This is a genomic window from Salinicola halophyticus (assembly GCF_003206695.1).
GTDB lineage: Bacteria > Pseudomonadota > Gammaproteobacteria > Pseudomonadales > Halomonadaceae > Salinicola > Salinicola halophyticus.
The window spans coordinates 288358-346028 of the sequence record NZ_PZJN01000001.1 but is presented as its reverse complement, the minus strand read 5'-3'; the positions used below and the strand labels follow the sequence as shown (position 1 = coordinate 346028).

At 62.5% G+C, this 57671-nt stretch carries 44 protein-coding genes and 1 tRNA gene (2 of these 45 only partly in view); 30 read left to right on the top strand and 15 right to left on the bottom strand.

All coding sequences use genetic code 11. From position 1 onward, the window contains the following. From DOM58_RS01465 to DOM58_RS01445, 5 genes are all read left to right on the top strand, one after another. On the top strand, positions 1-367 hold the 3' portion of the coding sequence (locus DOM58_RS01465) for an acyl-CoA thioesterase (protein WP_110691481.1). It extends 68 nt beyond the left edge of the window; the window shows 367 of its 435 coding nt (coding positions 69-435); its start codon lies off the left edge, out of view; its stop codon occupies positions 365-367. Positions 368-527: 160 nt separating this feature from the next. After that, positions 528-1646, top strand: coding sequence for an alanine dehydrogenase (ald, locus tag DOM58_RS01460; protein ID WP_110691480.1), 1119 nt, complete (start codon positions 528-530; stop codon positions 1644-1646). 109 nt (positions 1647-1755) lie between these two features. Then, positions 1756-2769 (top strand): tryptophan--tRNA ligase, encoded by a 1014-nt coding sequence (locus tag DOM58_RS01455; RefSeq protein WP_110691479.1) that lies wholly within the window; start codon positions 1756-1758, stop codon positions 2767-2769. Positions 2770-2932: 163 nt separating this feature from the next. Next, complete coding sequence (locus DOM58_RS01450; protein WP_110691478.1) at positions 2933-4147, top strand: YeeE/YedE family protein; 1215 nt, start codon at positions 2933-2935, stop codon at positions 4145-4147. 278 nt (positions 4148-4425) lie between these two features. Beyond that, entirely contained in the window at positions 4426-6108 is a 1683-nt protein-coding gene (locus tag DOM58_RS01445; RefSeq protein WP_110691477.1) for an NAD-dependent malic enzyme, read from the top strand. Between the two features lie 463 nt (positions 6109-6571). Here DOM58_RS01445 and acnA read toward each other — a convergent pair whose 3' ends face one another. Beyond that, positions 6572-9334: an aconitate hydratase AcnA gene (acnA, locus tag DOM58_RS01440; protein WP_110691476.1), complete on the bottom strand. Its 2763-nt coding sequence runs from the start codon at positions 9332-9334 to the stop codon at positions 6572-6574. A 549-nt stretch (positions 9335-9883) separates the two neighbouring features. Between acnA and DOM58_RS01435 the strand changes: the two genes are divergently transcribed. From DOM58_RS01435 to trxB, 3 genes are all read left to right on the top strand, one after another. Further along, on the top strand, positions 9884-10090 hold the full coding sequence (locus DOM58_RS01435) for a zinc ribbon domain-containing protein (protein ID WP_075560762.1): 207 nt from the start codon (positions 9884-9886) through the stop codon (positions 10088-10090). Between the two features lie 146 nt (positions 10091-10236). Beyond that, positions 10237-10839, top strand: coding sequence for a peroxiredoxin (locus tag DOM58_RS01430; protein ID WP_110691475.1), 603 nt, complete (start codon positions 10237-10239; stop codon positions 10837-10839). Positions 10840-11021: 182 nt separating this feature from the next. Beyond that, positions 11022-11975, top strand: a complete 954-nt coding sequence (gene trxB / locus DOM58_RS01425; protein WP_110691474.1) for a thioredoxin-disulfide reductase — start codon at positions 11022-11024, stop codon at positions 11973-11975. Between the two features lie 92 nt (positions 11976-12067). On the opposite strand, the gene DOM58_RS01420 is transcribed toward trxB, so the two are convergent. Next, positions 12068-12292, bottom strand: coding sequence for a SlyX family protein (locus DOM58_RS01420; RefSeq protein WP_083627622.1), 225 nt, complete (start codon positions 12290-12292; stop codon positions 12068-12070). A gap of 193 nt (positions 12293-12485) precedes the next feature. On the opposite strand from DOM58_RS01420, the gene DOM58_RS17795 reads away from it, so the two are divergent. Further along, a complete protein-coding gene (locus DOM58_RS17795) occupies positions 12486-12968 on the top strand; it encodes a cold-shock protein (protein WP_075560766.1) in 483 nt (160 codons plus the stop codon). A gap of 235 nt (positions 12969-13203) precedes the next feature. On the opposite strand, the gene DOM58_RS01410 is transcribed toward DOM58_RS17795, so the two are convergent. Continuing rightward, a tRNA-Met gene (locus tag DOM58_RS01410) sits at positions 13204-13280 on the bottom strand. A 28-nt stretch (positions 13281-13308) separates the two neighbouring features. After that, the gene (locus DOM58_RS01405; protein ID WP_110691473.1) at positions 13309-16077 is read right to left on the bottom strand and encodes a DUF349 domain-containing protein; all 2769 of its coding nucleotides are present in this window, start codon (positions 16075-16077) and stop codon (positions 13309-13311) included. Between the two features lie 312 nt (positions 16078-16389). Between DOM58_RS01405 and minC the strand changes: the two genes are divergently transcribed. The 5 genes from minC to DOM58_RS01380 all read left to right on the top strand — a co-directional run bounded on the left by minC (position 16390) and on the right by DOM58_RS01380 (position 23495). Next, positions 16390-17145 (top strand): septum site-determining protein MinC, encoded by a 756-nt coding sequence (gene minC, locus DOM58_RS01400; RefSeq protein WP_110691472.1) that lies wholly within the window; start codon positions 16390-16392, stop codon positions 17143-17145. A gap of 46 nt (positions 17146-17191) precedes the next feature. Continuing rightward, complete coding sequence (minD, locus tag DOM58_RS01395) at positions 17192-18013, top strand: septum site-determining protein MinD (protein ID WP_075560769.1); 822 nt, start codon at positions 17192-17194, stop codon at positions 18011-18013. Further along, complete coding sequence (minE, locus tag DOM58_RS01390) at positions 18010-18279, top strand: cell division topological specificity factor MinE (protein ID WP_075560770.1); 270 nt, start codon at positions 18010-18012, stop codon at positions 18277-18279. Before minD ends, minE begins: the two co-directional genes overlap by 4 nt. A 177-nt stretch (positions 18280-18456) precedes the next feature. Continuing rightward, complete coding sequence (gene sbcB, locus DOM58_RS01385) at positions 18457-19965, top strand: exodeoxyribonuclease I (RefSeq protein ID WP_110691471.1); 1509 nt, start codon at positions 18457-18459, stop codon at positions 19963-19965. A gap of 152 nt (positions 19966-20117) precedes the next feature. Beyond that, positions 20118-23495: an autotransporter domain-containing protein gene (locus DOM58_RS01380; RefSeq protein WP_110691470.1), complete on the top strand. Its 3378-nt coding sequence runs from the start codon at positions 20118-20120 to the stop codon at positions 23493-23495. A gap of 100 nt (positions 23496-23595) precedes the next feature. Here DOM58_RS01380 and DOM58_RS01375 read toward each other — a convergent pair whose 3' ends face one another. Next, positions 23596-26529 (bottom strand): insulinase family protein, encoded by a 2934-nt coding sequence (locus tag DOM58_RS01375; RefSeq protein WP_110691469.1) that lies wholly within the window; start codon positions 26527-26529, stop codon positions 23596-23598. 102 nt (positions 26530-26631) lie between these two features. Then, positions 26632-27306, bottom strand: coding sequence for an SOS response-associated peptidase (locus tag DOM58_RS01370; protein WP_110691468.1), 675 nt, complete (start codon positions 27304-27306; stop codon positions 26632-26634). A 313-nt stretch (positions 27307-27619) separates the two neighbouring features. Here DOM58_RS01370 and DOM58_RS01365 point away from each other — a divergent pair, with 313 nt between their 5' ends. Beyond that, positions 27620-28234 (top strand): TetR/AcrR family transcriptional regulator, encoded by a 615-nt coding sequence (locus DOM58_RS01365; RefSeq protein ID WP_075560774.1) that lies wholly within the window; start codon positions 27620-27622, stop codon positions 28232-28234. Continuing rightward, a complete protein-coding gene (locus tag DOM58_RS01360) occupies positions 28231-30132 on the top strand; it encodes an MFS transporter (protein ID WP_245392103.1) in 1902 nt (633 codons plus the stop codon). The genes DOM58_RS01365 and DOM58_RS01360 overlap by 4 nt, the downstream gene beginning before the upstream one ends. Before the next feature lie 7 nt (positions 30133-30139). Here DOM58_RS01360 and DOM58_RS01355 read toward each other — a convergent pair whose 3' ends face one another. Both DOM58_RS01355 and DOM58_RS01350 read right to left on the bottom strand, forming a co-directional pair. After that, the gene (locus DOM58_RS01355) at positions 30140-31423 is read right to left on the bottom strand and encodes an HlyC/CorC family transporter (RefSeq protein WP_075560776.1); all 1284 of its coding nucleotides are present in this window, start codon (positions 31421-31423) and stop codon (positions 30140-30142) included. Between the two features lie 107 nt (positions 31424-31530). Then, on the bottom strand, positions 31531-32334 hold the full coding sequence (locus DOM58_RS01350) for a cytochrome C assembly family protein (RefSeq protein WP_110691467.1): 804 nt from the start codon (positions 32332-32334) through the stop codon (positions 31531-31533). A gap of 338 nt (positions 32335-32672) precedes the next feature. Between DOM58_RS01350 and ffh the strand changes: the two genes are divergently transcribed. From ffh to DOM58_RS01290, 12 genes are all read left to right on the top strand, one after another. Further along, positions 32673-34106, top strand: a complete 1434-nt coding sequence (gene ffh, locus DOM58_RS01345; protein WP_110691466.1) for a signal recognition particle protein — start codon at positions 32673-32675, stop codon at positions 34104-34106. A gap of 174 nt (positions 34107-34280) precedes the next feature. Beyond that, positions 34281-34532, top strand: coding sequence for a 30S ribosomal protein S16 (rpsP, locus tag DOM58_RS01340; RefSeq protein WP_075560779.1), 252 nt, complete (start codon positions 34281-34283; stop codon positions 34530-34532). 11 nt (positions 34533-34543) lie between these two features. Further along, a complete protein-coding gene (gene rimM / locus DOM58_RS01335) occupies positions 34544-35173 on the top strand; it encodes a ribosome maturation factor RimM (RefSeq protein WP_110691465.1) in 630 nt (209 codons plus the stop codon). A 47-nt stretch (positions 35174-35220) separates the two neighbouring features. Further along, positions 35221-36000, top strand: coding sequence for a tRNA (guanosine(37)-N1)-methyltransferase TrmD (gene trmD, locus DOM58_RS01330; protein ID WP_110691515.1), 780 nt, complete (start codon positions 35221-35223; stop codon positions 35998-36000). Between the two features lie 121 nt (positions 36001-36121). After that, positions 36122-36478, top strand: coding sequence for a 50S ribosomal protein L19 (gene rplS, locus DOM58_RS01325; protein ID WP_075560780.1), 357 nt, complete (start codon positions 36122-36124; stop codon positions 36476-36478). Between the two features lie 163 nt (positions 36479-36641). Beyond that, positions 36642-37529 carry a site-specific tyrosine recombinase XerD gene (xerD, locus tag DOM58_RS01320; RefSeq protein WP_110691464.1) on the top strand — a complete coding sequence of 296 codons (888 nt, stop codon included), beginning with the start codon at positions 36642-36644 and terminating at the stop codon, positions 37527-37529. Between the two features lie 2 nt (positions 37530-37531). Further along, on the top strand, positions 37532-38290 hold the full coding sequence (locus tag DOM58_RS01315; protein WP_110691463.1) for a DsbC family protein: 759 nt from the start codon (positions 37532-37534) through the stop codon (positions 38288-38290). A gap of 196 nt (positions 38291-38486) precedes the next feature. Then, positions 38487-39803, top strand: a complete 1317-nt coding sequence (locus DOM58_RS01310; RefSeq protein ID WP_075560783.1) for a homoserine dehydrogenase — start codon at positions 38487-38489, stop codon at positions 39801-39803. A 79-nt stretch (positions 39804-39882) separates the two neighbouring features. Then, entirely contained in the window at positions 39883-41271 is a 1389-nt protein-coding gene (gene thrC / locus DOM58_RS01305) for a threonine synthase (protein WP_110691462.1), read from the top strand. 53 nt (positions 41272-41324) lie between these two features. Further along, entirely contained in the window at positions 41325-41945 is a 621-nt protein-coding gene (locus DOM58_RS01300) for a glutathione S-transferase family protein (RefSeq protein WP_110691461.1), read from the top strand. A 7-nt stretch (positions 41946-41952) separates the two neighbouring features. Beyond that, on the top strand, positions 41953-43764 hold the full coding sequence (locus DOM58_RS01295; RefSeq protein ID WP_110691460.1) for a single-stranded-DNA-specific exonuclease RecJ: 1812 nt from the start codon (positions 41953-41955) through the stop codon (positions 43762-43764). A gap of 236 nt (positions 43765-44000) precedes the next feature. Then, positions 44001-44612, top strand: a complete 612-nt coding sequence (locus DOM58_RS01290) for a YitT family protein (RefSeq protein ID WP_110691459.1) — start codon at positions 44001-44003, stop codon at positions 44610-44612. A 37-nt stretch (positions 44613-44649) separates the two neighbouring features. On the opposite strand, the gene DOM58_RS01285 is transcribed toward DOM58_RS01290, so the two are convergent. The 3 genes from DOM58_RS01285 to DOM58_RS01275 all read right to left on the bottom strand — a co-directional run bounded on the left by DOM58_RS01285 (position 44650) and on the right by DOM58_RS01275 (position 48197). Then, positions 44650-45084: a VOC family protein gene (locus tag DOM58_RS01285; protein ID WP_110691458.1), complete on the bottom strand. Its 435-nt coding sequence runs from the start codon at positions 45082-45084 to the stop codon at positions 44650-44652. Between the two features lie 108 nt (positions 45085-45192). Further along, positions 45193-47757 (bottom strand): heavy metal translocating P-type ATPase, encoded by a 2565-nt coding sequence (locus DOM58_RS01280; protein ID WP_245392102.1) that lies wholly within the window; start codon positions 47755-47757, stop codon positions 45193-45195. After that, positions 47754-48197: a MerR family transcriptional regulator gene (locus DOM58_RS01275; protein WP_110691457.1), complete on the bottom strand. Its 444-nt coding sequence runs from the start codon at positions 48195-48197 to the stop codon at positions 47754-47756. Before DOM58_RS01275 ends, DOM58_RS01280 begins: the two co-directional genes overlap by 4 nt. A 312-nt stretch (positions 48198-48509) precedes the next feature. Between DOM58_RS01275 and DOM58_RS01270 the strand changes: the two genes are divergently transcribed. After that, complete coding sequence (locus DOM58_RS01270; RefSeq protein ID WP_110691456.1) at positions 48510-49844, top strand: OmpP1/FadL family transporter; 1335 nt, start codon at positions 48510-48512, stop codon at positions 49842-49844. 310 nt (positions 49845-50154) lie between these two features. After that, entirely contained in the window at positions 50155-53355 is a 3201-nt protein-coding gene (locus DOM58_RS01265) for a hypothetical protein (RefSeq protein ID WP_110691455.1), read from the top strand. Positions 53356-53556: 201 nt separating this feature from the next. Here the strand turns inward: DOM58_RS01265 and DOM58_RS01260 are convergent, their stop codons facing one another. The 4 genes from DOM58_RS01260 to DOM58_RS01245 form a co-directional block, all read right to left on the bottom strand. Beyond that, complete coding sequence (locus DOM58_RS01260) at positions 53557-54672, bottom strand: porin (RefSeq protein WP_110691454.1); 1116 nt, start codon at positions 54670-54672, stop codon at positions 53557-53559. 156 nt (positions 54673-54828) lie between these two features. Beyond that, complete coding sequence (locus DOM58_RS01255) at positions 54829-55146, bottom strand: hypothetical protein (RefSeq protein ID WP_110691453.1); 318 nt, start codon at positions 55144-55146, stop codon at positions 54829-54831. Positions 55147-55267: 121 nt separating this feature from the next. Then, complete coding sequence (locus tag DOM58_RS01250) at positions 55268-56869, bottom strand: ABC transporter ATP-binding protein (RefSeq protein WP_075560795.1); 1602 nt, start codon at positions 56867-56869, stop codon at positions 55268-55270. A gap of 10 nt (positions 56870-56879) precedes the next feature. Further along, positions 56880-57671: the 3' portion of an ABC transporter permease gene (locus DOM58_RS01245; protein WP_110691452.1), read on the bottom strand. It continues 183 nt past the right edge of the window; 792 of the gene's 975 nt are visible here — the last part of the coding sequence; its start codon lies off the right edge, out of view; the stop codon is at positions 56880-56882.

Sequence of the window (57671 nt, the reverse complement as noted above, 5' to 3'; positions counted from 1 at the left end):
CGGGCACGTCAACAATGCCGAGTATCTGCGCTGGGTCGAGCGCGCCAGCTGGGCGCACTCCCGGCATCTCGGTTTGAGTCTGGAGGACTACCGCGCGCTCGATCGCGGCATGGTCGTCCATCGCCACGAGCTGGATTATCTGGCGCCCGCCTTCGAAGATGATCGCCTCCAGCTCGCCACGTGGATCATTGCCTGCGACGGTCGTCTGACGCTGGAGCGCCGTTTCCAGCTCTGCAATGTCGCAAGCTCTCGTACGCTGCTTCGTGCGCACACGCGTTTCGCCTGCATCGAACTTTCCAGTGGTCGGCCCAAGCGAATGCCGCCTCGATTCGTCGAGGTATACGGTGATGCGGTAAGCGCTGGTTAGCAAATATTCCTGTCTTTGCCTTTAAATCCGGATATTCGTTCGAAGAGCGGGCGTTATTCGGGTCTTGTTCGTCTTTTATCCGCGGCTATCCCGTCTTTATTGCTGCTGTGCTGTAATTCGCTCGATCCTTTAATGATAACCAGCGATCGAGGAAATCATCATGCATATCGGCGTGCCCAAGGAAATCAAGAATCATGAATACCGCGTCGCTTTGACGCCGGGCGGCGTGCGTGAGCTGATCGCTCGGGGTCACCGGGTGTCGGTGCAGGCGGAAGCGGGTACCGGATCCGGCTATGCGGACGATGCCTATCGGGAAGCGGGCGCCGAGATGATGAGCGACGTCGACGCGCTCTGGGCAGCCGCCGACCTGATCCTCAAGGTCAAGGAGCCGCAGGCGGAGGAAGTCGCACGGCTGCGCCCGCAGCAGACGCTGTTCACCTATCTCCATCTGGCCGCCGAAGAGCCGCTGACGCGAGGGCTGATCGATAGCGGCGCGACCTGCATCGCCTACGAAACCATTACCGATGCGCTAGGCGGTCTGCCGCTGCTGGCGCCGATGAGCCGCGTCGCCGGGCGCATGGCCGTTCAGGCCGGCGCCCACAGTCTGGAGAAGGCGCAGGGCGGTGCCGGTATTCTGCTGCCTGGCGTGCCCGGCGTGGCGCCAGCCAAGGTGACGGTGATCGGCGGCGGCGTGGTCGGCGAAAACGCTGCGCGCATGGCGTTGGGCCTGGGTGCCGAAGTGACGATCCTCGACAAGTCCCTGCCGCGATTGGAAGTGCTCGATCATCGTTATCAGGGCCAGATCCGCACGGTCTATTCGACCACCGAGACGCTGGAAGTCGCCGTGCGCGAGTCGGACATGATCATCGGCGCGGTACTGGTGCCCGGCGCCGCCGCGCCCAAGCTGATCAGCCGCGCGATGCTCGCCGACATGAAGCCGGGCAGCGTGCTGGTGGACGTGGCGATCGACCAGGGAGGCTGCTTCGAGACCAGCAAGCCGACGACCCATGCCGATCCCAGCTACGTCGTCGACGGCATCGTTCATTACTGCGTTGCCAACATGCCGGGCGCGGTAGCTCGCACCTCGACCCAGGCGCTGACCAATGCGACGCTACCCTTCGTGATCGCGCTGGCCGACAAGGGCTGGAAGCAGGCGCTGGCCGACGATGTTCATTTCCGCGGCGGCCTCAACGTCCACGCCGGCCAGGTGACCTACGCCGCCGTCGGCCAAGCGTTCGGGATGGAAGTGGTTTCGACCGAGCAGATTCTGAAGGGTTGAGACCAGCGTTCTACCCAAGCGGGGTGTTCGCTATAGGGAAGGTGGCACGGTAAACTGCCCGCACTGCCACTTTCCTCTATGCCATTTCCCGGACAGATTCGAAGACTCCATGAGCAAGCGACGCGTTCTTACCGGCATCACCACCACGGGTACGCCGCATCTGGGCAACTATGTCGGCGCGATCAAGCCGGCCATCGCCGAGAGCCAGAATCCCGACGTCCAGTCCTACTACTTTCTCGCCGACCTGCACGCGCTGATCAAGTCGCAGGATCCGCAGCGCATTCAGCAGTCGCGTCTCGAGATCGCTGCCACCTGGCTTGCGCTGGGGCTGGATACCGACAACGCCATCTTCTATCGCCAGTCCGATATTCACGAGATTCCCGAGCTGACCTGGCTGCTTTCCTGCGTCTGCGCCAAGGGCTTGATGAATCGGGCCCATGCCTACAAGGCGGCGGTGGCAGACAACGAGGCCGTGGGCCAGAGCGACGCCGATCGCGGCATTACCATGGGTCTGTTCGGCTATCCCGTGCTGATGGCGGCAGACATCCTGATGTTCAACGCGCACAAGGTGCCGGTGGGCCGGGATCAGATTCAGCATATCGAGATGGCGCGCGATATGGCGGGGCGCTTCAATCATATCTACAAGGGCGATTATTTCACCCTGCCCGAGGCGATCGTCGACGAGAAGGTCGAGGTGTTGCGGGGCCTGGATGGCCGCAAGATGTCGAAGAGCTACGACAACACCATTCCGCTGTTCGTCAGCGAGAAGAAGCTGCTCAAGCTGGTGCGCAAGATCAAGACCAACTCGTTGGAACCGGGCGAGCCCAAGGATCCGGATACCTGCACGCTGTTCCAGATATATTCCGCCTTCGCGACGGTGGAGGAGAGCGCGGACATGCGCCAGCGCTATCAGCAAGGGATCGGTTGGGGCGACGCCAAGAACGAGGTGTTCGAGTATCTCAACGCTCATCTGCGCGAGCCGCGCGAGCGCTATGAGGCGTTGATGAATGATCCTGGCCATATCGAGCAGGTGCTGGCGAAGGGCGCCGAGCGTGCGCGCGCCGAGGCCAATACGCTGATGGAGAGGTTGCGTATCGCGGTCGGGTTGGGCCGCTTCCAGTAAGCGTTTGCTCAAGTAGCAAAGCCGGCCAATGCGCCGGCTTTTTTGCGAATGATTCAGATATATAACTAAATCAGCTAATCAAAGTCATTTTCGTCGTTTTCGTATTCCCGACCAAAAGACTAAAGTATTGCCATTCGATTTTAGTCTAAAGGAAGTTCCGCTTATGACGACTCTGACACGCACGTCGCCGCCGGGGATCGGACGGCTTTCGCCGAAGGCCTGGATCGCGGCAGTCCTGCTGGTACTGGGTTCGCTGGCCGTTGGCCTGGCTTTTGGTGGCAATCAGGGCTGGCTGATGCTGGTCGGCGGGGCGTTGGGTATTGTGCTCTATCACGCCTCGTTCGGGTTCACTTCCGCCTGGCGCGTGTTCATCACCGAGCGCCGTGGTCGTGGCCTGCGCGCGCAAATGGTGATGCTGGCACTCGCCGTGGTGCTGTTCTTTCCGGCGCTCGGAGCGGGGACGTTGTTTGGTCACCCGGTGCAGGGTTTCGTGTCGCCGATCGGTGTGTCGGTGATCGTGGGCGCTTTTCTATTTGGTATGGGTATGCAGCTGGGCGGCGGTTGCGCTTCGGGAACGCTGTTCACCGTGGGTGGCGGGAACGCCCGCATGCTGATCACGCTACTGTTCTTCATCGTCGGTTCGGTGATCGGCACGGCGCATTTTGCCTGGTGGCAGAGCCTGCCGGCCTTCCAACCGACCTCGATGATCGATCTCTTCGGCACCGGTGGTGGCATCGTTGCCAGCCTGGTGCTGTTCGCGGCGATCGCCGCATTGACCATCGCCATGGAAAAACGTCGTCACGGCCAGCTGGAGCAGACTTCCTCGGTCTCGCCCGGCCCGGGTCGCTGGCTGACGGGCCCCTGGCCGATTCTCGCCGGTGCGGTTGGCCTGGCGCTGCTCAACTTCCTGACACTGGCGCTGGCCGGCCGCCCGTGGGGAATTACCTCGGCGTTTGCGCTGTGGGGCGCCCAGGCATTTCAGGCCGTCGGTGGCGATGTGACTGGCTGGGGCTACTGGCAAAATCCGGGACGCGCGGCGTCTCTCGACAGCAGTATCTTCAGTGATGTCACCACGGTGATGAACGTCGGGATCATTCTCGGCGCCGGGCTGGCGGCATCCCTGGCAGGGCGATTCGCGCCCAATTTCCGCATTCCGCTGCGTTCTGTCGCGGCAGCGGTGATCGGCGGTCTGTTTCTGGGCTACGGCGCTCGTCTGGCATTCGGCTGCAACATTGGGGCCTATTTCAGCGGTATCGCCTCCGGCAGTCTGCACGGCTGGCTGTGGCTGATGGCGGCGTTCGCCGGCAACATGTTCGGCGTCAAGCTGCGGCCGCTGTTCTTCCCTGGGCCCGCGAAGCCGGTCGCGGCGAGCTGCTGAGAGCCGACTGATACGCGATGAAAGCCCCGCTTCGGTGGGGCTTTCTGGTGCCGGGTTAGTCTTTTGGCAAGGGTTTCCCTCGCAGACATGCCATTGACCGCGGCAGATGGCATACTGGTCGGCCCTCTGCCAGCCATGGGCTGGCCAGGCGTCCCTGCGGTTGTCAGGCAATCGTCGGGACGATAACGACAATGCGCCATCGGGCCTGCACCAGCGACCGGTGAGCTCGCCCGGCCGACAGGCGCGTTTCATTCGTTGGTTACCGCGAGAGTCGATTCATGTCCGATCACGCCAAGCGCCCGCTTTATATTCCTTACGCTGGACCGTCGCTGCTGGAGACGCCGCTGCTCAACAAGGGCAGTGCCTTCACCAGCGAAGAACGGGTCGAGTTCAATCTGGTGGGCCTGCTGCCGCAGAACGTCGAGAGCATCGAAGAGCAGCTCGAACGCGCCTATCACCAGTACACGCTGTGTCAGAACAATCTCGACAAGCACATCTATCTGCGTGCGATTCAGGACGACAACGAGACGCTGTTCTTCCGTCTGCTGGAAGAGCATCTCGAAGAGATGCTGCCGATCATCTATACCCCCACGGTGGGTGAGGCGTGCGAAGAGTTCTCCAATATCTATCGCAATCACCGCGGGCTGTTCATTTCGTATCCCGATCGTCACCGCATGGACGACATCCTGCGTAGTGCCACCAAGGACAAGGTCCGGGTGATCGTGGTGACCGACGGTGAACGTATCCTCGGCCTGGGCGATCAGGGCATCGGTGGCATGGGGATTCCGATCGGCAAGCTTTCGCTCTACACCGCCTGCGGCGGTATCAGCCCGGCGTACACACTGCCGATCACGCTGGACGTGGGTACCAACAACCAGAAGCTGCTCGATGATCCGATGTACATGGGCTGGCGGCACAAGCGCGTCTCGCCGGACGAGTACGCCGAGTTCATCACCCTGTTCATGGAAGCGCTGAAGGCTCGCTGGCCGAATGTGCTGTTGCAGTTCGAGGACTTCGCGCTGACCAACGCTATGCCGCTGCTGGAGCGCTATCGCGATGAGCTGTGCTGCTTCAACGACGATATCCAGGGCACGGCCTCGGTGGTAGTCGCCACGCTGCTAGCCTCGTGCAAGGCCAAGAACGTCAAGCTCAGCGAGCAGACGATCACTTTCGCGGGGGCCGGTTCCGCCGGTTGCGGTATCGCCGAGCAGATCGTGATCGCGATGACCCGCGAGGGGCTGTCGGAAGACGAAGCGCGCCAGCGGGTCTTCATGGTCGACAAGGACGGCCTGCTAACCACCGACATGGAAGGGCTGCACAGTTTCCAGCAGCGCCTCGCCCATGATCCGGCGAAGCTGGGTTTCGACAGCGACGTCCGTCTGCTGATCGACGTGATTCGCAATGCCAAACCGACGATTCTGATCGGTGTTTCCGGTCAACGCGGCCTGTTCACCGAAGAGGTGATCAAGACGCTCAACGCCAACTGCGAGAACCCGCTGGTCATGCCGCTCTCCAACCCGACTTCCAAGGTCGAGGCGGTGCCGCAGGACGTGCTGGAATGGACCAACGGTCAGGCGATGGTCGCCACGGGGAGCCCGTTTCCGCCGGTGGAGATCAACGGTCGCGAGATTCCCATCGCGCAGTGCAACAACTCCTATATCTTCCCGGGCATCGGGCTGGGCGTGATCGCCGCCAACGCGACGCGTGTCACCGACAACATGCTGATGGCGGCGTCCAACGCGCTCGCCGACAGCGCCCCGATCGTCAAGACCGGTGAAGGCGCGCTGCTGCCTGCGCTGGGCGACATCCGCGAAATCAGTCAGTTGATCGCCTTCGCTGTCGGCAAGCAGGCCCAGACCGACGGTGTCGCGCTTTCGTCCAGCGACGAAGTGTTGTGGGATGCGATCCACGGTCACTTCTGGTATCCGCGCTATCGGCAGTATCGTCGGCGTTCGATCTGATGTCGTGAGCCACGAGCCACGAGCTATGAGCTATGAGCTACGAGCTACGAACAAGCCCCGCCCGAGAGCGGGGCTTGTTCGTTAATGGGTGTTTCTCTCCACGCTCGAAAATTGCCACCCTTCGACGCCTCCGCAATAGCGCTGAACGCAGGAACGACGAATCGGGTTTTGCGACATGGATGTCGCAAAAGGCGCGTTGGGCAGGATGCCCTTTTGCGCCGACCCGAATTCGGCGTGACAGCGTTCAGGGTTTCGCTATTGTGCGGCGTCAAAAAGGTGAGTGTGAGGGGCTTGCCCCTCACGACCATGAGCGGAAGGTAGGTTGATGCCGGATCAGTGATAACCACGAGGACATGAAATGAGTCTCCTCGTCCGGTTGGCGCAGGATCCACAAAAAAGCCCCACCAATCGGTGGGGCTTCGCTGACTGCCGTGCAACGCCATTCAAACGACGCGATATGCGTTTACAGCATGCTGCGCAGTACGTAGTGGAGAATACCGCCGTGACGGTAGTACTCCAGCTCGTTGGCGGTATCGATGCGGCACAGGGCGTCGATCTTCTTCTCGCCCTTGTCGGACGCAATGGTCACCTTGACCGTGCTGCCCGGCGCGAGATCCGTCAGGCCCTCGATGGAGACGGTTTCGTCGCCGGTCAGACCCAGCGTCTCGCGGCTCTCGCCTTCAGGGAACTGCAGCGGCAGCACGCCCATGCCTATCAGGTTGGAGCGGTGGATACGCTCGTAGGACTCGGTGATGACGGCGCGCACGCCAAGCAGACGCGTACCCTTGGCTGCCCAGTCACGCGAAGAGCCGGTGCCGTACTCCTTGCCGGCGATGACCACCAACGGCGTATCGTCTTCGGCGTACTTCATCGCCGCGTCGTAGATCGACATCTGCTCGCCGCTGGGCACGTGGCGCGTATAACCGCCTTCGACGTTTTCCAGCATCTCGTTGCGGATACGCACGTTGGCGAAGGTGCCGCGCATCATCACTTCGTGGTTGCCGCGACGCGAGCCGTAGGAGTTGAAATCCTTCACCGCCACGCCGTGCTCCTGCAGATATTTGCCTGCAGGGCTGTCCGGCTTGATCGATCCCGCCGGGGAGATGTGGTCAGTGGTGACGGAGTCGCCGAGCTTGGCCAGCACGCGGGCATTCTTGACGTCCTCGACCGGTTTCGGCTCTTTTTCCATGCCCTCAAAGAACGGCGGATGCTGGATATAGGTCGAATCCTTGGACCAGGCGTAGACCTCGCTTTCCGGAAACTCGATCGACTGCCAGATCTCGTCGCCGTCGAAGACTTCGGCGTACTCCTTGCGATACATCTCGGTCTTGACCTTCTCGACCGCCTCGGCGATCTCGGCCTGGGACGGCCAGATATCCTTCAGGTAAACGTCGTTACCCTGTTGATCCTTGCCCAGCGGCTCCTTGGTCAAATCCTTGCGCACGTTGCCGGCCAGGGCATAGGCGACGACCAGGGGCGGCGACGCCAGCCAGTTGGTCTTGACCAGCGGATGCACGCGGCCTTCGAAGTTGCGGTTACCGGAAAGCACCGAGGCAACGGTCAGATCGCCGTTGTTGACGGCTTTCTCGATCGGTTCGGGCAGCGGGCCGGAGTTGCCGATGCAGGTTGTGCAACCGTAACCGACCAGATTGAAACCCAGCGCGTTGAGATCGTCCTGCACACCGCCGGCGGCCAGATAGTCGGTGACGACCTTGGAACCAGGTGCCAGCGAGGTTTTGACCCAAGGCTTGGTGGTCAGCCCTTTCTCGTGCGCCTTCCGCGCCAGCAGGCCGGCAGCCATCATCACGCTGGGGTTGGACGTGTTGGTGCAGGAGGTGATGGCGGCGATCACCACGGCGCCGTGGTTGAGGGAGAACGATTCGCCCTCGTACTCGACTTGCTGACTGTCGCCGGTGCGGTAATCGCTGCCGGTCCGATAGCTTTCGCCGTCGGCAGGCGGGGCGCCGACCGCGGTATCGCCGCCTTCGGACATCCACTTGCCTTGCTCTTCCTTCGAGGCGTCCGGCTTATCGCCGTTCATCAGCCCTTCGAAAGTGGACTTCAGGTCGGTCAGGGCGACGCGGTCCTGCGGACGCTTGGGGCCGGCCAGAGACGCTTCCACCTTGCCCATATCGAGTTCGAGGGCATCGGTGAAGGTCGGCTCGGCTCCCGGCTGACGCCACAGGCCCTGGGCCTGGGTATAGGCCTTGACCAGTTCGATCTGCTCTTCTTCGCGACCGGTCAGGCGCAGATAGTTGAGCGTCTCCTCGTCGACCGGGAAGAAACCGCAGGTGGCGCCGTATTCCGGTGCCATGTTGGCGATGGTGGCACGGTCGGCCAGCGGCAGATCGTCGAGGCCGTCGCCATAGAATTCGACGAACTTGCCCACGACGCCTTTCTTGCGCAGCATCTGGGTGACGGTCAGCACCAGGTCGGTGGCGGTGATGCCCTCGTTGAGCTTGCCGGTCAGCTTGAAGCCGACCACTTCCGGAATCAGCATCGACACCGGCTGACCCAGCATCGCCGCTTCGGCTTCGATACCGCCCACGCCCCAGCCGAGAACGCCCAGGCCGTTGATCATGGTGGTGTGGGAATCGGTACCGACCAGAGTGTCCGGGAACGCGTAGGTCTTGCCGTCGACTTCCTTGGTCCACACCGTCTTGCCGAGATACTCGAGGTTGACCTGGTGGCAGATGCCGGTGCCCGGCGGAACGACGCGGAAGTTGTCGAAGGCGTCCTGGCCCCAGCGCAGAAATTCGTAGCGCTCGAGGTTACGTTCCATCTCCATCGCGACGTTGTCCTTGAACGCGGACGCGTCGCCGAAATGGTCGACCATCACCGAGTGGTCGATGACCAGATCCACCGGGGACAGAGGATTGATGCGCTCGGCCTTGGCGCCCAGCTTCTTGACCGCATCCCGCATGGCAGCCAGATCGACGACGCCGGGAACGCCGGTGAAGTCCTGCATCAATACGCGTGCCGGGCGATAGCCGATCTCGCGAGTCGACTTGCCTTCCTTGAGCCAGTCGGCCAGCGCCTGGATATCGTCTTCCGACACGGTAGGGTCGTCGGCGTAGCGCAGCTGGTTTTCCAGCAGCACCTTGAGCGTCATCGGCAACTTGTCGATGTTGCCGAGGGTCTCGGCCGCCTTGGGCAGGCTGTAAAAGTGAAAGGTCTTACCTTTGACGTCGAGCGTCGCTAGCGTATGACTTGGGGCTGTAGCCATCTCAGTGATCCTCCTCATGGCGGCGCCTGGCATCGAAATGCGGTGCCAACTCGCCTGTCCGGTTCCTGAACTACGATTCGCCAGTATTCAGCCACTGCCGATCGTCTGTCGAAGGGGTGTCTTTGCACCGCTCTTAATGTCTAGTTTCGGGTCTAGTTTCGGGTCTGGTTTCGGCTGATCCGCTTTGCCCTGTCGGATGAAATCGCTCGAGATTCTCCAGCGGTCCGGCAAATAACATCGAGCACGGCGGCCGGACGAAACAGGTTGTCGACAATAGTCATGGGTACAATAACATGGATTTTCAATCGGATGCTCCGCGACTATCGTCCGGTGCGGCCTTGAAAGCGTATCCCACCGCCACCAGTTTCAGCGTAGTTCGTGGTCATAGACTCTGCCGAAAGGACTTTGGCTCAGGGCGGGCGCTGGCTTAGGACTTTGGTTCAGTGCTCTGGCTGAGCGACTTTGATGAATAGCCTCGCCAGGAGCGCCATGACGTTGGCTCTGCAGCAGCCTGGCCACGTAAACGATCCGCATCGCGGGAGGTGACCCATGTCGCATGAATCGATCATCGAATGGCCGGTCAATTGTCCGTATTGCGACGCGCCGTTTTCACTGCTGCTGGACCTCAGCGCCGGCGGTTACGACACCTGGGAAGATTGCGTGGTCTGTTGTCAGCCGATTCACGTGGGCGTGAGAACGACGCTTTCCGGCGAGCTGGAGAGCGTCACGCTGGCGGATGACGACGACGTGGTATGAATAGGCATTGATAGGAACATCGCACTGTCTCAATAGTGAAGCGCTATACGATCTATTGCGGCAATTAAATTGGAGCATGAGAGGTTAGCCGTTAGTCTAACCGCTCAAGATTCTAACCCCTCGATAACCCACTATAGGAGATGCTCATGAGCGTACTCGTAGGTCGCCAGGCCCCGGATTTCGAAACGGCAGCCGTCATGCCTGATGGCTCCATCAAGGACGACTATCGTCTGTCCGACAGTAACGGCAAGATGCGCGTGCTGTTCTTCTGGCCGTTGGATTTCACCTTCGTCTGCCCGTCCGAGATCATCGCCCACGACAATCGTCTGGCGCAGTTCAAGGAACTTGGCGTCGAAGTGATCGGTGCCTCCATCGATTCCCAGTACACCCACCACGCCTGGCGCAAGACCTCGCCGGACGCCGGTGGCATCGGTGAAGTCGGTTTCCCGATCGTGGCCGACGTCAAGCACGATATCTGTCAGGCCTACGGGATCGAGCATCCGGAAGCCGGTGTCGCGCTGCGCGCCTCCTTCCTGATCGACGAAGACGGTGTCGTTCAGCACCAGACCGTCAACAACCTGCCGCTGGGTCGTAACGTCGACGAGATGCTGCGTATGGTCAAGGCGCTCAAGTACCACCAGACGCACGGCGAAGTCTGCCCGGCTGGCTGGGAAGAAGGCCAGGAAGGTATGAAGGACACCGCTGAAGGCGTGGCCAAGTACCTCGGCACTCATGCCGGCAATCTCTAAGCCGCGCTGAGTTCCTGGGGCGACCGATACGGTCGCCCCATTCATTTCTGGTATCATCCCGGGTCATTTTGACATCCTGGGCCATGTGATAAGTGCCTTGTGGCATGCTTCGTATCGCGACGCATCCCACAAGGCGTTTGGATCGACACGCCAATCGAATCGACATCTGAACCGAGGTAGCCATGAGCGACGCGCGCCACGAACGTTTGATCATTCTGGGCTCCGGGCCGGCCGGTTATACCGCTGCCGTGTATGCGGCGCGAGCGAATCTCAAGCCGTTGCTGATCACCGGGATGCAGGCGGGCGGCCAGCTGACGACGACGACCGACGTCGACAACTGGCCCGGCGACGATGAAGGCGTTCAGGGCCCCGAGTTGATGGAGCGGATGCGCAAGCATGCCGAGCGCTTCCAAACCGAAGTGCTGTTCGATCATATCAACGAAGTCGAACTGCGCGAGAAGCCGTTCACCCTCAAGGGAGACAACGGCACTTACACCTGCGATGCCTTGATCATCGCCACCGGTGCCAGCGCCCGTTATCTCGGACTGCCTTCCGAACAGCAGTTCATGGGGCAGGGCGTTTCCGCCTGCGCCACCTGTGACGGTTTCTTCTATCGCAATCAGCATGTGGTCGTGGTCGGCGGCGGCAATACGGCGATGGAAGAGGCGCTCTATCTTTCCAATATCGCTTCGAAGGTAACTCTGGTTCACCGCCGCGACGGGCTCCGGGGCGAGAAGATCCTGCAGGACCGCCTGCGGGAGAAGGTCGAGAACGGCAACATGGCGATCGAGTGGAACCATACCCTCGACGAAGTGCTGGGCGACGGCAGCGGCGTGACCGGCGCCCAGCTGCGCTCCACGCTGACCGGCGAGACCAAGCAGCTCGATGCCATGGGTGTCTTCATCGCGATCGGTCACACACCGAATACCGGCATCTTCGAGGGCCAACTCGACATGGCCAACGGCTATATCCGCGTCCAGTCCGGCCTGGAAGGTAATGCCACGGCGACCAGCGTTCCCGGTGTTTTCGCCGCCGGCGACGTCATGGATCACATCTATCGGCAGGCGATCACTTCCGCCGGCAGCGGCTGCATGGCGGCGCTGGATGCCGAGCGTTTTCTGGATGGTATCGACTGAGCCGGACGGGATGTCGCCGCACTAATGAAGCCCGGCTCCGGCCGGGCTTCATCGTGTCCGGGGTGGTTCTGGATTCTTAACAGCGGTGGCTCTCAATAGTGAGGCGGGAGTTCGTCCTCGGGCTGCGGTGTCTCTCCGCCCAGCTCGTCGATGGCCTGGCGTTGTTCGCTGAGTCTCGTGCGCAGCAAGGTATTGGCCCGGGTCAATCGCTCGAGTTCGGTTGCCTGCTCTCTGACCAGCCGATCCAGCGTTTCCAGCCAATCGTCCTGGAATGCCAGACGGCTCTCGAGAGCCTCGAAACGGGCGTCCGTGGTCATGCGCGAGGGTGAGTCTACCGTGCTAGACTTCCCTGGTTGCGTGTCATCTTTCATTCACGGCACCTTCAGTAAAAGTAGATTATTGACAGTCAGTTAGTGATAGTAGATGAGTGATGATGAGTATGAAAACCGTTCCTGCCCGCCATGAAAACGGGCTTTTTCCGTGTCCCGACGTCCAGAGATATGAGAATCCATGAATAGCAAGGTAATTCTGCGTTGTACGCTGATCAGTCTCCTCCTTTCGATACCTTCGCCATTGCTGATTGGTCTCCTGATCACGCTGATCAGCAGCATGCTGGCGACCGACCTGACCTGGTTTCTGAATGTGGAAGGGGTCTCCGCCATGTACGGTGCGACGGTGATCGCCGTGTTCATCGTGTTGTGGCTTGGCACCCTGGCCATGGCGTTGCTGTCGCCGGCCACGCCCAGGGCGGTCACCGCTGCCATGCTCGCCGATGTCGAAAACGACGATCGCGAGCTGGGCGAGGTCAAGTGGTTCAACGTCAACAAGGGCTACGGGTTCATCACCCGCGCCGATGGTGAAGACGTGTTCGTGCATTTCCGCGCGATTCGCGGCAAGGGGCATCGTACCCTCGCCGAGGGGCAGAAAGTGCGTTATCACGTGATCGAGAATGATCGAGGTCTGCAGGCGGATGACGTTACCGTCATCACCTGATCTCGACTCGGGAAGCCTTTCTCGAAAAGCGCTTCTCTAAAAACGCTTCGATGCCTCTGAAAGCTTGCGCTTTCGGGGGCATTTTTCGTTGGTTGCCCGTCCGCCAGGCTAGGCATTGCCGAGGGAGTCGAACGCTATTGAACCCGCTGGAATCTGCCAGAGAAGATTGTTCCGACAGAATAAAGATTCAGACCAAAAAAAACCGGCGCCTGGGGAAGGCACCGGTTAAATAATTTGGTAGCGGGGACCGGATTTGAACCGATGACCTTCGGGTTATGAGCCCGACGAGCTACCAGACTGCTCCACCCCGCATCAACTTGTGGCGTATTATACGTATGGATTAGACGATGTCAACAGCATCATCGCCATGATGATGTCCCGCGCGCCCTAGATGGCGCATGACGTTGTCGAACGCCGGTTCATAGCGTTCCCAGATCTCCAGCGAGAGAGGGGCGATCGACAGCAGGCGCAGCAGCGTCTGCTCCAGTTCTTCGGGCGGCGTGGGCGGACGACCCAGCCCATCGTTGAGCCTCGCAACCTGCACTTCGAGACGCAGCGGCTCCAGCTCGGCGGGAATCGCATCGCCTGCCAGCAGCGCCAGCTGAACCAGACATCGCTGCAGGCTCTCTTCGGCGTGCTCCATGGACTGCGCCTGTTGCTGGGTGCGACGAATCTCGAAGGCGCGGCGTACGTCGCCGTCGAGCTGTCCGGTATCGAGCTCGCCTGCGATCGCCTGGCGCAGATAGCGCCGGTAATCGGGCCACTGTCTCGCCTCTTCGACCAGCGCGAGGCGGTCCAGCGTCACTTCCCGGGCATGAACGATGCCTTGCCAGCGCTTTTCCATGCCGTCGCTGCGTCGGCTACGTGGTAGTGGAATCAGGCGCTGAGCCTCTGCCAGCGCCGCGTCGAGCACGTGGCGCTCACCACCGGACTCCGGCTGCCAGGCATCCAGGCGGTCGATCAACGCCTGCATGTCGTCGAACCGTTGCTGCTGGCGCGTCTGTTGCTCGTCACGAACGGTGTCGCGAGCGGCAAAAATGGTATCGCAATGGGTACGGAACTGTTGCCACAGCGTCTGCTCGATCCCTTTGGGGGCGCGCCCCATCTCGCGCCAGCGCTGTTGCAGCGTCTTGGCCTGCTCGGCCCGCTGCGTGGCGGGTGCGCTGTCGTCGGCCAGTTGTCGGGCCTGTTCGACCAGTGCCCGCTTGCGATTGGCGACGTCGCCGGCGCGCTCGTCGATCAATGCCTGTAGCTGGCGGCGAAGGCGGGCGTAATGCCGCCCGGTGGAAGCCGCCTGGCGTTTCGGGATCGGCCAGTGATGGTCCCACTGTTCCTGTGCGGCATCGCGCACTCGGCGCAGGCCATCGGGGTCGGCCGCCGCGGAAGGATTGGCGAGTAGCGCCTCCAGTTGATCGCAGAGAGCTCGGCGGGAGGCCAGATTGTCCTGCTCACGCGAATTCAGCTCGGCTTCCCAGTCTGCCAGCTGCGCATGCAGCGCATCGGAGGCGGCGCGGAAACGCTGGGCCAGGTCGCGGGTCGCCGCGGCATCACCGAGTAGACGCCAGTCGCGGATCAACTGCTGGTGGCGACGATGACGCTCGGCATCCGGTTGATCGCGGGCTTCGACCAGCGCTTCGATATTTGCCAGCAAGGCCTCGCGCTTGGGCGCCGCCGCAAAGCCGCGCCAATCCCGCAGCTCGGCAAGGCGAGCGGTCTGCTGCTTGTAAATCTGCTCATGCATCGAAGACAACGTCTGCTCGCTGGACTCCAGATGCTGACGTAGACGACGATGTAGCTGGGAGGCGGGGCGATAGCGCCCCTGGTCGAGCTCCTGGATCAGCGCTTCGAGATGGCGGCCGAGCTCCTCATCCGACCAGTGCTCTTCGACCTTGGCGGCGTTCTGCGCGCTGGCGTAGCGCTCGCTGGCTGCGGCCTGACGCTGCGCATCGAGGACCAGCTCGGTCGGTGGCAGCGCGGCCGGCCAGGCCAGACGATCGAGCGCGGGCTGCAACGGCTGGTCCTTTTCGAGGCCCTCGCGCAGGGCCGGCGCTTCCGCCTGCAGCCGCTCCCAGGCCTGCCAGATGGATTGCGCCTGCTGGTCGAGTGCCAGATAGCGTTGCTGGAAAGACTCGCTGACGCCGTAGCGATCCGAGACGTCCTGCCAGCGCTCCTCCTGCAGCCGCCATTTGCCTTGCAGCGCCTGCATGACCTCCGGGGTCAGGCGGTCGGCTTCAGCCACGATCCTCAGGGCCTGGTTCAGCGCTTCGAAAATACCTTCGCGAGTCGCCTGCGCCTCGTTTTTCTCGCGCTGGACGCGCTCGATCTCTCGAGACTGGTGTTCGTGCTCGGCCACTCGCTGGCGGCAGCGCGCCACTGCAGCGTCGAACCGAGCTCGCTGTTCCTCGTCGGCACTGCTGGTCAGCGCGTCCCAGTTCTTGATCCAGTGCTTCAGGCGCGCCTCGAAGGTAGGTTCCCAGGACCGATTGGCCTGGGCCTCCAGCGTAACCAGAAGCTGTTCGCGCTCGCTCTCTTCCCGGGCCTGCTGTTCGGCGTCGGCGCGCAGGCGTGCCAGACGCTCACGGGCGAGTCGGGCGACCTGCTTGTCGCGGCGCGCCTGCTTGACCAGAAGCGTCAACCCTTCGGCGGTGGTGACTCGATCGGCGGCGGCGTGACGCACGGCTGTGATGCCGTTGTCACTGGCGTGGTGGATCAGGCGGGCTTCATCGTCGATACGCGCCAGCGCCGCCAGGCGTAACGCCTGATTGTCGCTGTGAACGATCAGGGCATCGACCAGGGCAAAGTCCTCGAGCTGCTCGACCTTGGCCAGACGCGTATCGAGATCGGGGCTGGGCGATACGCGACCGCCGAGCAGGTCGACGAGACGCTGGAACGATTCCTCGCTCGGCGACTGGCGGTGCCATTTAAAGAGCGGATCGAGTTCCTGCACTCGCGCCAAGGCTGCCCTGCGAACCTCGGGCGATTCGTCCTGGGCGAGCTGTCGCAGCGTATCGAGATCGTCCGGGCTCAGCTGAGAGGCGGCTTGGGCGCGGACAGCGGGATCCTTGTGCCGCCAGCGGGGAGAGAAAAAACGTTGAAAGAGTCCTGGCATGGCCGGTGTGGCATCCTGAAAACGACGAGGCTGGCAAAGGTCGGCCTCGCAACTGGGCGGCGCCGACGGCAACTGTCTATCTAACCATCTGGCGGCCGGCGGTAAAAGCCCGATTGATGGACGTCGGTCTGCGATGAAGTCTGGTATTGATGGATGCGGCGGTCTGCGACCAATCAATGCATCGGTCCGGGATCGTCAGGTGCGTCGGTCTGCGGAGACACCTGACAAAAGGTCTGAGGAGCCTTATGATCGGTTGCAGCGACGTCCGCCCTCGCTTAGCGTAACCCCATTCCCCCGCCGCGGAGTTCGGTCATGAGTCTCAACAGGGATCGGGCAGATACTGCCTTTACCTTCAAAGGTGGCATGTTGCCGATGACAGTCATGGAATTGGCCAGTGGCGACCCGGAGCGCATTCGTGCGCAACTGGCCGGCAAGGTCAGCCAGGCTCCTGCCTTCTTCCAGCACACGCCGGTGGTGTTGAGCGTCGAGCAGATCGATGAGCCTCATCTCGCGCTCGAGCGCATCTGCGCGGTGTGTCGCGCGCACAAACTGCTGCCGGTGGCCGTGCGCGGCGGGTCGGATCCGGTCAAACAGTCGGCATGGGCATTGGGGTTGGGATGGTTTCCGCCTCAGGAAATCCGCCCGCGGGCGGTCGAAATGCGACCCGCCGAATCCCGGCTCGTCGAAGCATCGGTGGAAGCCGAAGCCGAGCTGCCGGTGCCAGAAGCGGCGGCACACGCCGGCGGACGTATTCATCGCGGCACGGTGCGCTCCGGCCAGCAGATTTCCGCCTCGGAAGGCGATCTGGTCGTGATCGGCGCGGTCAATCCCGGTGCCGAAGTGCTGGCTGCCGGCAGCGTCCACGTCTACGGACCGTTACGTGGGCGGGCGCTGGCCGGTATTCATGGCGATCGTGAGGCCGGTATCTTCTGCCACGATTTGAATGCCGAGTTGCTTTCCGTGGCAGGGACTTACAAGCGTCTCGAGGATATCGATCCCAAGATGCTGGGATGTTCTGTCCAGGTGCGGCTCAAGGAAGACCAGTTAAGGATCTCGGCGCTGACCTGAATGGCGCGAGAGTGATCAACATTTATCGGGCAACAGGAAGTTCATCTTGGCCAAGATCATCGTTGTAACATCCGGTAAAGGTGGCGTCGGTAAAACGACCAGTGCGGCGGCCATTGCCACGGGGCTGGCTCTGCGCGGCAACAAGACCGTGGTCATCGACTTCGACGTGGGTCTGCGTAACCTCGACCTGATCATGGGTTGCGAGCGCCGAGTCGTCTACGACCTGGTCAATGTCATCCAGGGCGAGGCTGGCCTCAAGCAGGCCATGATTCGCGACAAGCGCTCCGAGAACCTGCATATCCTTCCCGCCTCCCAGACGCGCGATAAGGATGCGCTGACACTGGAAGGCGTGGAGAAGGTGCTGATGGATCTCTCCGAAGAGTTCGATTACATCATCTGCGATTCCCCCGCCGGTATCGAACGCGGTGCTCAGTTGGCGCTCTACTTCGCCGACGAGGCCGTCGTCGTCACCAACCCGGAAGTCTCGTCGGTTCGAGATTCCGATCGCATTCTCGGGCTGCTGTCGTCCAAATCGCGCCGGGCCGAGCAGGGTCGTGAACCGATCAAGGAGCATCTGCTGGTCACCCGCTACAATCCGAACCGGGTCGATGACGGTGACATGCTCAACCTGGATGACATTCGCGAGATTCTGGCCATCGATCTGGTCGGTCTGATACCCGAATCGGAAGCCGTACTGCGTGCCTCCAACCAGGGGGTGCCAGTCATCCATGACGACAAGAGCGACGCCGGCCAGGCGTACGCGGATACCGTGTCGCGTCTGATGGGTGAAGACGTGCCGCTACGTTTTCAGTCGGTGCAGAAACGTGGACTGATCGCACGCATGTTCGGAGGAGGAGGCCGCCGGTGAGGCTACTCGATTTTCTCAAGGGCGAACGCAAGAAATCGGCATCCGTTGCCAAGGAACGGCTGCAGATCATCGTCGCCCATCAGCGCGGGCATCGCGGGCAGCCCGACTACATGCCGATGCTGGAGCAGGAGCTGCTCGCGGTCATTCGGCGGTACGTCAAGGTCGACCAGGATGCCATCAATATCAGCCTCGACAGCGACAACGACTGCTCGGTGCTCGAACTCAACGTGACGCTGCCCAACGAAGGCGAGGCGGCCAAGAGCTGACCGCCAGCGTCGACCATGATCGTGTCAGTGACTCATGGCCGACGGCTTCCGGCAATGGCTCTCGACCCAGGCTCGCCAACAGACGGGCGCTCGAGGAATGGGTCTGGCATGGCAGCCGCACATGAGTCGTGTGGCCGGCTATGCTAGGCTTGGGCTTTTGCGCAGGCGGAGAGCGGTATGGCCGAGAGCGGAAGGGTCCAGAGCAACAAATTCCAGAGCCAAAAAGTCCAGCCTCAGGCAGAGCCTACCTTTCTCTGGCACGACTATGAAACCTTCGGCGCCGATCCGCGCCGGCATCGGGCGTCGCAGTTCGCGGCGATCCGTACCGATGCCGACTTCAACGAGATCGGCGAGCCGCTGACGCTCTACGCTCGGCCGGCCGATGATGACCTGCCCAGCCCTCAAGCCTGTCTGATTACCGGTATCACTCCCCAGGCGGCGTTACGGCGTGGCGTCCCCGAAGTCGAGTTCGCCGCGCGCATCCAGGCGGAAATGAGCGTTCCCGGTACCTGCTCGCTGGGCTACAACAGCCTGCGCTTCGATGATGAAGTCAGCCGCCATCTGTTCTATCGCAACCTGTTCGACCCCTATGCGCGTGAATGGCAGAACGGCAATTCCCGTTGGGATCTGATCGATGCCGTGCGCGCTTTCCACGCCGTGCGCCCCGACGGTATTGAATGGCCAAAGCGTGAAGACGGTGCACCGAGTTTCAAGCTCGAGCATCTGACCGCGGCCAACGGCATCGAGCACGAAGGCGCTCACGATGCGCTTGCCGACGTGCGTGCCACCATCGGCCTGGCGCGACTGCTACGGGCGCGGAATGCCAAATTCTTCGATTACCTGCTGTCGCTGCGCAGCAAACGACGCGTGGCCGGGCTGCTCGATGTCGATGCGCGCAAGCCGATGCTGCACATTTCCCGGCGATATCCCGCCAGTCGCGGCTGCAGTGCGCTGGTCGTACCGCTGGCCATGCACCCCTCCAACCCCAACGGCGTCATCGTCTACGATCTTGCCGTCGACCCGGCGCCGCTGTTCTCGCTGACGCCAGAGGAGATTCGCGCGCGTATTTTCGTCAGCGACAACGAGCTGGCCGAGGGCGAGACGCGCATCCCGCTGAAAGTGGTCCACCTCAACCGCAGCCCGGTGCTGTTGCCGATCGCCACGGCCGACGATGCCGTTGCCAAGCGTGTGGGGCTCGACCGGGCGCTCTGCGAACAGCACTGGCAGGCGCTGGTGCAGAATCCCGAGTCGTCCAGCAAGGCCGCGCTGGCATTTGCCGAATCGCCACCGGATCCGCCGTCGGATCCCGATCTGATGCTCTACTCCGGTGGCTTTTTCTCGCCGCACGATAGACAGGTCATGGAGCGCGTGCACGCCACGTCCCCCGATGACCTGGGGACCACCGCTTTCGCCTTTCAGGATCCGCGTCTCGAGGAGATGCTGTTCCGGCTGCGGGCGCGAAGCTATCCGGACACGCTAGACAGTGAAGAGAAGTCCCAGTGGGACGCTTTCCGCTGGGCGCGGATGAACGATGCCAAGAGCGGCGGGGTGACGCTCAAGGATTTCGCCCGCGAGATCGAACGCCTCAATCAGACTTCGCTCGAGGATCGCGAACGCCAGGTCCTCGAGGAACTGGTGATGTACGTCGAATCGATCATGCCGGAACAGGCCTTCGACGCCTACTGAGACGTTCCGGGCCCGATCCTCGAAGTCATAACTCCCGGGCGATGTCCAAGGTGATGACCCGAAGCGCGATCGTCGGTCATCGCGTTGTCACACTCTCTGCCTAGCCTGCATCCCCTTGATGACAACCAACAAGCAGGGATCAGGGGAGCTTCATGGGGATCGAGATCAGACGGCGTCGCGGCGTGACGCTGATGGCAGCGTCATTTTCGGCCGCGGCGCTATCGGCACTGATGCCGGCGCTGAGCCTTGCCGACGTCTACACCCTCGCTAGTGGCAACACCGAAGCGACACCTCGCAGCGTGACCGGTACGGATGCGTTGAGCATCGAGGCCGGAGCCGTGCTCGATACCGAGGAGACGGCGATCGCGTGGACCGGGGCGTCTCCCGATGCCGGCGTATCCATCACCAACGCCGGCGCGATTCTCAGTCGGGACCGTGGCATCGATACCGATGGCGACGAGAGCGAGCGCTCGCTGACGCTGTACAACGCCGCCGGCGCCGTCATTGAAACGGGTGACGACGGCTTTCGGGTCGACACCGACGTCACCGATGGCAAGATCACCGTCGATAACGCAGGCGCCCTGCACTCGGCCGGCGGTCAGGTTCTGGATTTCGACTCGATCGAATCGCCGACGGCCGTCGTCACGATCAGCAATGCCGAAAGTGGCCTGATCGAGGCCGACGACAACGATGCGATTCGCCCGGGTGCCGGCACGATCACCATCGATAACGCGGGCCGGATTCTGTCGACGGCCTCCGCCAATCGGGCGATCAATGTCGCCGATGTCGCCAACCTCTCCGAATTTCATCTGACCAACGACAGTACCGGGATCATCGAGTCCATCGACGACGCCGTGCGAATCGATGGCGATGACGACCAGCAGGGCGCCAACGGCGTCGTCACGGTCGACAACGACGGCCTGATTCTCTCCTCCGGCACCGGCGACGATGCCGGTCAGGCGATCGATTTCGATCACATCGAGTCCGGCCAGGTCGACGTCACGATCAACAACTACGCCGGCGGCGAAATCCGGGCCGAAGATGCCGATGGCGTGCGTCCCGGCGAGGGCGCCACGGTTAACAATGCCGGCACCATCGTTTCCAACAGCGCCGAGCCTGACGCCTCCAACGACGGCGTCGATCTTCAAGGCCATGCCGCGACGATCAACAACCTGGCCGGCGGCACGATCTCCGGCGCGCGCCACGGCATCACCACCGACGTCGACGTGACCGTCTACAACGCGGCCGGGGCGACGATCCGGGGTCGCAATGGTTCGGGTGTCGGCTCCGATGGCAATGGAACGGTCGTCAACGAGGGCCTGATCAGCGGTGATATCGATAGCGACTCCGAACTGGGCGACGGCGACGGCGTGGATGTCGACTACATCGGCGAGATCACCAACGGCGGCACGATTCGGGGAACCGGCGCCAAGGGCCAGAAGCCGGGCGATACGCCCAATCAGAGCGAAGGGATCGCCATGGGTGGCGGCGCCATCGTCAATGCCAGCGAGAGTGCGCTGATCAGCGGCGCCGACAACGGCATTCTGATCGACGATGGCAGCAGCGGCGGCGCTTATGGCGAGACCACGATCGTCAACCGCGGCACCATCGAAGGCGTCGACGGCTACGGCATTTCGCTGGAGGGCGACTTCGACGACACCGTCGTCAATTCGGGGCTGATCGCCGGCGGTAACGGCTTGGCGTTGGCGCTCGGCGATGGCGACGACACGCTGGTCGTCGGGACTGGCGGGAGTTTCGATGGTCGCATCGACGGCGGGGACGGCGTCGATAGCATCGTTCTCGACGGTGGCGGTGAGTTCGCCGGCGGCGACAGTTTCGAGTCGCTCTCGGTCAATGGTGACTGGCGGCTCACCGGCACTCAGCGATATGCGGACGGGATCGACCTCGCCAGTGGCAGCCGGCTCGATCTCGACGGCACGCTGGATGGCGCGCTGACGGTCGCGGCCGATGGGCTGCTCGAGGGCAACGGCACGCTGGGTGACGTGACCATGAATGGCACGATTTCGCCCGGTCACTCCGTCGGCCAGCTGAACGTGGCCGGCAATTATCAGCAGACCGCTGGTTCCACCTATCTGGCAGAAATCGATGGCGGCGCGACTATCGATCCAGCCAGCGCCGATTCAACCAGCGCCGATCCAGCCAGTGCCAATCCAACCAGCGCTGATCGGATCCGCGTCGATGGCACGGCGACAATGGCGGGTGATCTCGTGGTGACGCCACTGTCGGATGCCGCTTATGCGGCCTCGAGCTACACCCTGCTTACCGCGACCGAGGGCGTCAGCGGGCGCTACACCGATCCCGAGGCGTATTCGCCGTTTTTCGATCTCGATCTGGATTATCAGGCGAACGCCGTGGTGCTCGACGTCACGCGCAACGACACCCGCTTCGCCGATCTCGCCGCGAGCGATAATCAGCGGGCGGCAGCGGCCGGGCTCGAGAGTCTGGGCGCGGGCAACGGTCTCTATGACACGATCATCAGCACGACCGATACCGCCAAGCTTCGCCACGATTACGACGCGCTTTCCGGCGAGATACATGCCAGCGCGCGCACCGGGCTGATCGAGGAGAGCCGATTCGTGCGCGAGGCCGTGTTCGACCGGATGCGTGGTGCCGACGCGGGTTACTCCCACGTCGCCATCGCCTCGGGCGCCTCACCGGCGACGAAAGCGCTATCCAAAGACCGGTCGGGGGCCTGGCTGCAAGGTTTCGGCGGCTGGGGCGAGAGTGACGGCGACGATAACGCGGCTAGGCTGGAGCGCTCGACACACGGGCTCTTCGTGGGCGTCGATACGCTGGTGGGTACCGCTGGCGATAGCGCATGGCGACTCGGCTTGGCGGGTGGCTATAGCCGCTCGGACTACGATGTCGACCGTCGCGACTCGTCCGCCGATATCGACAGCTACACCCTGGCCGCCTACGCCGGCCGATCCTTCGGGCCGTTGGGACTGCGTCTGGGCGCGGCGCAATCCTGGCACGACCTCGACACGCGCCGCTCGATCGACGTCGCGGACGTCGAGACGGCCAAGGCTTCCTATGATGCTCGCACCGCCCAGGTCTTCGGCGAGATCGGTATCTCTCTGACGGCGGGCCGGACTCGGCTGGAGCCTTACGCCGGGCTTGCCTATGTCGATCTGCATAGCGACGGCTATCAGGAGGGCGGGGAGGCGGGCCTGCAGGGCCAGGACGGGGACGCGGATGTCACCTTTTCGACGCTGGGACTGCGGTCGACAACGCCATTCGAGATCGGCAGTGTAAACGCCGGTTGGCAGGCGGCGGTCGGTTGGCAGCACGCTTTTGGCGAGCGGACGCCGACGGCAGACCAGGCATTCCGGGGCGGAGACGCCTTTTCGGTCGACGCCGTGCCGGTGGGCGAGGACGCGATCACGCTCGAAACCGGGATCGATATGGCGCTTTCGTCGGCAACCTCGGTGGGGGTAGGCTACACGGGCAGACTGGCCAGCGATGCACGGGACCAGAGTGTCGGCGCCAATCTGAAGATACGTTTCTAGGCACCATCCAATAATCGACCGCGCCGAGCCTGCGCCAACGACGAAACCCCAGCCAGACGGCTGGGGTTTTGCGTTGACGGATCCGCAACGATGCGGGGCCCTATTGTGTCAAAGGCTCGAAGTCACTGGTCAGCGCATCGACGTCACTGGGTTGATCGCGCGGGTCGGCGGTGATGTCGAGCGCCGGGCTGTGGCGCAGGGTCTGCCAGGCGCTGCGGATCTCCTCGACACTCAGCTTGTCGACCTGTGCAGCCAGTTGCTGGCGGCGATCGAAATCAACCTGCGGATAGGCAAGCGTCTGCCATAGCCGGTCGGCGCGCGCCGACAGCGATTGATCGCGCTGCAGCAGTTGCTGCCGCACGGCCTGCCGATAAGGCGCCAGATCGTCATCGCTCAGCGTCTCGATGCGCTGATCGAACGTCTTCAGGAAAGCGTCCATGCGCTGGCCGATGGTATCGCTTGCGACACTTGGCGACTGCACCAGCATCATCAGCCCTGGGGCATCCATGAACGGCGCGTAGCCGGCGCTGACGATATACCCGAGCTGCTCGTCGGTACGCAGTTTGGCAAAGAACGGGGGGCCGATCAGCTGCCCGATCACGGCCAGACTGGCCTGGCTCTGCAGCGAGAGATCGGGGCCCTGAAGATAGCGCAGCACGGCGGCGTCATTTCGTGTCGTTGCGGGGTGCAGCGCCGGCGCGTTCGACGGCACATCGAGCACGCTCAATGGCGGGTTGTCGTCGGCGTGAAGCTGGGGCGCCAGCGCGTTGGCGACCAGTAACCCTTCGCGTCTGGCAAGCTTGGCATCGAGGTTGCCCACCGCCATGGCCTGAACGTAGAGCTGACTCAGGAATCGCTGACGATAGTCGCGTACATCCTCCACGCCGAGGCCGTCGAGCGCGGCCAGCATGTTGCGGGTGCTGATCTGGGGTCGCATCAGGGCTTCGCCCAGCGTTCGCTGCGCCTGCTGGTAAAGCGCATCCTGCGGGGCGTTCTCCCAGCTACGTTTCAGCCCTTGCTTGACTCGGGCAATGCTGTCGGCGGTGATCTCGCCCTGCTCGAGCTGCTCGACGACGGTCTGCATCAGTCGATCCTGATGGTCGCGCCAGCCGGAAAACGCCAGGGTGATGCCACGGCCGTGAGCGTAGGCGGCGAAATCCTGGCCGGCCAGCGACGCGGGATAGAAGCGCTCGTTGAGGCCGTCGTTCAACCATCCGGCCAGCAGGCGTGTCAGCGCGGCGTGGCGGGCGTCCTGCGTGGCATCGGGGTTCTGCAGACTGAAGCGCCACTCGACCCGCGGCGCGCCGAATTCGCTGTTGGGCTGGTGCCAGATCTCGACGCTGGGTGACTCGACGAGGCGCGCGGGTTCGGCGCTATCGAACGGCTGGACGCTCAGGTCCTCGGCGATATAGGGGTTGGGCTCGGGAAGCGTCAGTCCGTCGAGTGACGTTCCGCGAGGCCAGTCGTCGAGACGCGTCAAGGTGTAGGGGGTCGCGAAGTATTGTGTGGTTTCGTCACCCGAGACGTCCGGTCCGCTGTAGGCCCGCAGCAGGTTGTCCGCTGTCAGCCGGTCGAGAATCTCGTCGATCGCGGCGGCATCGAAACGATCCATACGGTAGGGCGCGTACTGCACGTCCTCGAGCGGATAGTGCGCCAGGCTCATCGCCATGGAACTGACGGTATCGATCGGCTCGCTGCGCTGCTGAAAACGGAAGCTCTGTTCGGCCAGCTTGGCCTGTTCGTCGTAGCGCCAGGCGTCGACACCGTGATCGCGGATTCGCCGGATCTGGTCGAACAGGCTCGCCTGGATGTCGTCGAGGTGATTCTCGCCCTCCGGCGTCAGGCTGATGGAGATATCGAACAGCGCATGCTGACCGTCGCTCTGGGTCGTGCCGGCAGAGAGCCCGTCGGCCCAGCCGGCCTTGCGTAGAGCGGCCAGCAGGCTGCCTTCACCTTCGTGACCCAGCAGGTTGGCGAGATAATCGACCGGCTTGTCGGCGTACTCGAGGATCGGGTCGTCGATGGGGAACAGGAATTCGAGCTGGCGCCGTGCCTCGTTGGTCTTGATGCGCAGCGACGCCGGCAGATCGTCGTGCCTGGCCAGCGGTTGATCGACGACCGGTTTTTCCAGGTCGCGATCGGGCACCGCGCCGAAGCGCTGACGCACCTGCTGTTCGATCGTGTCCAGCGGCTCCGGCGCGAGCACGGCCAGATGCATGACGTTGGCGTCGTAGTGCTGTTGGTAGAAATCGAGCAGGGCCTGACGCAGCGGGCGCTTGTCGCTGTTGAGTGTCTCCAGGCTGCCGACCGAGAAATGATTGATCGGATGATCGGGATTGAGCGCCTGGCTCAGCGCTTCGTTGATGCGGCGGGCGTCATCGTCGCGGCGTGCCTGGTACTCGGAATTCACCGCATGTCGCTCGCGATCGACGTAGTCCGGGTTGAACTGTGGCGACACGAAGAACTGCGAGAAGCGGTCGAGAGCTTCGGGAAAGGCGCTCGGATCGACGTCGAAATAGAAATTGGTGTCCTGATCCGCGGTGAAGGCGTTGTGGGAACCGCCGTTCTGGCTGATGAAACGCTGGTAACCATCCGGGTCGGGATAGCCCTCGGTTCCCAGAAACAGCATGTGTTCGAGAAAGTGAGCAAGCCCCGGCATGTCGGCCGGATCGTTGTCGCTGCCCACCGAGACATCCATGGCGGCGGCCGCCTTGTCGGCATCGGGGTCGCTGACCAGTAGTGCCTGAAGCCCGTTGTCGAGCGTGATGGCGCGATACTGGCGGTCGTCATTCGGGCTCTGGATCAGCTGGCCTTGAAGCGGTTGACTCTGGGTCGGCTGGGCGGCATCGGCGGATTCGGAGCTGGCGACGGCTTCTACCGGCGTGACCACGAACGCCAGCGCCAGGCCGATGGCCAGATAGCCGGCAGCAAACCAGGTGCGCAGACCGGCCCGCGGCGATGTAACGCTGTCAGAGAAGTCTGACGCGTGCGAGAGAGAGCCATGCGATAGCGCTCGAGAACGGGATTCCTGCATACGATTGTCTCGGTAGTGAATAAGATCGGCTCGGTGTTGAACAAAGGCAATGTTGAATAAGGGCGACGACGAAGAGAGAAGTAGAAGACGTCCAGCGATCCTTCAGGCGGTCCACACCCGCATGGCGCCGATCGGGTAGGCGCAGTTCCAGTCCTGATAGGCGGGATCGTTCACCCGTCTAGATACCGGGAATGCGCCCAGAAGTTCCCTGTCGGCCGCGCCGAGGAGCTCTCGGGCCGAGCCAGACGGCGTTCCGGGCGATAGCCATGTCTCGGCCTGGGACGCGTCGATGATCGCCGGCAGACGATCGCTCATGGGGGCGACGATCTCCGTGGCGGGCACCGTGATCAGCGCAAACGAGTCCCGGGATTCACCGGTCTCCGGTGCGTAGCGACTCCAGATACCGGCCAGCAGCAGCGGCGAACGGTCGGTATGCGTGACCAGGAACGGCTGCTTGCCGCGCAGCCCGGCCTGCCACACGTAGATGCCGGTCACGGGCACCAGGCAGCGCCGTTCGGCCAATGCCTCGCGAAACATCGGGCGCTCGTCGAGCGACTCGGCACGGGCGCAGTGAGGCGCCTGATCCAGGACTTTCAGCCAGGTTGGCGTCAGCCCCCAGAACGCGTCTCGCAGAACCGTCGTCTCCGCTTCCTGGCGCAGGATCGAAAGCCAGTGGCGGGGGGCCAGGTTGGGGCTGAATATCGGCGAATCGACAGCTCGAAAAGCGGGGCTCGTCGGATGTCGTGTCCAGTCGTCGACGTGCAGTCGACCGGCCATGGTCTCTCCTCGTTGGTAATCGATGACAGGTGATCGATGACAGGTGATCGGGTGGCAGGGGCCACAGCGTATGCCACCGAGAGTTCGGGGCCAAGACGTTATTGCGCTCGCCGCGACGACCCCAGGGCATGACACCGCTATTGGTGGTCGACGTAAAAGTCTCACGAAATCGTCACCTTAATGCGCATGGCGCTTGCGTTTATACGGTATGGCGATATGCTGGGAAACGCTGTTCGATTTTAAGTCGACAACAAGATTTCCCGGCTTTTGCAGCATCGGCAGCACTTCGACACTATTCCGAGCGAGGGATTTTATGGCTCGACCGCGACAGCACGCCCCCGAGGCGCTCCATGCTCAGGTCATGGCGGCCTGCGATGCCTGGCTACGTGAAAATCCTGTGCACACGCTGTCGCTGCGCTCGCTGGCTCGCGATGTGGGTTGCGCGCCGAGCACGCTGCTCAAACTCTACGGCAGCTTCAGCAACCTGCTCCAGTACGTCAATATCGAGACGCTCGATCGTATGGGCGCTGCTGTCTCCTGGCTCGAGGATGCCGAGCCGACTCCCCAGCTCAAGGCCCTGGCGATGGCCTACTGGCAGTTCGCCCAGCATGAACCCCATCGTTGGCAGATGCTGTTCGAATATCCGCTGGCGGACGAAGGGGAGCTGGACGAACGCCAGACCCATATTATCGATGCCCTGTTCCTGCGCGTCGAAAGCGCTCTCAAGGCATACCAGCCCGCGCTCGACGACGTTGCTGCCAAACGCATGGCGCGCACGCTGTGGGGCAGCGTGCATGGTCTGGTTCAGCTCGGGCTCAACGATCGCCTCGGCTACTGGCAGGGACAGCCGATGGAAGCCGGCGACCTGCTCGATCAGCTGCTGACGATGACCCTGAATGGCCTGCGCTACCTGCCGGATCCTTCGTGATTCGGGGGTTGCTGGCCCAGCGCCGGTTTGCTCCGTTCTTCTGGACCCAGGCGCTGGGTGCTTTCAACGACAATCTATTCAAGAACGTCCTGCTGCTGTTGCTGACCTTCGTCGCGGTTCCCCGTTATGGCTGGGACACCGGGCTGCTCAACAACCTGGCGGCGGGACTGTTCATTCTGCCTTTCTTTCTGTTTTCCGCCTGGGGCGGGACGCTCGCCGATCACCTCGACAAGCAACGACTCGTACGCCGACTCAAGTTGCTTGAGCTGGTGACGATGATCGCCGCCGCGGTGGCGGTCTGGTTCGAACTATTCGGTTTGCTGCTGGCGCTGCTGTTCATGATGGGTACGCAGTCAGCGCTTTTCGGCCCGGTAAAGTACGCGATTCTGCCGCAGCATCTGGCGGCCACCGAGTTGGTCAAGGGCAACGCCTGGGTCAATCTGGGCACGTTCGTGTCGATCTTGCTCGGCACACTGCTGGCCGGCGTGCTGACATCGCTGGACGGTTCGCTGGAGCGCGCCGCGATTGCCGGGAGCCTGGTTCTCATCGCGATCATCGGTGTCGCTGCCAGTCTCAAGATTCCCCCGGCACCGTCGAGCGTCAGCGGTCGCGTTGCCTGGCGACCGCTGTCGGGAACCTGGCAGGTCATGCGCGACGGGCTTGCCGAAAAAAAAGTGCGTCCGGCACTGATCGGTATCAGTTTCTTCTGGTTTCTGGGGGCCTGCTATCTGACCCAGCTACCGGCCTGGGTGCGTGATGTCGTCCACGGCAGCGAGGGCGCCGTCAGCTTTCTGCTGGGCGCTTTCGCGGTAGGGGTCGGGCTCGGCGCCTTGCTCTGCTCGCGACTGTCGGCGGGCCGTCTGGAGCTGGGGCTGGTGCCGATCGGGGCGCTGGTGATCGGGGTTTCCGGTATCGAGCTGGCCTCGCAGACGGACTTCAGCGGCGAGACACTGGCGCTCCCGGAGCTGCTGGCGCTGACCGAGTTCTGGCGCATGAGCACCCTGCTCGGACTGGTGGGGCTTGGGGGTGGTCTCTACAGCGTGCCGCTCTATACCCTGATGCAGCTGGCCAGTCGTGAAGAGCGTCGCGCCCGCATGATCGCCGCCAACAATATTCTCAACGCGCTGTTCATGATTCTGTCCGCCGTCTTCGGCATCGTGATGCTGAGCGTGCTGGGGCTGTCGCTTACCGTGCTGTTCGCCTGCCTCGGGTGGCTATCGCTGCTGGTGGGCGTGGCGCTGCTGATGCGCAACCCGCGACCCGCGCTGCGACTGTTGATCTTTGTGCTGGTTCAGGTGCTCTATCGGCTGCGCTGTCGCGGTCGGCAACATATCCCAGCGACCGGCCCCGCGCTAGTGGTCTGCAATCACGTCAGCTTCATGGATGCCCTGGTACTGGGTGGCGCCTGCCCGCGCCCGCTGCGCTTCATGATGGATCGGCCGATCTACGAAAACCCCTGGATTCACTGGTTTTTCCGAATCGCCGGGGCGATTCCCGTCGACTCCGATCGACGGGACCCGGGCGGCGTCCGTCGTGCCCTGGAAGAGGTCAGTCGAGCACTGCGCAACGGTGAAGTGGTGATGGTCTTTCCGGAGGGGCGGCTGACGCCGGACGGCGAGGTGCACGCCTTTCGCCGGGGGCTGGATCTGATGCTGGCGCGGGACCCGGTACCGGTGGTGCCGGCGGCGCTGTCGGGCTTGTGGGGGTCGTGGACCTCCAACAAGGATGGCAAGGCGCTGACCAAACGGCCGCGACGACTGCGAGCCCGGATCCTGCTGGTCTTCGGGGAGGCGATTCCGGCCGGCCAATCACCGCGGAGAATCCTGGAGCGTCGCGTTCGGGGGCTCAAGCGCGCGGCCGATCAGAGCCTGTCGAAGCATCCGGGCGGCCCGGTCTAGAATCCGTCTACTCGGTGCTGCGGCGGCGAACGCCCTGCTGCCAGCAACGTACTGAAGTGATCAGGTTGTCACCGATCTCGAGAATCTCGAGGCGCGTAGTGCCGATCTGCAGGCAGGCTTGGGCGTCGGGGAAGGATTCGAGTTCTTCCAGGATCAGGCCGTTGAGGGTCTTGGGGCCATCGGTCGGCAGCTCCCAGCCCAGCGCCTTGTTGACCTCGCGAATGTTGGCCGTGCCTTCGATCACGTAGCCGCCGTCCGTCTGCGGGTGAATCTCGCGATAGGTGCCGGCGACATCGGTGGTGAACTCGCCGACGATCTCTTCCAGAATATCTTCCAGCGTGGCCAGGCCCTGCACGTCACCGTACTCATCGACGACCACGCCGATCCGGCGCTTCTGCCGCTGGAAGTTGAGCAGTTGCGTATGCAGCGGCGTCGACTCGGGGATGAAGTAGGGCTCGCGGGCCTCCTGCACGATCGCGGCCTTATTCAGATCAGGCTTGGAGAGGAAGCGGGCGGCATTGCGCAGATGCAGAATGCCGATGATGTTGTTGATGTCGCCTTTGAAGATCGGCAGTCGAGTGTGCTGACTCTGACGCATCTGGGCCAGCAGGGTTTCCAGGTCGTCGTCGAGATCGAGGCCGACGATCTCGTGACGCGGCACCATGATGTCGTTGACGGTGACGTTTTCCAGATCGAGGATCGACAGCAGCATCGCCTGGTGACGGCCGGGAATCAGCGATCCCGCTTCATGCACCACGCTGCGCAGTTCGTCGCGAGTCAGGCTGTCGGCGCCGGCATCCAGATGGCGTACGCCCATCAGACGCAGTAGCCCGTTGGAGACGGCATTGACCAGCCACACGACGGGATAGAACAGCCGCAACAGCGGGGCCAGTATCAGCGAGGCGGGGAGCGCGACGCGATCGGGCTTGATTGCCGCGTAGGTCTTGGGCGTCACCTCGCCGAAAATCAGCACCACGATCGTCAGCACCAGAGTGGCGATCGCCGGACCGGAGACGTCACCGAAGAAGTGAATGGCGACGATGGTGGCGATGGAGGCAGCGAGGTTGTTGACCAGATTGTTGCCGATCAGGATCACGCCCAGCAGACGGTCGGGGCGCTTGAGCAGTTCGACGACACGAATGGCCGAGCGGGATCCGGCATTGGCTCGATGATTCAGCCGATATCGATTGATCGACATCATGCCGGTTTCGGAACTGGAGAAGAATGCTGAAAGGCAAACCAGGATGAAGAGCAGGCCCAGCATGAGGCCCAAGGGCATGTCATCGCTCAAGGCGGGGAATTCCTCGTGGAGTTGTCAGATTGTTGTAGGGCGTTGGCTGAACGCTGTCAACGTTGCCGATGGCCGAACCGGTTGCGCCTATCGGCTTGGTGTGCCGATCAGGCGTTGTAATGGAAGATGTATTCGAGCACGAACTTGGTGCCGAAGAAGGCCAGCACCAGCACGGCGGCGCCGGCCAGTGTCCAGCGCACCGCCTTCTGGCCACGCCAGCCCAGGTAGTGATGGCCTGCCAGCAGACCGGCGAAGATCAGCCATGCCAGCAGCGACAGAATGGTCTTGTGGGCCAGATGCTGGGCGAACAGGTTGTCGACGAACAAAAAGCCGCTGACGATGGCGACCGTCAGCAGCAGCATGCCGCACCAGATCAGTTCGAAAAGCAGCTGTTCCATGCGGGTCAGCGGTGGCAGGACCTGAACGATGCCGCCAGTGTGGCGGCGTTTGAGCTCGTGGTGCTGAAAGCCCAGCAGCGCCGCCTGAACGGCGGCGATGGCGAGAAACGAGAACGCCGCGATCGAACTCAGAATATGAAAGTAGAGACCGGGAGAAACGCCGGATTCGATCATTCGGCTCGGCATGCCGACGACGCCGACGATGGTGACCGCGGCCAGCGGAAAGACGCATACGCCGGCATTTAGCACGGGCTTGAACAAGCTGGCCAGCAGCAGCAGCGCCACGACCAGCCAGCCGACCAGCGCGGCGCTCTGGGTTAGCCCCAGGTGCAGCCCTTGCGGGCCGATGATGGCCAGGCCAACGATGAGGCTGTGGCAGACCAGGGCGATCAGCCCTGCCCCGCGAACCCAGTTCGGGCGTTCGGTCACGCGGCGGGCGAGGCTCAGGCTTTGCCATAGCCCAGCGGCGAGATAGCAGATAATGGCGACAAGGGCGAAAGGAAGCGCCGGCATCGGTGTTTTGGCCTCGTGGGCGGTCTTCTGACTAGCGGATCGTGGCTAGCAGCCGCCATGACGATGAAAGAATTTAAGGTGCGGGTTGGCTAGATGATAGCCAGTCGCGTTTCGCGGCTACTATACCCAATCACCGCCACCTCGCCCAGCGATAGCCTCTCTCCTCGCGCTTTGCCTTGCGGACTCGTTAGCCGCCGGTTCGGTGATCGCCTCTCCCGATCTCGCTGCATGGAGCCAAGCGCCATCCATGCGTATAATGCTTGCCACATTCCTTCTAGCGGCGCCGCGAGCTTGTTTCGAGCAACGGTGGCGCCAGGCATCGTCGCCCGGAGCGTTACATGTTCGAAAGTCTCTCCAATCGCCTCTCGCAGACGCTCAAGTCGATCACCGGCCAGGCGCGTCTGACCGAAGACAACATCAAGGACACCCTGCGTGAAGTGCGCCGGGCGCTACTGGAAGCGGACGTCGCGCTGCCGGTGGTCAAGGATTTCGTCGACCGCGTTCGCGAACGGGCGGTCGGGCAGGAGGTGTCGAAAAGCCTCTCGCCGGGTCAGCAGTTCGTCAAGATCGTCCAGCAGGAGCTGGAAGCGATCATGGGTCAGGCCAATGAATCGCTAACGCTGCGCGGTTCGCCCGCCGTGGTGCTGATGGCCGGTCTGCAGGGCGCGGGCAAGACCACGTCCGTGGCCAAGCTGGCCAAGTATCTGCGCGAGCGCGAGAACAAGAAAGTGCTGGTGGTCTCGGCCGACGTCTATCGCCCCGCGGCCATCGATCAGCTCGAGACGCTGGCGAAAGAAGTCGAGGTCGATTTCTTTCCGTCGACCAGCGCCCAGCAGCCGGTGGCGATCGCCGAGGCGGCGATCAAGCACGCCAAGATCCAGTTCCATGACGTGGTGATCGTCGATACCGCCGGCCGACTCGCGGTGGACGAGGCGATGATGGCCGAAATCCAGGCGCTGAATCAGGCGATTCAGCCGCAGGAGACGCTTTTCGTCGTCGACGCCATGACCGGTCAGGATGCCGCCAATACCGCCAAGGCGTTCAGTGATGCCCTGCCGCTGACCGGGGTGATCCTGACCAAGGCCGACGGTGACGCGCGTGGCGGTGCCGCCCTGTCGGTCCGTCATGTCACCGGCAAGCCGATCAAGTTCATGGGCATGGGCGAGAAGGTCGATGCTCTCGAACCCTTTCACCCCGATCGCGTGGCCTCGCGCATTCTCGGCATGGGCGACATGCTGTCGCTGATCGAGGAAGCCGAGCGCAACGTCGACAAGGGCAAGGCCGAACGCCTGGCCAAGAAGGTCAAGAAGGGTCAGGGGTTCGATCTCGAGGACTTCCGCGATCAGCTCCAGCAGCTCAAGAAGATGGGTGGCATGGGCGGGTTGATGTCCAAGATGCCGGGCATGGGGCAGATGGCGGATATGGCTCAGAACAAGGGCGCCGAGCAGGAGTTCGGCAAGCTCGAGACGCTGATCAACTCGATGACGCCTCAGGAACGTCGCAAGCCCGAGATCATCAATGGCTCGCGCAAGCGCCGTATCGCCACCGGCGCTGGCCTCCAGGTGCCGGATCTCAACCGTCTGCTCAAACAGCACAAGCAGATGCAGAAGATGATGAAAAAAGCCGGGCAGAAGGGCGGCATGCAAAAGATGATGCGCGGGATGTCCGGCATGATGGGCGGGGGTGGTCCCGGAGGCCCGGGCGGTCCTGGTGGCATGGGCGGTCCCGGGGGTATGGGTGGCATGGGCGGCGGCGGTTTTCCGCGCCGCTGAGGCTTGCGCTGGACTCGGCACCCGCTTCGGGATCGACGCTTTCGCCGATCTCAACAAAAGGTTCCCAAGACGCGGCCTTTTCCGTAGAATGCTGCGTCTTCGTCTCGGGCTAGTGTTCGAGAAGACTTGATTTCGTGGCGTAACGATTAACTTAACCGAAGGATTATCAACGCAATGGTAACCATTCGTCTGGCACGTGGTGGCGCCAAGAAGCGTCCCTTCTATCACCTGACCGTCAGCGACTCTCGCGTTTCTCGCGACGGCCGCTTCATCGAGCGCGTCGGCTTCTTCAATCCGGTCGCTCGCGGCCAGGAAGAGCGTCTGCGCGTCGATCTGGACCGCGTCACCCACTGGCAGTCTCAGGGTGCGCAGGTCTCCGAGCGCGTCGCCGAGCTGGTCAAAGAAGCTCGCAAGGCTCAGGCCTGAGTTCGATCGTCATGCCGCAAGCGTCTCGCGAGCCCGATCAGGACAAGCCCAGTCTGGACAAATCCACGCAGGATAAGTCCACGCAGGGCAATGCCGAACAGGCTGACTCCAGGCAGGGCGAGGAGGCGCAGCATGTGGTGCTGGGGCGTCTGACCAGTCCGCACGGTGTGAAAGGTTGGCTCAAGGTCTATTCGTACTCCAGCCCGGCCGAGGGCATCTTCGACTATCCGACATGGGTGTTGTCGATGCACGGCGAGCGCCAGACACGGCGCCTGCTCGATGCGCGGCCCCAGGGCAAGGGTTTGGTGGTACGACTGGAAGGTATCGACACCCGAGAGCTGGCCGAGCAGTGGGCCGGTGCCGAGGTGTTGATGGAGAAGACGGCGCTACCTGAACTGGATAGCGGCGAATATTACTGGCACCAGCTGGAAGGCCTCGAGGTTTCGACCCGTGATGGCGTCAAGCTGGGGCGAGTCGATCATCTGTTCGAGACCGGCGCCAACGATGTGCTGGTGATCAAACCCTCCGAGGGTAGCCTCGATGATCGAGAACGGTTGCTGCCGTTTTTGCCTGACGACGTGATCGTTCAGGTCGATCTCGGCGCGCAGTCCATGATCGTGGAGTGGGATCCGTCCTTCTGACCTCGGGAATCGAGGGGTTGGCGGCCGGCGGCCAGGAGAAGCGTACCGTGTGGATTGGTGTCGTCTCCCTGTTTCCGGAGATGTTCGAGGCCATTACCCGGCATGGCGTTACCGGACGTGCCGTGGAACGCGGGTTGCTGGAAATGGCTTTCTGGAACCCTCGAGATTACGCCTCGGATCGGCATCGCACTGTCGACGATCGTCCTTATGGCGGCGGCCCAGGCATGCTGATGAAGGTCGATACGTTGCGCGGTGCATTGGCCGACGCGCGTGCCGGCGCCGAAGCGGCCGGTCATCGGCCTCGCGTGATCTATCTCTCGCCTCAGGGGCGCAGGCTGGATCAGGCCGGGGCTCGCGAGCTGGCGTCGCGTGACGGATTGATCGTCGTGGCGGGGCGTTACGAAGGGATCGACGAGCGCGTTGTCGAGGCCGATATCGATGAAGAGTGGTCGATCGGCGACTACGTGCTCAGCGGCGGCGAGTTGCCGGCCATGGTGATGATCGATGCGCTGGCCCGCGAAGTGCCGGGCGTGCTGGGACATGAGGCGTCGGCCAGCGAAGATTCGTTCGCCGATGGCCTGCTGGACTGTCCGCACTACACGCGGCCCGAAGTGATCGATGGTCACCGGGTGCCGGACGTGCTGCTCAGCGGCAATCACGAGTGGATTCGCCGCTGGCGACTGAAGCAATCTCTCGGGCGCACTTGGCTCAGGCGTCCGGATCTGTTGGAGAGCCGAACGTTGGATCGCGAACAGCGTCAGCTGCTCGATGAATTCATCGATGAACACGTCGCGGAAAGCCCTGCCTCCCGCGACGGCGGTGCATGAGGCGCGATCGAATCGGCCTGTATGCGTCACCCACGAGTCCGATTCCGCCCCGACTCTCTTTTGGCGGGCGCCGGGATCACGAAACGTCCTCCAGGGATGTTTTTCAAACGAGGAGCAAGACATGAGTAGCAAGAGCAAGGTGATCCAGGCGCTCGAAAACGAGCAGATGAGCAAGGAAATCCCGCCGTTCGCGCCCGGCGATACCATCATCGTCCAGGTCAAGGTGGTGGAAGGGACTCGTGAACGTCTGCAGGCTTTCGAAGGCGTCGTTATTGGCAAGCGTAATCGCGGCCTCAACTCCGCTTTCACCGTGCGCAAGATTTCCCACGGTGTCGGCGTCGAGCGTACCTTCCAGACCTACAGCCCGCTGGTGGCCGGTATCGAAGTCAAGCGTCGCGGTGACGTGCGTCAGGCCAAGCTGTACTATCTTCGTGAGCGTAGCGGCAAGTCTGCGCGGATCAAGGAAAAGCTGGGCTGATCAGCGCACGCCGCTGATCCACGCGCTCCTGCTGATGCCGGAGCGTGTCTGGCAGGACCTACGAAAACCCCGCGAGNNCTCGCGGGGTTTTCGCGTTATGATGGTACGCTTTCTGTAATCGTCATCCTCCGTCTTGTTCCGTCACTTTCCGTCCGGGAGCCGCATGAACGATCACGACCGACGCGATGCCTTCCTCGATGCGCTGTGGCTGGAACGGGGTGTCAGCGAGCATACGCTGAGTGCCTATCGCCGCGATCTGACCGCGTGGATTGCCTATCTCGACGCGCAGAACGAACGACTGCTGGCGCCCGGCGATACTACGCTGAGCGACTTCGTCGAGACGTGTCGCGAGCGCTACCACGCACGCTCCATCGCCCGTCAGCTCTCCTGCCTGCGTCGCTTCTACCGCTGGGCGCTGGCCGAGAGCCTGATGCATTACGATCCGCTGGCGGAGATTCGGCCGCCGCGGGTGCAGCCGGGGTTGCCGTCGACGCTCGAAGAGGAGGATGTCGATCGGCTGCTCACGGCACCGGACGTCGAGACCGCTCTGGGCCTGCGTGATCGCGCCATGCTGGAAGTGCTTTATGCCTGCGGGCTGCGGGTCACGGAACTGGTGGAGCTGACCGTTGCCGCGGTCAATCTGCGCCAGGGGGTGGTAATGGTGCGCGGCAAGGGCGACAAGGAGCGCCTGGTGCCATTGGGCGAAGAGGCGCTGGCGTGGGTCGAGCGCTATCTGCGCCAGGGGCGTAACGAGTTGATGCATGACATCCGCCAGCCGCCGCTGTTTCCGGGGCGTCATGACGGTTTCATGACTCGCCAGACGTTCTGGTATCGTCTCAAGCACTACGCGCAGCTCGCGGCGATCGACAAACCGCTGTCTCCGCATACGCTGCGCCACGCTTTCGCCACGCATTTATTGAATCATGGGGCCAATTTGCGTGTCGTACAGTTACTGCTGGGTCACAGTGACCTATCGACCACGCAGATCTATACCCACGTGGCCCAGGCGCGGCTGGAAGCGCTGCACGCCCAACATCATCCAAGAGGTTGAACATGAGAAGTCGTTTACTGTCCGCCCTTGCCCTGGCGGGCCTTTCCCTGGCCTCCGCCGTGGCGTCCAGCGCGTTTGCCGAGCCTCCGGCCGATCTGGCCGACAAGCTCAATGCGCATAGCGGACAGCCGCTCCCGATCGAGGCCATCGACGATTCGCCGGTCCCGGGGCTGTATGAAGTGCGTCTGCGTGGCGGCAATACACTCTATTCCGACGCCGAAGGCCAGTACATGATCGTGGGCGATCTCTACCAGAACGCCGACGATGGGATGGTCAATCTCACCGAGCAGGCGGCCAACGAGCGCCGCCGGGCGCTGGTCGACGCCGTACCCGAAGACGCGCGCGTGGTCTACAAGCCGGCTGGCGAGGTCAAGGCCCGGCTCACCGTGTTCACCGATCCGACCTGCCCCTACTGCCACAAGCTGCACGCCGAGATGGCCCAGCTCAATGACATGGGCATCGAGGTCGACTATCTGGCCTTCCCGCGAATGGGCCCCAATTCGGATGCGGCGCGACAGCTGGCCGACGTGTGGTGTTCCGACAACCGGTCCGAGGCGATGAGCGCGGCGTTCCGTGGCGACAGCGTGAAGAGCTCTGCCAGCTGTGAAGCGCCGATCGCCTCCCAGTACCAGTTGGGGGTCGAATCGGGCATCCAGGGTACGCCAGCGATCATCTTCCCCGACGGCAGGATGGTACCGGGTTACCTGCCGGCCAAACGCCTGGCGACGATGCTGAACGTGGATACCGATGGCGATAGCTGATACCGGCCATGACACGTCCCGCGCGCCAGCTTGACAAGGGGCGCCGGGGTTTCTACCGTGACCGCCCTTCAGGGCACTTTGTAAGTCGAGATCGATGGGGTCGAGATGGATACCGCAAGGCGTCTGGTGCCGTAACCGCGGTCACCGCCCCGGAGGGTGATGCGGCACGCACATATCAGCAGGGGAGAGCGACATCTTGGATCCGGTGAGAGTGGGTATCTGCGGGCTTGGTACCGTAGGCGGTGGCACCTTTGACGTTCTGACGCGCAACGCCGATGAAATCGCCCGGCGTGCGGGCCGGCCCATTGTCATCGAGCAGGTCGGTACCCGGCGTGACAACCCTGACTGCGATACGTCCGGCGTCAAGGTGACACGCGACATCTTCGAGGTCGCGCGCAATCCCGATATCGATGTGCTGGTCGAACTGATCGGTGGCTACGACGTCGCCCGCGAACTGGTGATGACGGCGATCGAACACGGCAAGCACGTGGTCACCGCCAACAAGGCGCTGATCGCCGTCCACGGCAACGAGATATTCCACGCCGCCCACAAGAAGGGCGTCATCGTCGCCTTCGAGGCTGCTGTCGCCGGCGGCATTCCGGTGATAAAGTCGCTGCGCGAAGGCCTGGGTGCCAACCGGATCCAGTGGCTGGCCGGTATCATCAACGGCACCGGCAACTACATCCTGACTCATATGCGCGACGAAGGGCGGGCTTTCGATGACGTGCTCGCCGAGGCGCAGGCGCTGGGCTATGCCGAGGCCGACCCGACCTTCGACGTCGAAGGCATCGACGCCGCTCACAAGCTGACGATCCTGGCGTCCATCGCCTACGGCGTGCCGCTGCAGTTCGATCGCGCCTATACCGAGGGCATTGCGCGTATCACCGCCGATGACGTCGAGCAGGCCGACAATCTCGGCTATACCATCAAGCATTTGGGCATCACCCGTCGCGGCGAGAACGGCATCGAGCTAAGGGTCCATCCCACGCTGATCCCCAAGGAGCGGCTGCTGGCCAATGTACATGGGGTCAAGAACGCCATCGCCGTGATGGGCGACGCCGTCGGCCCGACCCTCTATTACGGTGCCGGCGCCGGTGCCGAACCCACGGCGTCGGCCGTCGTCGCCGATCTGTTGGACGTGGCGCGGAACATCGCCACGGCGCATAGTTATCGGGTGCCCTATCTCGCCTTCAGCGGCGTCAACGACGAGATCAACGCGCTGCCGATCCTGCCGATGGAAGAGATCGTCACGGCCTACTATCTGCGTCTGCTGGCCGTGGATCGCCCCGGTGTGCTGGCACGGGTCGCGACGATTCTCGCCGAGCAGGGCATCTCGATCGAAGCGATCATCCAGAAGGAAGCCACCGAGGGTGAGCTGGTGCCGATCATCCTGCTCACCCATCGGACGCGCGAGAAACACATGAACGAAGCGATCCGTCAGCTGGAATCGTTGGCCGATATTGCCGGTCCGGTCACGCGGATTCGGGTGGAGTCGCTGGACGAACAGGAATAACTTCAGTTCCGAGCCGTAAGCCGCGAGCGGGTTGTACTCGAAGCCCGCAGCTCGAAGCTCGTCACTCACGGAGTGAAATATGCGTTATATCAGTACGCGTGGCCAGGCGCCGGCGCTGAATTTCGAGGAAGTGGTGTTGACCGGCATGGCCACCGACGGCGGGCTCTACGTCCCCGAGACGGTGCCGCAGCTATCGCATGAGGAGCTGGCCTCCATGGCCGGGCTCTCCTACGCTGAGATTGCCTTTCGAGTGATGAAGCCGTTCGTCGGCGGCGAGATCGACGACGAGACGTTCCGCGGGCTGGTCCGCGACGCCTACGCCACCTTCAGTCACGATGCCATCGTGCCGCTCAATCAGCTAGACGCTAACCACTTCCTGCTCGAGCTATTCCACGGCCCGACGCTGGCGTTCAAGGACGTCGCGCTGCAGCTGCTGGGTCGGATCCTCGATCATTTTCTGGCCAAGCGCGGCGAGCGTGCGGTGATCATGGGTGCCACCTCCGGCGATACAGGGTCGGCGGCGATCGAGGGCTGTCGCCACTGCGATCATCTCGACATCTTCATCCTGCATCCGCATAACCGGGTTTCCGAAGTGCAGCGACGCCAGATGACCACGGTGCTGGCGGACAACGTCTTCAATATCGCCATCGAGGGCAACTTCGATGACGCTCAGGCGATGGTCAAGGCGAGCTTCGCCAATCAGGGCTTCCTGAACGGGGAGCGGCTGGTGGCGGTCAATTCGATCAACTGGGCGCGCATCATGGCCCAGATCGTCTACTACGTCGCCGCTGGCGTGGCGCTGGGCGCGCCGCACCGCGAAGTCAGCTTCTGCGTGCCGTCGGCCAACTTCGGTAATCTCTTCGCCGGCTACATGGCGTACCAGATGGGACTGCCGGTCAAGCAGTTCATCATTGCTACCAATGCCAACGACATCCTGCACCGCACTCTGGCAGACAACGACTTCTCCAAGCGCGAGCTGGCAGCGACGCTGGCGCCGTCGATGGATATCGTGGTGTCGTCGAACTTCGAGCGGCTGCTGTTCGACGCCTACGATCGCGATGGAGACGCCGTGCGGGAGCTGCTGGAACGCTTCCAGAGCGAACCAGCGGTGCTGGCCGAAGCGCCGCTGGCTAAGCTGCGCGAAAAGTTCTCGAGCTTCAGTGTCGACGACGACACCATTCTCGAAGCCATTCGCGATGCGCGTCATCGCACCAAGGAACTGCTCGATCCGCATACCGCCACCGGCTATCTGGCTGCGCAGCGCGCGCGCGCCGACGCCACCACGCCGATGATCACCCTGGCCACGGCGCATCCGGCCAAGTTCGCCGAAGCCGTGGTCAAGGCGGGCTTCTCCGGCGTGCCGCTGCCAGCGCACATGGCCGACCTGCTCGAGCGCGAAGAGCGCTACAGTGTACTGCCTGCCGAGCTGAAAGCCGTGCAGGCGTTCGTCGCCGACAACCGGCGCTGAGCCGAAGCGCACGGCGCGACACGCCGTATGGGACGGCAGGGAGAGAACGAGTCATGTTGAAGATATGGGGACGGGCGAACTCCACCAACGTCAAGAAGGTGTTGTGGTGTGCCGCGGAGCTGGAGCTGCCCTTCGAACGAATCGATGCGGGCGGCGCCTATGGCGTGATCAACGAACCCGCCTATCGGGCCATGAACCCTAACGGTCTGATCCCTTGTATCCAGGACGACGACTTCGTGCTTTGGGAATCCAACGCGATCGTGCGCTATCTATGCGCCAAATATGGTCGCGACTCTCTGCATGCCGGGGACCCCGCCGCGCGTGCCGAAGCCGACAAGTGGATGGACTGGACGACATCGTCACTGGCATCGCCCTTCAGGGACGTGTTCTGGAATACGGTGCGCCTGCCGGTCGAGCAGCGGGACGACAAGGCTGTCGAAAAAGGGCTTGCCGCCTGCGGCGCGCTACTCGGCATGGCAGACCGGACATTGTCCGAACAGCCTTTTTTATCGGGGCCGGAGTGGGGGATGGGGGATATCCCGCTGGGCTGCTTCGCCTACGCCTGGTTCGAGATGGATATCGCGCGTCCTGACCTGCCGCATCTGGCAGCGTGGTACACGCGCCTGCAGTCGCGCCCGGCCTATTGCGAGCACGTCATGACCGCACTCACCTGAGTTCTAGATGCCTGTTTTTTCAACTTCGCCCGATGTGATTCGCGACCATTCCCGCCGTCGCATTCAGCCGCGCCCCCGCGACGAAGACGTCTATCGGCGCGGGCTGGACGGCGGGCTGAGCGAGCTTCAGGCGCGGATTCTCGCCGGCCGCCTTCACGGCCACGATGGCCCGCTCGAGGCGCTGACCGCACCGGCGCTGCGCTACCTCAACCACCCCGAGCAGCTCTGCGACGCTCGTCGGGGTGCCGAGCGCATCGCGCGGGCGGTGAGCGAGGGCGAACACATCGGCATTCTCACCGACTACGATGTCGACGGGATCACCTCGCACGTGGTGATGCTGCGTTCAATGACCGAGCTGTTCGGCGTGCCATCCGCGAAACTGCACAGCCTGATCGGCCATCGTATCAACGACGGTTACGGCATCAGCCTGCCGCTGGTCGAGCGCACGCTGGCGCTGAAACCGCGCCCCAGTCTGGTGATCACCGCCGATTGCGGCTCCTCCGACGAGCCGCGTATCGCCCGCCTGCGTGAAGCGGGGATCGACGTGGTCGTCACCGATCACCATGCGCTGCCGATCGAAGGCCCGCCGGCTTCCGCCTATGCCACCATCAATCCCACCCGCTCGGACTGCGGCTATCCCGACAAGACCATTGCCGGCTGCATGGTGGCGTGGCTCGTGATGTCGCTGACTCGAGCGGTGCTGGTCGAGCAGGGCGTGCTGTCGCCGTCGACGCCCAAACTCTCGCCGTGGCTCTCCTACGTGGCGCTGGGCACGGTGGCCGACTGCGTGTCGCTGGGGGCGAGTGCCGCCAACCGTGCCGTGGTGACTTACGGGCTGAAGCTGATCAACCGTATGGAATCGGCCTGCTGGCGGGTCATGGCGGAGCGTCTGGGCGCCGATAGCGTGCCGTTCAACGCCGAGACGCTGGCCTTTCAGATGGGCCCGCGCATCAACGCCCGTTCGCGACTGGATGATCCCTACGCCGCGCTGCACTACATGATGGCGGTGGAGGACGGCGTCGCGCGTCGGCATCTTCAGGTACTCGACGACGACAACCAGGCCCGCAAGGCGCTCGAGGCCGACATGGTCGAAAGCGCCCGCGTCCTGGCCCAGCCGCAGCTGGCGGATGACCTGCCGGCACTGGTGATCCATCTGCCGGAAGGGCACGCCGGCGTGCAGGGGATCGTTGCCTCTCGGCTGGTGCAGTCCTACGGTCGTCCCGCGCTGGTGCTGACGCCGGCCACCGGCCCGGACATGCTGACCGGCTCCGGCCGCTCGATCGAGGCGCTGCACTTGCGTGATGCGCTGCAGCGGGTTCATGACCTCGCGCCATCGAGTCTGCCGCGTTTCGGCGGCCACCGGGGGGCCGCCGGTGTGGGCGTTCCCGTTGCCGAGCTGGAAGCCTTCCGCCGCGCTTTTCTGCAAGCCGTCAAAGAGCAGCTTGGTGAGCGAGAGCTGTTCCCGGTGGTGTGGACCGATGGCGAATTGGCGGCTTCACAGCTGACGCTGACAACGCTGGATGAACTCGAAACGCTGGCGCCCTACGGGCGCGAATTCGAGGCGCCGCTGTTCGAGGCCGAATTCCTGGTCGAGCAGCTGCGGCCGGTCGGTGCCGAGGGCAATCATCTGATGCTCGAACTCTCCTGCGGAGCGGTGGTGAATCGAGCGATCTGGTTCCGGGCGCTCAACCCGGGCGAAGCCGCGCCAATTTCGCTGGGCGATCAGGTGCGCTGCGCCTTCAAGCTTTCCCGCAATCGCTGGAAGGGTCGCGAATCGCTGCAGCTTATGGTCGAGCACGCCGAGCGCCTGGCTCCCTAAACTCTCGATCCGCTCGCTTTTTAATCCCAGTTCCTGCCCTGCATCCCTGGCGCGACGACCTCGGTGCTTTCCCGTGATCCCGCCGCTCTCTTCTGAGTCGCGTTGACGATATAATTCCGACGAACGCCGCCCTCGGCCTCACTGGAGTTCCGAGGCGGCGTTCGCTCAGGCGCCACAAGCGCCGCCTCTGAATTCGGCTGCCTATCCGGCAGTGATAAGACAACAAGGATTGCCCGATGGAAACGACGCACCGTCACCGTTCCTATGAGGATGTGCTGGCCATTTTATTGGGGGCGTCCTGTGCCGCTCTGGGCCTGGCGCTCTACCATCACGCCGAGATCCTGATCGGTAGTACGGCCGGCATCGCGCTGTTGGTGACCTATGTCACCGGCTGGAGTTTCGGGCTGGTCTTTTTCGTCATCAACCTGCCGTTCTACTGGCTCGCCTGGCAACGCGTCGGGCACCAGTTCACGCTCAAGACCTTCGGTGCAGTGGCGCTGCTGTCGTGGATCTCCTGGATGCTGCCGAGCTGGCTGGAGATCGGCGAAGTCGATCCATTGTTTGCGGCGCTGGCGGGGGGCAGTCTGATCGGGCTGGGCGTGCTGTTCCTGTTCCGCCACCGCGGCAGCCTCGGCGGTTTCAACATTCTCGCCGTCTATCTGCAGGACCGTTTCGGCTGGCCGGCCGGCAAGGTCCAGATGGGGCTGGACGGCTTGATCATGCTGGCAGCATTTTTCGTGCTGCCGGCAACCAACGTGGTCTATTCGATCATCGGCACCGTGGTGCTGGGGGCGATTCTCACCATCAATCACCGCCCGGGGCTCTACGCGGGGGTCAGCCAGAGTTGAAGAGGGTGCCGGATTGGCGCCGTCAGGGCCGCCCCGCTCAATAATTGGGCCACAGACCCGGCGTAACCAGTTCGAGCAGGTGGCCGTCCGGATCGCGGAAGTAGAGGCTCACGCTGCCTTTCGGCCAGCGGGTTCGACCTTCGATCTCGACGCCTTGATCGGCGAGATGCGTCTCCCAGGCTTCGAGGCTATCGGCGGGAATCGCCAGCGCCAGGTGCTGACGGCCCTCGCCGTCATGGGGTGGAATCGTACCCATGTCATCTGGCAGGAATACCGTCTCGTCGGTCTGACCCCGCTGAAACACCAGCAGCATGGTGTTGCCGGTGGGGTAGGCGGTGAAGCGCTCGTCTTCGAGGTGCGCGGTCAGACCCAGCACGCGAGCGAAGAATTCGCGGGCTTGGTACATATCCCGGGTATACAGAACGCTTTCAATGACGCCGCCCAGCGGGGGCGCCTGGTGTGAAGATGCCATCGTTGCTCCTTGGGGGGTGACGCTCCCGTCCGTTCGATCAGCCGCGCAGCCAGAACCACCAGACGATGAACACGATCACGGCGAGACCCAGGATGTTGAGCAGGAGTGTCATGTCGTGGCTTCCTCTGCTGGGATCTCGGATTTCGAGTGGCGGCTGCTGTCCGGTCGAAACAGGCGCAGCCGGTTGGCATTGCTGACCACCGTGACCGAGGAGAGCGACATCGCCAGCGCCGCGATCATCGGCGACAGCAGCATGCCGGTGAACGGGTAGAGTATCCCGGCGGCAATCGGGATGCCCAACGCGTTGTAGCCGAAGGCCCCCCACAGATTCTGCTTGATGTTGGTTAGTGTGGCGCGACTGATGGCGATGGCGTCACCGACGCCGTGCAGCGAGTTGCGCATCAGCGTCATGCCGGCACTCTCGATGGCGATATCGGTGCCCTGACCGATGGCGAAGCCGACGTCGGCCTGAGCCAGCGCCGGGGCGTCGTTGATGCCGTCGCCGGCCATCCCGACCCGCTCGCCGCGGTTTTGCAGCTCGATGATGGCCTGTTGCTTGTCGCCCGGCTTCAGTTCGGCGCGGACTTCGTCGATGCCCGCTTCCCGTGCGATGGCTTCGGCGGCGGCACGATTGTCGCCGCTCAGCATTACCACCTTTAGCCCTTCGGCCTGCAAGCGCGATATCGCCGCGCGGCTGTCCGGGCGCAGCGCATCGCGAACACCGAAGAGGGCCGCCAGCTCGCCGCCGATGGCGAGATAGATCACGCTGGTCGCCTGCGCCTGCCACTTATCGGCATCGGCTGCTGCGGGGGCGGTGTCGATGTCGTGCTCGTTCATCAGCGTAGCGTTACCCAGCAACACCTGGCTGCCGTCATCCAGCGCGGCGCTGACGCCTCGCCCGGTCAGGCTTCGGAAATTACGGATCGTCACATCATCCGGGGGATTGCCGACGTGCGCCATCAATGCATCGGCCAGCGGGTGCTCCGAACCGCGCTCCATGGCGGCTACTACCGCGCCGATACGCGCTTCCTGCTGCCAGTAGCGGCTGTCGGTAACGCGCGGCTTGCCCTCGGTCAGGGTGCCGGTCTTGTCGACCACCAGGGTGGTCAACTGGCTGGCGGTCTGCAGCGCTTCGCCGTCGCGAATCAGGATGCCGTACTCGGCGGCCTTGCCGATGCCGATCATGGTCGAGATCGGTGTCGCCAGGCCCAGGGCGCAGGGGCAGGCGACGATCAGCACGGTGGTCGCCGCTACCAGCATGTGCACGAGTTGCGGCGCCGGGCCGAAGTTCCACCAGATCAGCGCGGTGACGACAGCGGCGATCATCACGCTGGGCACGAAGATCGCCGACACCCGGTCTGCCAGCGCGCCGATCGGCGGCCGCGACTCCTGGGCGCGGGAGACCTGATCGACGATACGCCCCAACCGGGTGTCGTCGCCGACATGGATCGTTCGATAGACGAGGCTTCCCTTGCCGTTGACGGTACCCGCGCTGACCCGACCTCCGGCCGCCTTGCGTATCGGCGCCGGTTCGCCGGTGAGCATCGACTCGTCCACGTAGCTTTCGCCGTCTTCGACTTCGCCGTCGACCGGCAGACGCTCGCCGGGACGTACGCGGATGCGATCGTTCACCTGTACCTGATCGATCTCGATGTCGCGCTCCTCGTCGCCACGGATCACCCGGGCCGTCTTGCTCTGCAGATCGAGCAACCGGGAGAGCGCCTGACTGGTACGGCCTCGGGCCTTGAGCTCCAGTGTCTGGCCGATGCCGATCAGACCGACGATCATCAGCGAGGCTTCGAAATAGAGATGGCGAGAGTCTTCGGGAATCGCGGTCGGGAACAGCAGTACGGCCATCGAGTAGAGCCACGCCGCGGCGCTACCCAGGGCGATCAGCGTGTCCATGTTGGCCTGATGGTGGCGGAACGCTTTCCAGGCGCCGTCGAAAAAACGACGGCCAGCCGTCGCCAGTACGCCCAGCGTGGCCAGTCCCAGCAGCAGCCAGATCCAGCGTTCCCCGCCGTCGAGCTGCGGGGTATGCACGAACATCGCCAACATCATCGGCACGCCAAGCGCCAGGCTGATGGCGGATTCGATGGCGTGGCGACGGGCCAGGCGAGAAGCGTTCTGCTGGCGCTTGGCGGAGGCCTCGCGCAGATCCTCGATCGGCGAGGCGCCGTAGCCGGCGCTTTCGACCGCGGCAATCAGATCGGCCGTGCTGGCGTTGCCACTCACCTGCGCCGTCTCGCTGGCGAAGTTGACCTGGGCATGCTGCACGCCAGGCGTGTTCGACAGCGCTTTTTGTACTGCGTTGACGCAGCCGGCACAGGTCATGCCGCTGATCGACAGGCGTTGCAGCTGACCGACCTCTCTAGCCGATCCCGTCGCGTCCGATTCGCTTCCATCGGCGTCAGGCTCGACTCCGGCCTCGACCGGAGCCGTGTCTGCCGTCCCGGTGTCTTCCTCGCGCGCCCTCTCGACCGGGGGATAACCGGCTTCGGCCAGAACCTGGGCGAGCCGATCCTGTGACAGCGTGCTGATGACGTGAAGGCGATGCTGATCCGGTTCGCCGCTGACTTCGGCCCGATCGTCCTCGGCTTGAATGGCCGCGCGCATGCGTTTGACGCAGCCCTGGCAGTGCATGGCATCGACGCGATACTGGTAGCGGTTCATGAGCTCCTCCTTGCCGGGGCGCGGTAGTCGTCACCACTTTCGGGCGCCTGCTCGATCAGCCGGCAGATGCTATGGCCGTCGGGGGTGCCATCCGGCAGTCGCGACCATTCGTTCATGGCACGCTCCATGCGCTCCGCCAGAGCCTGAAGTTCGCGAATCCTGGCATGGATCTGCGGCAGACGCGCGGCCAGCAGGTCGCGCACCAACGGGCAGGGAGAGTCGCCCTGATCGGCTTGCGCGAGAATGTCGGCGATCTCCTTGAGACTGAAGCCCAGCGTTCTGGCGCGCTGAATGAAACACAGCCGCTCTAGGTCCCGCTGATCGAACAGCTGATAGCCGTTGTCCGGGTCGCGCTGAGGCTTCAGCAGCGCCAGGCGGGTGTAGTGACGCACCGTCTCGGCGGTGACCCCGGCGGCCCTGGCCAGTTCGGTTACCTTCATCTGACGTCCTCGCTGATCCACTGATAACGTCAGTCTAAAACCCAGGTGTTGCCCAAAGGTCAAGCGTCGCCGTCACCGGTTTCGCTTGGCTGTCAGGGATATAGCGTTTGGTCTTACGACTAAAGAAATCTCTAAAAAGCGATTAAAACGACCGTTTGCGCATTGACGCTAAACCGGCATTCCGTCAAAACGGATATCGAAAAAGTCGGGTCTTTCCATCCCGGAAACGACTCAGAGAATAAGGGAATGACCGACCGCATTATCAGGCCGAACTGACGCCGCGGCGGCTTCCTGGGTCAAGGGGAACCAATCATGATTATTCGTTATCACCGTCTGACATTGGCCATCGCCTTAGCGAGCATTGCGACATCGGGACAGGTTTTCGCCGGGTCGTTCCAGTTGCAGGAGCAGAGCGTCAGCGGTCAGGGCACGTCCTGGGCCGGGCGAGCTTCCAACGTACAGGATGCTTCGATCGTCTACGGTAACCCGGCGGGGATGTCCTTCCTCGACCGTGCCCAGATCACGGCTGGTGCCAACCTCATCGATGCCAGCGCCGACATCGACGAGGCCAGCGGCACTCAGCCGGCGGTAACCGGTGTCGGTCCGGGCGGGCCGGTGATCGGCGCCGTGCCCTCCAGCGGAAGTAACGACGGCGACATGATCCCGCACAAGGCGATCCCGTTCGGTTACTACGTACAGCCGATCAATGACCGCTGGACCTTCGGCCTCGGCGCCTATGTGCCGTTCGGTCTGGTCACCGATTACGACAACGATTTTCAGGGCCGCTATTTCGGCAACTACAGTGAAGTCGAAGTCGTCACCGTTCAGCCAACGCTCTCCTACCGTTTCAACGATCAATTCGCGATCGGTGTCGGCGTGACCTGGAACCATATCAACGGCGAACTCGAGAGCAAGACGCCCAATCCGCTGCCGGCCGCTCTGGGCGGCACTGGTGACGGCACCGTCAACGTCGAGGGTGACGACGACGCCTGGGGCTACAATATTGGGATGATCTACAAGCCGGTCGAGTCGACGACGCTCGGTCTGACCTATCACTCGAAGGTCGATTTCGATCTCGACGGTGACGTCGATTACGACAATATCTTCAATAGCGCCAATCCGCTGGCCGGGCCCATCAATACCAGTGCCGATGCGGGTCTGGCGATCACGCTGCCGGAAACGATCGATCTTTCCCTGACACACGAGCTCGACGAGCGCTGGACGCTGATGGCCGGCGCGAGCTACATCCGCTGGAGTCGTTTCGACGAAATCAAGGTGAATGTCGGGCCTGGCGCGCCAACAGGCGACATCGTGGAAGAGCAGGATTATGACGATGTGTGGCAGTATCGCGCGGGTCTTTCCTACCGCGTCAATCCGCAGTGGCTCCTGCGTACCGGCATCGGCTACGACGAATCGCCGATCAACGACGAGCATCGTAGTCCGCGCGTGCCCTCGGCAGATCGGACGCTGGTTTCCATCGGGGCCGGCTGGACGCCGATCGACGACCTGACCATCGATGCGGCCTACAGCTATATCTGGGAAGATCGAGCGGATGTCGATCTGCAGGATGCCAACGGCACTTCCTACCGCGCCGAGTACGACAATACCCTCAATTTGTTCGGTCTACAGGCGACCTATCGCTTCTGATGTCACGTCAGTCTCGGCAATCATACGACCCCGGCCCAGGCCGGGGTTTTGGCGTTACTACGCTATTTCAGGGTCGAGTCATGAATAGCGCTTGGTGCACTGGTGGTCGATTGATAGAAATCTAGAAGTCGCGAGCTGCGACAAAGATGCATAAATATCGATAGCTGTTTCAAAATCACTACACAATAAAGTAATAAGCCACTCGACCGCCCTTCCTGAAGAATAAGAAGGTGAGATACTCAATTGACTTCGGGTCAATCTTGGCTCTTGTCTTTCCGATTCTTCCATCCCATGGCTCAGGAGGCTATCGATGGCATCGTCCGTGAACTCAGACCAGGATGTTAAGTCGCTGGAAAAGACGGATTCCAATGCTGGCTCCACCGAGTGGCTTGCCACCCTGGTGAAAGCCGTCGCGGCAGGAAAGTCGGAAGGCAAGGAGAGCGGCAAAACCAAGGGAACCGGTGGCAAGGATGACGCAGAAGAGGTCTCGGGAGATTCGGATCTGAGTGTCGACGAGATTCGCAAGAAGTACGACATTCCCGATTTCTCCGAAGACGGGCTGCTGGAGGTCAAGGTCGGTGACGACAAGACCGTGGGCGAGAAAGCCGCCGAGGATTTCATCAACGGTATCCGCGACGACGTGAAGGGTGGAAAACTCGCCGAGGATTCGGATGAAGCGAAACTGGTCGATCTGATCGACGCTCAGGGCGCCACCGAAAACGGCTACGATCTCTACGGCTACGTCGAGCTGATGGAGTCTGGCGGCTCGACCTACCGCCAAACCCAGACGGACCCGACGCACCTTACGGGCGATGACGCCAAGGCGATCATCGACGAAGACGAGTTGGCCAAACAGATTTCCGGCCTGATGCAGAAGGAAGGTATCAGCAAGCGTTACGACGATGCCCTGCAAGGCGCGATCGAGAGCATCCCCGAGGATACCAGGACGGATATCGCCGACAGGGTGGACAAGGCGCTATTCGAGCCCGACAGCAAGGACCCCAATCCGGGCTTCGAAGACTACGTCATCGCCATGAAGGAGAAGGCGGAGGCAACGGACGATGAAGAACTGACAGATAAGCTCCAGGATGAGGTCGACAACTACTTCGAAGCGCTACAGGCGCTGGAGCCGGATAGCTATAAGGATCGGAAGCAGACTTTCGATCAAAACATGATGACGCACCAGTTGGACTCCTACATGGAGAATCCCGACTCGGTAGATGCCGAAAACGTTAGCATTGGTCTGCGGGATACGATCGATATCGTGCAGGCCGGCGTTAACAGCACGCTTCAGAGTCTCGACAAGTCCGACAAGTCCTATAATGCCTATCAGACGCTGAACAAGGATCTGGAGTCCTTCAAGCAGTCACTACCCAATCTGTCACCGGAGGGTCATAAACAGCTGGCCAAGGCGCTGCAGTTGGCGACCGAAGTCACCAATCGTCCTGGGATCAACCAGAATGAGAAGAACAAGCTGTTCCAGTCGGTCATCAACGACAACCTGAAATCGCTGCCCGAGGCGGAAAGAGGGACCTTCAAGAAGCTGCTCGATTCGGCAAGCTCCACCGGCACGTTGGGCGCGATGAGTGGCACGATGAGCCTGATCAGTGGCGGCATGCAGATTTCCAACGGCGGCTGGGACGACATGTCCACGGACGAGCGCGTCGCCGCGGTCAGGGATCTGGTCGGTGCGCTGAGTTTCGGCAACGATTTCGCCCGATTCGGCTCGAACCTCATCGAGCAACTGTCGGGCAAGGTCGATGTGCCCGGCGTCGAAGGGGGAGTCCCCCGAGCGCAGGCGACCTCGTGGCTGGGCCTTCTGGGCGACAATTTCCCGGATATCTGGAAAACGGGTGCCGACGCCAAGGCTGACCTGTTCTCCGAGGCGATCAGTACCCGAGTCAACAAGGCCTCCGAGAATCTGGGCAATCAGGGGATCCCGCTGGATGATCTCGACGAGAACGGGCGCAAGAATTTCGAGAAGCTGGCGGAAAATCTGGGCAATCAGATGATCGACACGGGGTCTCGCACCTCGGGCGGGGATATCGCCAAGAATGCCGGTCGTTCGTTCCTTCGCTTCATGGGGGGCGCCGGACTGGATATCACCGGTGGCGTCATGGACCTCGTCAGCGGCGTCAAGAAGCTCAAGGATGCCGACACCGCGCTGGAAAGGGCAGGGGCCGGCCTTCAGATCGGGCTCGGTGCTTCCGGCACCGGCATGGCGATCGCCAATACGGTGTCGATGTTCGCCCCCAGCGGGAGCAATCTGGCCGCCAATATCGGCGGAATCGGTACCCGCGTGATGAGCGGTGTGTTCATGGGAGCGCGGGTGGCTGGACCGGTACTGGGTGTCGTCGGCACTATTTTCGGTATCGCCGGGACGCTGATCGCCGAGGCGATCAACCACAAGAAGCTGCAGAAGTTGACCGACTCCCAGGGGCAGTTCTTCAAGGATCTCTCCGAGTACGGCGTGACCGAGGAGGACTGGGGCGACAAGCTCGAGTTCGCCCGTTACGAGTCCTACATGTATGGCGGGCGCGACTCGCCCGACGACCAGTCGATCTTCGAGTATCAGGCCGACGAATGGGAACACTTCCAGAATACCGAGGGCGAGAAGGGCAGCTCGTTGCCGCGCCTGGCGCCTCATCTACACAAGGACGGCGACCCGGACGAGAAAAATCTCTGGGAAAAACATCTGGATGGCGGCACCACACGACAGAACGGCAAGGACAGCTACTACAAAACCGATGACTGGCGTCCCTGGGGCGATACGGACACGGAAATACTGGATCCTGCGGACGAATCCGGTCTGCCCCGATATGGCGATAGTGGCGGCGCGGGCACCTTCAGCGACTTCAGAGAGGATATCGACCGGGTCGATATCGGTTCCATCGAGCTCGTCGATGATGGCCGCGTCGTGTTCGTGAAAGATGGCGTCAGGCAGATCATCGACCCCGAGGCCGGCGACAGTCACTCGGACAAGGAGACTCGCACCGAGATCATCGACTACCTCAAGGGGCTCTACGATCTCGCGCATCCAGACGGGGAGAGAAGTCAGCAGCGTATCGACGAGATGGATGGCGTGTTCGCCCAGACCGATCGCTACAACGATGTCGATGCCATCGGCAATTACATCGAGGCGGAAGACCCCGCCGCCTGGGACGAAAAGCCTGATGTCGTCAATATCTTCGGCGACAAGGGGAGCCCGGGTAATTTCGGAGATTTCAAGGAGGACATGGACAAGGTCGATGTGGCCTCCATCCGGGTGTTCGACAATGGCGAAGTCTACTTCAAGAAGTCGGGAACCTGGTACGTGCTTACGCCGAACGCCAACAGCAAGATCGACGGCGAGTTCGACAAGTTCACCGGCTACCTCAAGGAGCTTTACGACATCACCCACGATGATGGCGTGCTGAACAAGCGTCTCGCGGCGCAGGTCGACGAGCTGTTCGGAAGTACCGACGATTACAACGATCTCGACGATCTCAAGAAGTTTCTTGATATCGCCTGAGCCTAATGGATGTCCTGAAAACGATCGAAGGTGGAAGCTCCGCCGTGCCTCCATGAGCCATTGGCGAGGCGGATAAAAAAAGCCGCTGCGCAGGGCAACGGCAATCGATCGAAGAAACCATGTTACGAGATGCCTTCGGGCCTCTTTTCGGCAGAGTGTGTCCATGGAGCACTCCTGCCAGAGTGTTCCATGTACGTGGGATCAGAAGTTGTAGCGTACCAGCAGGTCGGTCTCGTCGTTGCTGTAGTCACTGTCGTCGACGTTTTTCGAGTCGTCGAACTTCTGTTCGAGCGCGAGGATTAGATTGTCGTCGAACAGCATCCACGCCGCGCCGGCGAGATAGAACGCGTTGCGGGCATCGGAGTCGCGATCTTCCAGCCGGTTGAGACCGGTATAGAGCTGCACCGTGCCGGGAACCTGACCCTTGACGTTGTAGAGCGCGACACCCTCGTAACCCCGCGCCTCGTCGACGATCCCGTCGCCGTTTTCGACTCCGCTGAAGTCGCCGTCACGAACCAGGTTGTGATATTCCCCGGCGGTCAGCGCGAAATACCAGTTCCCGGGCGTCCAGCGCGCGCCGAGCAGGGCGGCATCGACATTTTCGTCGGTGTTGTCGCCACCACGGAGTTCGCCATCGATATCGCTATGGGTATAGGTCAAGCCCAGCGACAGGTCATCGCGCGGTTGGTAGACCGCCGCACCTTGGGCGGTGTATTTCCGATCCAGGCCGGTGAGGTTGCCGCTATAGCCCACGGAGCTGGGAACGTCGTCTCTGGAAGTCTGATAGAGCACACCCAGTGTCCAGTCTCCCCAGCTGTTCTTGTAGGAGATGGCATTATCGGGCCGGCCGTTGCCATCGAAGCCGCCATCGCTGGAAGCGCCGCTGAACGAACCCTGCGCTGTCGCCCCGTTGTACCAGAACCAGTCGGTCCAGACGCCCACCATGTCGTACCACAGTGAGTACTGCTTGCCGACCAGAATGGTGCCGTAATCGTCATGGCTGACGCCGGCATAGAGCAGTCGCTTGTAGTGTGCATCTTCGCCGTTCTCGTAGAAGGGATCGAAGCCCCACTCGGCGCGGGCGATCGATGACCAGCCGCCCTTGAAGTTGTGTTCATGAATCAGACGAATACGTGACCCGGCATTGGTCGGATCGTGATCGTCATGCACGTCATCGACGAAGCTGCTTCCCGCCGCGATACGGCCACTGAAGGTCACTTTGTCCTGGGTGGTTTCGTACAGCGTCAAGGCCAGTGCGGATTGACTGGCCACAAGCGTCCCGGTGGCGACGATACCCGCCAAGAAAGTTTTATTCATGGTAATGACTCTTACTGACTGTTTTTGTAGAAAGTGGTCATTCGTTTTATAAACCGGAGTCCACTGGATTTATAAAAAGGTCCACGGGATTTATAAAAAGGTCGACTCGATTGATAAAAGCGCCACTTGATTGATGATCCGTGATCGCTCGAGCGATTAGTTGTTATCGGTGGCCTGACTATCGGCGAACTCTTCGAGCGACAGCTGCCGATCACTATCGACGTCAGCGGTACCGAAGGCACCCATCAGGTCCGAATTCGAGCGCGCTTCGCTGACATCGATGACGCCGTCGCCATTGCTGTCGAGCGAGTTGAATTGCTCGACCACCGCTGGCGATAAGCTCATTTCCAGCTTGCCACGATCGAAACTGCCAGCACCGTCACCCGCCGGGGTGTAGTTCTGACAACCTGCCAATGCCACGACGGCGGCGGTGGTGAAGAGTCCTGTTGTTATGGACTTCATGTTCAAGAACATCTTGAGCTCCCTTGCAGGAGTGGGTTTTGGGGCTATTCCCCGCTTTTTAGCCGCAAGCGCCCTAAGCAGACGCCGTGAGGCGCCTGCGGCCAAATCTATTATTATTGGATAGAGAAGGGCGCTAGGCCGCTTCGCTTTCCAGAAACGCCGCCTTGAGCAGCGCCTGGGTATAGGCCTCTTTGGGCTGACTGAAGATCATCTCCGTCGAGCCCTGTTCGATGACGCGACCTTCTTTCATCACCAGCACATCATCGGAGAGCGCGCGAACGACCGACAGATCGTGGCTGATGAACAGATAGGTCAGGCCGTGCTTCTTCTGCAGGTCCCGCAGCAGATCGATGACGCGCACCTGCACCGAGCGATCGAGCGCCGAGGTCGGCTCGTCGAGCAGCAGCAGCTCGGGTTTGAGGATCAGCGCGCGGGCGATGGCAATGCGCTGGCGCTGGCCGCCGGAGAATTCGTGCGGATAGCGATTACGCATCGACGGATCCAGCGCGACCTCCTCGAGTGCCGCGATGACCTCGGCCTCGCGCTGGCGACGATTCAGCTCGGGATGGTGAACCTTGAGGCCTTCGCTGATGATGTCGCCTACCGTCATGCGCGGAGAGAGCGAGCCGAAGGGATCCTGGAACACCACCTGCAGGCGCGAGCGCAGCGGGCGCATCCCGGATTTGTCGAGCCCGGAGATGTCGGCCTCTTCGAAGCGGATTTCACCTTCGGATTTCAGCAGCCGCAGCAGGGCGCGGCCGAGCGTGGACTTGCCGGAACCGGACTCGCCGACGATACCCAGCGTCTGCCCGCGGCGAATCGACAGGTCGATACCCCGCACGGCCTCGAAGTACTCGTTCTTGCCGAACAGACGCTTCTTGAGCGCGAAGCGCACCTTGACGTCTTGCCCGCTCAGCAGTACCGGCGAATCCGCCGGCGCGGGCTCCTTGCGTCCGCGCGGAATCGCGTCCAGCAGCATGCGGGTGTATTCGTGCTGAGGGTTGTCGAAGACATCGAGCGTGCGGCCGCTCTCGACCACTTCGCCGTAGCGCATCACCGCGACGTGATCGGCGAAGTGCCGAACGATGCTCAAGTCATGGGTGATGAACAGAATCGCCATGCCGTATTTGGCCTGCAGCGACTTGAGCAGCTCGAGAATCTGCGCCTGTACGGTAACGTCCAGCGCCGTGGTCGGTTCGTCGGCGATCAACAGCTTGGGCTCGCCGGCCAGGGCCATGGCGATCATCACGCGTTGTCGCTGACCGCCGGAGAGCTCGTAGGGGTAGCTGTCGATGCGTCGTTCCGGCTCGGGAATGCCGACCTGATTCAACAGCTCGAGCACGCGCTGGCGGTTGGCCTTGCCCTTGAGCTGCTTGTGACGGATCAGCACTTCACCGATCTGGCGGCCGATGCGATGCAGCGGGTTGAGCGAGGTCATCGGCTCCTGAAAGATCATCGAGATATCGTTGCCGCGAACCCGGCGCATGCGCTTGGGCGTAACCTCCAGCAGGTTCTCGCCGTTGAAGCGGATCGCACCGCTGGTCTCGGCAAGCTCCGGCAGCAGACGCATGGCGGCGGTCGATGTCACCGACTTGCCGGAGCCGGATTCGCCCACCAGCGCCAGCGTCTCGCCTTCGGCGATGGAGAAGCTGACGTCCTTGACCGCCGTCACCGGGCCATTGGGCAGCTGGAAAGTGACGCTGAGCTTGTCGATTTCGAGCAGAGATTGAGTCATCGATATGTCCTCAGCGCGTGCGGGGGTCGAGGGCATCTCGCAGCCCATCGCCCAGGAAGTTGAGACAGAAAAGCGTGAGCGCGAGGAAGATCGACGGTACCAGCAGCATCCACGGCGCACTCTCCATCATGTCGACGCCTTCGGAGATCAGTACGCCCCAACTGGTCAGCGGTTCCTGCACGCCGAGGCCCAGGAACGACAGGAAGCTCTCGAGCAGGATCACCTTGGGCACGGTCAGGGTGACGTAGATGATCACCGGGCCGATGGCGTTGGGAATCAGATGGCGGGTGACGATCTTGGTGTCGCGCACGCCCAGCGCATGGGCGGCCTCGATGAATTCCCGCCGCTTCAGTGCCAGCGTCTGGCCGCGCACGATGCGTGCCATGTCGAGCCACTCCACCGCCCCGATGGCGGCGTAGATCAGGAAGATGTTGCGCCCGAACACCACCATCAACAGGATCACCAGGAACATGAACGGCAGCGAATACATGATATCGACGAAACGCATCATGTAGTTGTCGACGCGGCCGCCCAGATAGCCCGAGATCGCGCCGTAGAGTACGCCGATCACCAGACTGACGAACGACGCGACCAGTGCCACCGATAGCGAGACGCGTCCGCCGTAGAGCACGCGGGTGAGCAGATCGCGACCGTTGGCGTCGGTGCCGAGATAATGCGCGTTTTCCAGCGTGGGGCCTGTGCCGAAAGCATTCCAGTCGACCTCGGCGAGTCCCCATGGCAGCAGCCACGGACCGACGATACACACCACGATGATGGCGATCAGCAGACCGAGGCTGAGCAT

What these genes read in the sequence shown, in the direction of transcription:
- xerD (WP_110691464.1), top strand. Translation starts at nt 36,642, where the DNA reads ATGAACGATCACGACCGACGCGATGCCTTCCTCGATGCGCTGTGGCTG.
- ald (WP_110691480.1), top strand. Translation starts at nt 528, where the DNA reads ATGCATATCGGCGTGCCCAAGGAAATCAAGAATCATGAATACCGCGTC.
- DOM58_RS01280 (WP_245392102.1), bottom strand. Translation starts at nt 47,757, where the DNA reads ATGAACCGCTACCAGTATCGCGTCGATGCCATGCACTGCCAGGGCTGC.
- DOM58_RS01420 (WP_083627622.1), bottom strand. Translation starts at nt 12,292, where the DNA reads ATGACCACGGACGCCCGTTTCGAGGCTCTCGAGAGCCGTCTGGCATTC.
- DOM58_RS01380 (WP_110691470.1), top strand. Translation starts at nt 20,118, where the DNA reads ATGGGGATCGAGATCAGACGGCGTCGCGGCGTGACGCTGATGGCAGCG.
- DOM58_RS01350 (WP_110691467.1), bottom strand. Translation starts at nt 32,334, where the DNA reads ATGCCGGCGCTTCCTTTCGCCCTTGTCGCCATTATCTGCTATCTCGCC.
- DOM58_RS01250 (WP_075560795.1), bottom strand. Translation starts at nt 56,869, where the DNA reads ATGACTCAATCTCTGCTCGAAATCGACAAGCTCAGCGTCACTTTCCAG.
- thrC (WP_110691462.1), top strand. Translation starts at nt 39,883, where the DNA reads ATGCGTTATATCAGTACGCGTGGCCAGGCGCCGGCGCTGAATTTCGAG.
- DOM58_RS01370 (WP_110691468.1), bottom strand. Translation starts at nt 27,306, where the DNA reads ATGGCCGGTCGACTGCACGTCGACGACTGGACACGACATCCGACGAGC.
- DOM58_RS01435 (WP_075560762.1), top strand. Translation starts at nt 9,884, where the DNA reads ATGTCGCATGAATCGATCATCGAATGGCCGGTCAATTGTCCGTATTGC.
- DOM58_RS01455 (WP_110691479.1), top strand. Translation starts at nt 1,756, where the DNA reads ATGAGCAAGCGACGCGTTCTTACCGGCATCACCACCACGGGTACGCCG.
- ffh (WP_110691466.1), top strand. Translation starts at nt 32,673, where the DNA reads ATGTTCGAAAGTCTCTCCAATCGCCTCTCGCAGACGCTCAAGTCGATC.
- rplS (WP_075560780.1), top strand. Translation starts at nt 36,122, where the DNA reads ATGAGTAGCAAGAGCAAGGTGATCCAGGCGCTCGAAAACGAGCAGATG.
- rpsP (WP_075560779.1), top strand. Translation starts at nt 34,281, where the DNA reads ATGGTAACCATTCGTCTGGCACGTGGTGGCGCCAAGAAGCGTCCCTTC.
- DOM58_RS01445 (WP_110691477.1), top strand. Translation starts at nt 4,426, where the DNA reads ATGTCCGATCACGCCAAGCGCCCGCTTTATATTCCTTACGCTGGACCG.
- DOM58_RS01270 (WP_110691456.1), top strand. Translation starts at nt 48,510, where the DNA reads ATGATTATTCGTTATCACCGTCTGACATTGGCCATCGCCTTAGCGAGC.
- DOM58_RS01275 (WP_110691457.1), bottom strand. Translation starts at nt 48,197, where the DNA reads ATGAAGGTAACCGAACTGGCCAGGGCCGCCGGGGTCACCGCCGAGACG.
- rimM (WP_110691465.1), top strand. Translation starts at nt 34,544, where the DNA reads ATGCCGCAAGCGTCTCGCGAGCCCGATCAGGACAAGCCCAGTCTGGAC.
- sbcB (WP_110691471.1), top strand. Translation starts at nt 18,457, where the DNA reads ATGGCCGAGAGCGGAAGGGTCCAGAGCAACAAATTCCAGAGCCAAAAA.
- minC (WP_110691472.1), top strand. Translation starts at nt 16,390, where the DNA reads ATGAGTCTCAACAGGGATCGGGCAGATACTGCCTTTACCTTCAAAGGT.
- DOM58_RS01365 (WP_075560774.1), top strand. Translation starts at nt 27,620, where the DNA reads ATGGCTCGACCGCGACAGCACGCCCCCGAGGCGCTCCATGCTCAGGTC.
- DOM58_RS01290 (WP_110691459.1), top strand. Translation starts at nt 44,001, where the DNA reads ATGGAAACGACGCACCGTCACCGTTCCTATGAGGATGTGCTGGCCATT.
- DOM58_RS17795 (WP_075560766.1), top strand. Translation starts at nt 12,486, where the DNA reads ATGAATAGCAAGGTAATTCTGCGTTGTACGCTGATCAGTCTCCTCCTT.
- DOM58_RS01450 (WP_110691478.1), top strand. Translation starts at nt 2,933, where the DNA reads ATGACGACTCTGACACGCACGTCGCCGCCGGGGATCGGACGGCTTTCG.
- acnA (WP_110691476.1), bottom strand. Translation starts at nt 9,334, where the DNA reads ATGGCTACAGCCCCAAGTCATACGCTAGCGACGCTCGACGTCAAAGGT.
- DOM58_RS01295 (WP_110691460.1), top strand. Translation starts at nt 41,953, where the DNA reads ATGCCTGTTTTTTCAACTTCGCCCGATGTGATTCGCGACCATTCCCGC.
- DOM58_RS01285 (WP_110691458.1), bottom strand. Translation starts at nt 45,084, where the DNA reads ATGGCATCTTCACACCAGGCGCCCCCGCTGGGCGGCGTCATTGAAAGC.
- DOM58_RS01300 (WP_110691461.1), top strand. Translation starts at nt 41,325, where the DNA reads ATGTTGAAGATATGGGGACGGGCGAACTCCACCAACGTCAAGAAGGTG.
- DOM58_RS01265 (WP_110691455.1), top strand. Translation starts at nt 50,155, where the DNA reads ATGGCATCGTCCGTGAACTCAGACCAGGATGTTAAGTCGCTGGAAAAG.
- DOM58_RS01260 (WP_110691454.1), bottom strand. Translation starts at nt 54,672, where the DNA reads ATGAATAAAACTTTCTTGGCGGGTATCGTCGCCACCGGGACGCTTGTG.
- DOM58_RS01405 (WP_110691473.1), bottom strand. Translation starts at nt 16,077, where the DNA reads ATGCCAGGACTCTTTCAACGTTTTTTCTCTCCCCGCTGGCGGCACAAG.
- DOM58_RS01255 (WP_110691453.1), bottom strand. Translation starts at nt 55,146, where the DNA reads ATGTTCTTGAACATGAAGTCCATAACAACAGGACTCTTCACCACCGCC.
- DOM58_RS01375 (WP_110691469.1), bottom strand. Translation starts at nt 26,529, where the DNA reads ATGCAGGAATCCCGTTCTCGAGCGCTATCGCATGGCTCTCTCTCGCAC.
- trxB (WP_110691474.1), top strand. Translation starts at nt 11,022, where the DNA reads ATGAGCGACGCGCGCCACGAACGTTTGATCATTCTGGGCTCCGGGCCG.
- DOM58_RS01315 (WP_110691463.1), top strand. Translation starts at nt 37,532, where the DNA reads ATGAGAAGTCGTTTACTGTCCGCCCTTGCCCTGGCGGGCCTTTCCCTG.
- DOM58_RS01430 (WP_110691475.1), top strand. Translation starts at nt 10,237, where the DNA reads ATGAGCGTACTCGTAGGTCGCCAGGCCCCGGATTTCGAAACGGCAGCC.